This window comes from Burkholderia gladioli (assembly GCF_000959725.1).
Taxonomy (GTDB): domain Bacteria; phylum Pseudomonadota; class Gammaproteobacteria; order Burkholderiales; family Burkholderiaceae; genus Burkholderia; species Burkholderia gladioli.
The window spans coordinates 1,073,164-1,128,542 of the sequence record NZ_CP009323.1 but is presented as its reverse complement, the minus strand read 5'-3'; the positions used below and the strand labels follow the sequence as shown (position 1 = coordinate 1,128,542).

Below are 55,379 nucleotides of genomic sequence, written 5' to 3'. Positions count from 1 at the left end.
CAGTATTTCGCGCTGACCAAGCCGCGCGTCACCCAGCTCGCGGTGTTCTGCGCGGTCATCGGGATGTTCCTCGCCACGCCGGGTATGGTGCCGCTGCGCGTGCTGATCGGCGGCACCGTCGGCATCTGGCTGCTGGCCGGCGCCGCGTTCGCGATCAACTGCCTAGTCGAACAGAAGATCGACGCGAAGATGCGCCGGACCGCCTGGCGCCCCTCGGCGCGCGGCGAGATCACCACGCCGCAGATCCTGGCCTTCTCGACGGTGCTGGGCGGCGCGGGCGCCTGGACGCTCTACACCTTCACCAATGCGCTGACGATGTGGCTGACGATCGCCACCTTCGTCGGTTACGCGGTCATCTACACGCTGCTGCTCAAGCCCGCCACGCCGCAGAACATCGTGATCGGCGGCGCCTCGGGCGCGATGCCGCCGGCGCTCGGCTGGGCGGCGGTGACGGGCAGCGTGCCCGGCGACGCCTGGATCCTGGTGCTGATCATCTTCGTCTGGACCCCGCCGCATTTCTGGGTGCTCGCGCTCTATCGCGTCAAGGACTACGAGAACTCGGGCCTGCCGATGCTGCCCGTCACGCATGGCGCGAAGTTCACGCGCCTGCACATCCTGCTCTATACCGTGATCCTGTTCGCGGTGACGCTGATGCCCTTCATCTCGGGCATGAGCGGGGTGGTCTACCTGGCCAGCGCGGTGGTGCTCGGCGCGATCTTCCTCGCCTACGCGTGGAAGGTCTATGTCGACTATTCCGATGCGCTCGCGCGCCGCGCGTTCCGCTACTCGATCGTCTACCTGTCGCTGCTGTTCGCCGCGCTGCTGGTGGACCACTACGCACGTCCGCTGCTCGGCTTCTGACTGCGCACGTGAGTCTCGCCTCCCGATTCTCGCGGCGCCGCTGGCTGGCCGCCTGCGCGGGCGCCCTGCTGCTCGCGGGCGCGCTGACGGGCTGCGACCAGCAGCCTGCCTTCCAGAATCTCGACATCACCGGCAATACCCAGTTCGGCAAGGATTTCTCGCTGCCCGACAGCGCCGGCAAGCTGCGCACGCTCGCCGATTTCAAGGGCCGTGCGGTGGTGCTGTTCTTCGGCTACACGCATTGCCCCGACGTCTGCCCGACCACGCTGGCCGAGCTCGCGCAGGCCATGCAGCAGCTCGGCCCCGAGGCGAAGCGCGTGCAGGTGCTGCTGGTGACGCTCGATCCCGAGCGCGATACGGCGCCGCTGCTCGCCCAGTACGTGGCCGCCTTCGATCCCTCGTTCATCGCGCTGCGTCCCGCCGACGATGCGCAGCTCAGGCAGGTCGCCAAGGATTTCCGGATCTACTACGCGAAAGCGGCCGGCAAGACGCCGGGCAGCTACACCATGGACCACACGGCCGCGAGCTACGTGTTCGATCCCGACGGCAAGCTGCGCCTGTTCGTGCGTGACGGGCAAGGGCCGGGGCCGTGGGTGCACGACCTCAAGCTGCTGCTCGGCTGAACGGCGAGCGCCTCGCTCAGGGCAGCGCGGGCAGGTTGAGCCCGGCGGCCACGCGGGTGGTCTTGAATTCGGTCACGGTGTAGGTGGCGAGCCCCTCGATCACGAAGGGATCGGCCGCCAGGATAGCGTTGAGCCGTTCGCGCTCGATGCGCGCGGCGAGGATCACGCCGCCATTGCGCGGCACCTTCGGCCCCGAGGCGATGAACACGCCGTTCTCGAACTGCACCTGCAGATAGGCGCGATGGCGGTCGAGGGCGGCGTCGACGCGCTCGAGCGGCGCGATGTAATGGATGTCGATCACGTACATGCGAGGTCCTGTGCGGAAGCGGCGCGTTCATGGGGTGCCGCGCCGAAGCGTTTTTAGCACGGCGGCCCGGCCCTGAACAGCGCGCGGGCCTTCCCCGTTGCGGCGCATACCCATATGAGCGGGATGTATTTCACTTGGCCTGCATCCTGTGACACCATGCGCAGTCTTTGGGGGCGGGCAGCCACGAGCCGCGCCGCTCCTTCGATCCAATCGGTACGGCAACAGCACTACAGCAAGCGAGAACAACAGATGAAGCGTCGCAATCTCTTCAAGGTGGTATCCGCCGTCGCGGCCAGCGCGGCTTTCGGCCTTTCCCTCGGCGCGCAGGCGCAGGACAAGGTGATCAAGGTCGGCACGGTCGCCGGCCCGGACGCGCAGGTCTGGCAGGTGGTCCAGAAGGTCGCCAAGGAGAAGCAAGGCCTGAACGTGAAGGTGATCGAGTTCAACGACTACGTGCAGCCGAACGCCGCGCTCGACTCGGGCGACCTCGACGCGAACAGCTTCCAGCACCAGCCCTACCTCGACAGCCAGGTCAAGCAGCGCGGCTACAAGATCGTCAGCGCCGGCCTGACCTACATCTCGCCGATCGGCGTCTACTCGAAGAAGTACAAGTCGCTGAAGGACCTGCCGGAAGGCGCGAAGCTCGCGGTGCCGAACGATCCGTCGAACGAGAACCGCGCGCTGCTGCTGCTGCAGGCGCAGGGCGTGATCAAGCTGAAGGCCGGCGCCGGCACGGGCGGCAACAACGCGACCGTGCTCGACGTGGCGAGCAACCCGAAGAAGCTGAAGCTGACCGAGCTGGATGCGGCGCAACTGCCGCGCGTGCTCGGCGACGTCGACGCGGCCGTGATCAACACCAACTACGCGATCGCGGCGAACCTGCAGCCGACCAAGGACGCGATCGCGCTGGAATCGTTGACCAGCCCCTACGCGAACCTGATCGCCGTGCGCGCCCAGGACAAGAACCAGCCTTGGGTGAAGAAGCTGGTGGCCGCCTACCAGTCGCCGGAAGTAAAGGACTACATCAACAAGCAGTTCAAGGGTTCGATGGTCCCGTCGTTCTAAGCGTCGGATCGACCTCATCGTTTCTTCTCGAAAGGCCCCGCGGGGCCTTTCGTCGTTTGTGGCGTGATGGGTTCCGGCCCTCCAGGCTTTCCATCTCGAAATCTGTACGAGGCCGGGCGGCTTCCCCTATACTGTATAAACGTACAGTAATCGTCCGCCCAATGTCTGCGTCTCCCATCCCCCTCGAATCGCTGCATCCGTCTCTCTGGCGAGGCTCCCAGCTCGCCCGTGGCGGCTCGCGCACGATCGCGACGGGTTACCCGGCGCTGTCGGCCGAATTGCCGGGGGGCGGCTGGCCAGTGGGCGGGCTGGTCGAGTTGCTGGTACCCCACGCGGGCTGTGGCGAGATGCGGCTGCTCGCGCCGGGGCTGGCCGGCACGGTGGCCGAGTCGCGGCCGCTGGCGCTGGTCGCCCCGCCGCATCCGCCGCACGCGGCGGCGCTGGCCGAACTCGGCGTGCCGCTCGATGCGCTGCTGTGGTTACGCACAGGGAATCGTCGCGATGCGCTGTGGACAGCCGAGCAATCGCTGAAGACGGGATGCTGTGGCGCGCTGCTGTTCTGGCAGGTCGAGGCCGCGCCTGCCGACGTGCTGCGGCGCCTGCACCTGGCCGCCGCGCGTGCCGGCGACACGCTGTTCGTGATGCTTCGTCCGCTCGCGGCCGCGCGGCAGCCTTCGCCGGCCGTGCTGCGGCTCGCCCTGCAGCCGGTGCCGGGCGGCGTGACGATCGACATCGTCAAGCGCCGCGGGCCGGCCGCGGCGGCACCGCTCGAGCTGGCCTTGCCGTCGCCGATCGTGGAGGGTCGTTATGCGCGTCTTGCTCGGCATCCATCTGCCGCGCCTGCCGCTCGACGTGTGCGCACCGCCGTCTGAGGACGGCGTGGGCAGCGCGGTGCTCGAGCAGGGCGTGGTGCTGATGGCGGATGCCACGGCCCGCTCCGGCGGCGTGCGCCCCGGCATGAAGCGCGGCGGCGTGCTGACGCTGGCGCCCGAGACGCGGCTCGTCGAGCGCGATCTCGCGCGCGAGGCCGATGCGCTGCGCGCGGTGGCGATCGCGCTGCTGCGCTTCTCGCCCTCGGTCGCGCTCGACGAGGAGGCGACGCTGATCGTCGATGTCGGCCCGAGCCTGCGCCTGTTCGGTGGGCTGCCTTCCTTGTGTCGCCAGGTGCGGGCGGCACTCGACGCGCTGGGTTACGCGGCGCGCCTGGGTGCCGCGCCGACCGGCCGCGGCGCCTGGTTGCTGGCGCGCGCCCGGCCACGTCCGGGGCGGCGCCGGCGCGTGATGCGCGAGGCCACGCTGCGGTGCTCGCTCGATGCGTTGCCTTGCGAGCTGATGCCGGCCGCGCGCGATTACGCCGGCTGGCTCGACGGGCTCGGCTGCGCGACGCTGGCCGATCTGCGCCGGTTGCCGCGTGCCGGCTTGCAGCGGCGCTGCGGGCCGACACTGCTGGCCTCGCTCGATCGCGCCTATGGCGACTTGCCCGAGCCCTTTGCCTGGCTGCCGATTCCCCCCGAATTCGATGTGCGGCTCGAACTGCCCGAACGCGTCGAGCATGCCGAGGCGGTGCTGTTCGTCGCGCGCCGGCTGGTCGCCCAGCTCGGCGGCTGGCTGGCCGCGCGGCAGTTGTCGGTCGCGGTGCTGCGCTTCGATCTCGATCACGAACGCGGCCGCGCGGCGGTGCCGCCCACCGCCATCGAGCTTGCCTTTGCCGAACCGACGCGCGACGAAACGCATTGCCTGCGCGTGCTCGGCGAACGGCTCGCGTGCCTCGAATTGCCGGGCGCGGTGCTCGCGGTGCGGCTTGTCGCGATACGCGTCGAATCGGTCGCGCCGCCGCCCGTCGACCTGTTTCCCGAGCCGGGGCGCACGCGCGAGGCCCGCGCGCGGCTCGTCGAGTTGCTGAGCGCCCGGCTCGGCGCGGACAACGTGCTGCGCGCCGTGCCTTCGGCCGACTATCGCCCCGAAACCGCGAACCGATGGCTGCCCCTGCATGCGCCGGCCGGGCGCTTGCCGGCGCAGCCGGTCGCGTCGCCGCGTCCGGCCTGGCTGCTGGCCGAGCCGATTCCGCTCGCGATGCGCGATGAACGGCCCTGCTATCGCGGGCAGCTTCGCATCATGTCGAGCTTCGAGCGTATCGAGGGCGGCTGGTTCGACGGCCGGCTCGTCCTGCGCGACTACCACGTCGCGCAGGACGAGGATGGGGCCTGCTACTGGATCTACCAGGACCGGGACGGCGAGGAATCGCGCTGGTTCCTGCACGGCCTGTTCGGGTGAGGCGATGGCGATCCCGAATGCCTTGCCCGCTTATGCGGAGCTGTTCTGCCGATCGAACTTCTCGTTCCTGCACGGCGCCTCGGCGGCCGAGGAACTGGTCGAGCGCGCGCAGGCGCTCGGCTATCGCGGCATCGCGATCACCGACGAGTGCTCGCTGGCAGGCGCGCCGCGCATGCACGTGGCCGCGAAGGCGAATGCCGAAGCCTTGCTCAAGCAATGGGAGGAGGCGGGCAGCGATCCGGCAAGCAAGCCCGAGCCGCTGCGCCTGGTGATCGGCTCGTATTTCGAGGTGACGGCCGATGTGGTGGCGCCCGGCGGCGATCCGGGGCCCGGCGCCTTCGGGCTGGTGCTGCTCGCGCGCAATCGCGAGGGTTACGGCAATCTCTCCGAGCTGATCTCGTGGCGGCGCATGGCGTCGAAGAAGGGCACTTACACGCTGACGCCGCGCATGCTGGCTGCTCCGCCTTCCGAGTTCGCGCATCTGCGCGGCGTGCCCGATTGCTTCGCGATCCTCGTGCCGAGTTATCCCGTGCGTGCCGACGTGCTCGATGCGCAGGTGGCGTGGTTCAAGCACGTCTTCGGCGAGCAGGCGCGGCTCGGACTCGTGCAGTTGGGGCGAGCGCTCGATGGCGTCTATCGCGAGACGATCGAGGCAGCGAGTGTGCAGCGCGCGATGCCGTTGGTCGCGCTCGGTGACGTGACCATGCATGCGCGTTCCTGCAAGCCCTTGCAGGACATCATGACGGCGATTCGCGTCGGGCAGCCGGTCGGTGAATGCGGTTATGCGCTGGCGTCGAATGCCGAGCAGCATCTGCGCAGGCTGGGGCGGATCGGGCGGCTGTTTCCGGCGGAGGCGCTTGCGGAGACTTGTCGGGTGCTTGGTGCCTGTTGCTTCGAGATGGGGGACTTGAAGTACGAGTATCCGCGCGAGATCGTGCCGGAAGGGATGACGCCGACCCAATACCTGGCGCAGGAAACCTGGAGTGGCGCGCGCAGGCGCTACCCGAACGGTGTTCCCGATTCGGTGAAGGAACGTATCGAGTACGAACTGGGCCTGATCGCCGAGATGGCGTATGAACCGTTCTTTCTCACCGTCTACGACGTTGTCAAGTTTGCCCGCAGCCAACAGATCCTCTGCCAGGGCCGCGGCTCCGCCGCGAATTCGGTGGTCTGCTATTGCCTGGGCGTGACCGCGGCGGATCCCGGCCGGACCACCATGTTGTTCGAGCGCTTCATCAGTCGTGAGCGCGGCGAGCCGCCCGATATCGATGTGGACTTCGAGCATGAGCGACGCGAGGAGGTCATTCAGTATATCTATCGGAAATACGGCCATGACCGAGCGGCACTCGCGGCTGCTGTCTCGACCTATCGCCCGCGCGGCGCGCTGCGTGAAACCGGCAAGGCGCTTGGTGTCGACCTGATGCTGGTCGAGCGTGTCGCCAAGGAGCATCGGTGGTTCGACGGCCGCGCCGATTTGCTTGCACGTTTCGCTTCGGTTGGGCTGGACCCCTCAGCGCAGATCATCCAGGCCTGGGCCGAGATGGCTTCGAGGCTGCTCGGTTTTCCGCGTCATCTGTCGCAGCATTCCGGTGGCTTCGTGATCAGCCGCGACAAGCTCACACGACTGGTACCGGTCGAGAATGCCGCGATGGAAGGGCGACGCGTAATCCAGTGGGACAAGGACGACCTCGAGGCGCTCGGGTTGATGAAGGTCGATGTGCTCGCCCTCGGCATGTTGACGGCCTTGCGGCGCGCGTTCGATTTTGTCGGCGAGTGGCGCGGCAAGCGCATGAGCATCGATGACATTCGCGAGGGCGACAAGGCGACCTACGACATGATCTCGAATGCCGATACGGTGGGTGTATTCCAGATCGAGTCGCGTGCGCAGATGTCGATGTTGCCGAGATTGCGGCCGGAGAATTACTACGATCTCGTGATCGAGGTCGCGATCGTGCGGCCTGGGCCGATCCAGGGTGGTGCCGTGCATCCCTACCTGAAGCGGCGGCAAGGACTCGAGCCGGTCAGTTATCTGAAGGATGATCTCAGACCTGCGCTGGAGCGCACCAAGGGCGTCCCGATCTTCCAGGAACAGGTGATGCAGATCGCCATCATCGCGGCCGGCTTCACCCCCGGCGAGGCCGACGAACTGCGGCGCGCGATGGCGGCCTGGAAACGCAAGGGCAACCTGGAGAAGTATCGCGAGAAGATCGTCAAGGGCATGGCGGAGCGTCATTACCCCTCCGAGTTCGCCAGCCAGATCTTCGAGCAGATCAAGGGCTTCGGCGAATACGGTTTCCCGGAAAGCCACGCGGCGAGCTTCGCGATCCTCGTCTACGCCAGCAGCTGGCTCAAATGCCACGAGCCGGCGATTTTCCTCGCCTCGCTGCTGAACAGCCAGCCGATGGGTTTCTATCCGCCCGCGCAACTGGTGCAGGACGCCAAGCGACACGGCGTGACGGTGCGACCGATCGACGTGACGGCGAGCAACTGGGATGCCTCGCTCGAACCGCTGCCCGACGAGCCGCCGCCCGAAGGCCGCCCGGCGGTACGTCTCGGCATGTCGCTGGTTGCCGGACTGGGCCGCGAAGCCGCGCTGCGAATCGAGGCAGCACGCCAGCAGGGCCCTTTCGCGAGCGTCGACGATCTCGCGCGCCGCGCGCGGCTCGAACGGCGCGACCTGGAGGCACTGGCGGCCGCGAACGCCTTCGCCACGCTGGCCGGCAACCGGCGCGACGCCTTGTGGCAGGCGGTGGCCGCCGCGCCCTCGCGCGACCTGCTGGCGATGGCACCGATCGACGAGCCGGTGCGGCCCGAACTCGGCGCGCCGTCCGAGGCCGACGACATCGTCGCCGACTATCGCACCATCGGCCTGACGCTGAACCGCCACCCGGTCGCGCTGCTGCGCGAGCAATTGCGCGCGCGGCGGCTGGCTTCCGCGCAGGAGCTGGCACAGCATCGCAATCGCCGCCTGGCCCGCGCCTGCGGAATCGTGACGGCGCGGCAGATGCCGAGCACCGCGAAGGGCACGCTGTTCGTCACGCTCGAGGACGAGACCGGCAGCGTCAACATCATCGTTCGGCGCGAACTGCTCGAACGGCAGCGTCGTGAAATCCTCGATTCGCGGCTGCTGGCCGTCTACGGCGTCTGGCAATCCGAGAACGAGGTCCAGCACCTGATCGCGCAATACCTGGAGGACCTGACGCCGCTGCTGGGCAGCCTGCGCACCTCGAGCCGCGAGTTTCATTGAACGCGATGCGCTCCAGACAATCAAAAAGATCCGAATTGGCGCATCCGTGATCGTATTTGCGATCATCGATGCGCCCGAGCTTCCTACAATACGTGGTCATGCATGCGGCTTTGCCGCTGCCCCGATCACCCACCTGGACGGACTCTTCCATGCAGCTCAGCAGCCAGAATTTCCAAGACGGCCAGCCGATCCCCGGCGAATTCGCCTTCGCCGTGCCCGACGCGGCCAGCCATGTCGCGTTGTCGGCCAACCGCAATCCGCAGCTCGCCTGGCGCGACGTGCCCGCGGGCACGCAATCCTTCGTGCTGGTCTGCCACGATCCCGACGTGCCGAGCCTCGGCGACGACGTGAACCAGGAAGGGCGCGTGGTGCCGGCCTCGCTGCCGCGTGTCGATTTCTTCCACTGGCTGCTGCTCGACATCCCGGCCGGCACCACCGAGATCGCGGCCGGCGCGCAGTCCGACGGCGTCACGCCGCGCGGCAAGCCGGGCCCGCAGGCGCCGGCCGGCCTGCGCCACGGCATCAACGACTACACCGGCTGGTTCGCCGGCGACGAGCAGATGAAGGGTGACTACTACGGCTACGACGGCCCCTGCCCGCCGTGGAACGACGAGATCGTCCATCACTATGTGTTCACCGTGTATGCGCTGGGCGCGCCCAGGCTCGAGATGGACGGCCCGCTCACGGGCGCGAACGTACGCGCCGCGCTGGCCAAGGCGCCGGTGCTCGGGCAGGCGAGCCTGACGGGCCTCTACAGCCTGAATCCCGCCGTGACGATCGGCTAAGGATGGAGACGCGGGATCCGGGTTCGGCCGCGACGCCGCCGGCGCGTATCGCGGCCGGCGGCGGGGAAAACGGCGCCGCTCGTCCCGTCGAGGCGGACCCGGCCGCCTGGCGCTCGCCTTCGGGCGAGCCGCTGTTCCGGCGCGCGCTCTGCGCACTGGGCCAGCCCTGCCTGAGTCAGCCCCAGGCCACCTCGCGTTTCGTGTTCCATGACGCGACCCTGTTGCTGATCGCCGCGGGCCGGCTCGACATCGACGACGGCCTCGCGCCGCTTTCGGTCGATGCGCCGGATTCGCTGGTGCTGGTCGACCCGGGCAGTTGCGCCGACCTGCTGAAGACGCCCGGCGGTGCCGAGCGGCGTTTTCGCTCGGTCTTCCTGGGCTTGTCGGGCGCCTTGCTCGACGATCTGGAGCGCGCCGCACCGAGTCCGCGCGCGCCGGCACCGAACGCGCCATGGCGCTGCGTGCCGCTCGATACGGATCTCGCCGCCACGCTACGCCATGTGCTCGACAGCATCGCCGCTCCCGCGATCAGCGACGAGCGCCTGCGCCTCCGCCTGCTGGACCTGCTGCTGGCGCTCGCCGAACGCGGCCAGCGCTTCGCCCGCCTCGACGCCGGCAGCACGGCCGCGCGCCTGCGCACGCTGATCGCCGAGGCGCCGGCGCATCACTGGACCGCGCAGACGGCCGGCAAGGCGCTGGCGATGAGCGCCGCCACCTTGCGGCGGCGTCTGGCGGCCGAGCAGGCGGCCTTCGAGGACCTGCTGATCGAGGTGCGCATGCACCACGCGATGATGCTGGTGCAGACCACGGCCTGGGGCATCGCGCATATCGCCGAGGCTTGCGGCTACCGATCTCGCGCCCGTTTCACGGAGCGCTTCCAGGCGCGTTTCGGCTGCCTGCCCTCGACGGTCAGATAAACCCTCCTGTCTCCCCCATCGAGAGATACCAGTTCGCCGAACTGGTCCTATGCAGGTATGGTTCGCTTGCCGAACACGCCGCCTGTCCCTCCTCCCGCGAGCCACTGGTATTTGCCCTACGGGTAAATCCCGAGTCGCCAAAGCCCGATAAACAAAGCCAATTTCACACTAAAACGCTTGCCGGGCACGGCTTTTCAAGATGGCTCGGCGGCTCGTCCATCAAAATTGACTGGTATTAGTTTGGTTATATAATCACCTCGCTTCGGACGGGTGGGCCCGTCGCGGCGAACCGGTCCGCGACGCACATGGCAGCGGCAGGACGATCCGTCGGCCGCCATCGCCCGTCCGGACGACGGGCACGCGCATCGCTAGGCGCCAGGCGGGGAACCCGCCGCCGAGCGTGCTGTCCCGTCCATCAGCCGCCCGCATCGAGGCTCGATGCCAAGTCCATCGAGGCCCGCCGGCCGGCTTCCTCTCGCAACCGCAATACCGGAGTCAAGTGAACGCGATGCTGACCGGAAATCTACTGACACCCGAGGGCTGGCGCCACGGCACGATCGAATTCGGCAATGGCCGGATCACGTCGCTGAGCGGCCGGCCGGTCGATCCCTCGCGCAACGACGACCCCTACATCGTGCCGGGCTTCATCGACCTGCACGTGCATGGCGGCGGCGGCGCCGACGTGATGGAGGGCGGCGACGCGATCGAGACGATCGGTCGGACCCATGCGCGCTACGGCACCACCAGCCTGCTGGCGACCACCATGACCGCGCCGCGCGACGAGCTGATGAACGTGGTCTCGCAACTGGGCGAGCGCGCGCGCCATCGCACGCCGGGCTGCGCCCGCGTGCTCGGGGTGCATCTGGAAGGCCCCTACATCAATCCCGGCAAGCTCGGCGCGCAGCCGGACGCGGCGGTTTCCGCCGCGCTCGACGAGGTGCTGCGCTACCTGTCGATCGCGCCGATCCGGGTGGTCACGCTGGCGCCCGAGATCGCCGGCCATATCGAGATCATCTCGGAGATGGCCGCGCGCGGCGTGCGCGTGCAGCTCGGCCATTCGCTGGCCACCTACGAGGACGGCGTGGCCGCGCTCAAGCACGGCGCCTGCGGCTTCACCCACCTGTTCAACGCGATGTCGCCGCTGCACCACCGCAATCCGGGCCTGGTCGGCGCGGCGCTCGCGCATGCCGAATACGCGGAAATCATCCCCGACCTGCTGCACGTGCATCCCGGCGCGATCCGCGCCGCGCTGCGCTCGATCCCGCGCCTGTACGTGGTGACCGACAGCACCTCGGCCACCGGCATGCCCGACGGCGAATACCGGCTCGGCAGCCAGCACGTCACCAAGTGCCTGGGCGGCGTGCGCCTGGCCGACGGCACGCTGGCCGGCAGCACCCTGACCATGGACCAGGCGTTCCGCAACCTGGTCTCGATCGGCCTGCCGATCGCCGACGTCTCGAATCGCATGTCGCGCTACGCGGCCGACTACCTCGGCATCGAGGACCGCGGCCGCCTGGCGCGCGGCGCCTGGGCCGACGTCGCGGTGTTCGACCGCGACCTGAACCTGACCGCGACCTATGTCGAAGGAGAATCGATTGTCGAATATGCTTGAAGAGGCGCGCCAGGCGTCGCAGGTAGTGGCCGCACAACTGGCCGATCTGTCGCGTGTCGAGGCGCTCGCCGAGCGCCTGCTGGCCACCTCGCCGCAAGTCGCGCTGACGGTCGCGCGCGGCAGCTCGGACCACGCGGCCAGCTATTTCGCCAGCCTCACCATGAGCCGCCTCGGCGTGCCGGTGGCCTCGCTGCCGATGTCGGTCGCGACCCTGCAGCAGGCGCCGCTGCGCGTGCGCGACCAGCTCGCGATCGCCTTCTCGCAGTCGGGCAAGAGCCCCGACCTGGTCAACACCATGGCCGCGCTGCGCGAGGCCGGCGCGCTGACGGTGGCTGCCGTCAACGTGCTGCCCTCGCCGCTGGGCGACGCCTGCGAACACGCGCTGCCGATCAGCGCCGGCCCCGAGCTGTCGGTGGCCGCCACCAAGAGCTATATCGCCATGCTGTCGCTGTCGGCGCAGATCGTTGCGCTCTGGCAGCGCGACGCGGCGCTGATGACGGGCCTGCGCGCCCTGCCCGAAACGCTCGCCAAGGCCGGCACGCTCGACTGGACCCGCGCCATCGACGAGCTGCGCGAGGTCGAGCGCATGATCGTGATCGGCCGCGGGCTGGGCCTGGCGATCGCCCAGGAAGCCGCGCTCAAACTCAAGGAAACCTCGGGCATCCAGGCCGAGGCCTTCTCGAGTGCCGAGGTGCGCCACGGCCCGATGGAGCTGATCGACCGCGACTACCCGCTGCTGGTGTTCGCGCCGCCCGGGCCCGAGCAGGCCGGCCTGCTGCAGCTCGCCGCCGACATGCGCGCGCGCGGCGCGCGGGTGCTGCTGGCCGCGCCGGAAGGCACGCCCGAGGCGACCCTGCCGCTGGAACGCGCGGCCCACACGGCGCTCGATCCGATCGCCGCGATCCTGTCCTTCTACGTGATGGCCGCGCACCTGGCGGTGGCGCGAGGGCGCGATCCGGATGCGCCGCGTCACCTGAACAAAGTCACCGAAACTCACTGATCCCGCGAGATTGACGATGAGACGTGCCGAGGAGTCCCAGTTGAAGAAGCCATCCCCTGACCAGTTCGTGCTGCTCGCGCCGCTGACGGGGCCCGTCGTGCCGCTCGCCGACGTGCCGGACCCGGTGTTCTCCGGCGGCATGTTTGGCGACGGGATCGGTATCGATCCGCTCGAGGGCCGTCTGGTCGCGCCTTGCGAGGGCATCGTCACGCACCTGGCGCGCACCGGCCACGCGGTCACCATCACCACCGCCGAGGGCGCCGAGGTGCTGCTGCATATCGGTATCGACACGGTCGAGCTGAGCGGCCGCGGCTTCACGCCGAGGGTCGATGCGGGCGCGCGGGTGGCCGCTGGCGACGTGCTGGTCGAATTCGATCCGGACCTGGTCGCGCAGGCCGCGCCGAGCCTGGTCTCGGTGATAGCCATCGCGAATTCGGAAGCCTTCGAGATCGTCGAGCGCGCCGGCCGCGGCGTGGTGCGTGCTGGCCAGACGCCGCTGCTGACGCTGCGCGCGACCTCCACGGAAGTGGCCTCCGCCGCGCGCGACGTGGCCGACGCGATGCAAGCGCGTCGCCAGATCACGCTGGCCCACGCGGGCGGGCTGCATGCGCGGCCGGCCGCGCGCGCCCGGGAAGCGGCGCGTGGGCTCGACGCCAAGGTGCATATCCATTTCGGCGAGCGCAAGGCCGCGATCGAGAGCGTGGTCGGCCTGCTCGCGCTGGGCGCGGGCGAAGGCGCCGTGATCGAGCTGGTGGGCGTCGGCCCGCAGGCTGCCGAGGCGGTCGACGCGATCGCCGAGGAACTGCTGCGCGCCGCGCACGGCGAGGTGGAAGAGCGCCCGACGCGGCAGGCCTTCCCGGCGCCGGCGAGCGCGCCGCGCAATCCGGGCCAGCCGCTCGCGCCGAATACGCTGGCCGGCGTGTGCGCCGCGCCCGGCATCGCGGTCGGCCAACTGGTGCGCTGGGACCAGGCCGAGATCGTCCCGCCCGAGCTGGCGACCGGCACGCCGGCGGCCGAGAGCCGCCTGCTCGACCAGGCGCTCGGCGCGGTCGATGCCGAACTCGATCACACCGTGCGCAGCGCCTCGCAGCGCGGCGCGGTGGGCGAGGCCGGGATCTTCGCCGTGCATCGCGTGCTGCTGGAGGACCCGGCGCTGATCGACGCGGCGCGCGACCTGATCAGCCTCGGCAAGAGCGCCGGTTTCGCCTGGCGCGAAACCATCCGCGCGCAGATCGCCGTGCTCGGCAAGCTCGACGATCCGCTGCTGGCCGAGCGCGCCTCGGACCTGCGCGACATCGAGAAGCGCGTGCTGCGCGCGCTGGGCCTGAGCGCCGGCGCCGTGCGCGAGCTGCCCGACGAGGCCGTGCTCGCGGCCGAGGAATTCACGCCGTCGGACCTTTCCTCGCTGGACCGCCAGCGCGTCACCGCGCTGGTGATGGCGCGCGGTGGCGCGACCTCGCATGCCTCGATCATCGCGCGCCAGCTCGGCATTCCGGCGCTGGTGGCGGTGGGCGACGCGCTGTTCGCGATCCCCGACGGCACCCAGGTGGTGGTCGATGCGACCGGCGGCCGGGTCGAACATGCGCCCACCGCGCTCGACGTCGAGCGTGCGCGCCTGGAGCGCCAGCGCCTGGCCGGCGTGCGCGAGGCCAATCGCCGCCTGTCGGGCGAGGCGGCCAGCACCACCGACGCGCGCCATATCGAGGTGGCCGCCAATATCGCCACGCTCGACGACGCGAAGACCGCCGTGGAGAACGGCGCCGACGCGGTCGGCCTGCTGCGCACCGAGCTGATGTTCATCCATCGCCAGGCCGCGCCGACCACCGACGAGCATCGCGACAGCTATCAATCGATCGTCGACGCGCTGCAGGGCCGTACCGCGATCATCCGCACGCTCGACGTGGGCGCGGACAAGGAAGTCGACTACCTGAGCCTGCCGCCCGAGCCGAACCCGGCGCTGGGCCTGCGCGGGATCCGCCTGGCCCAGGTGCGCCCGGACCTGCTCGACGACCAGCTGCAGGGCCTGCTGGCGGTCAAGCCGTTCGGCGCGGTGCGCATCCTGCTGCCGATGGTGACCGATGCCGGCGAACTGGTGCGCATCCGCGAGCGCATCGACGGTTTCGCCCGAGCGCTGGGCCGCACCGAGCCGATCGAAGTCGGCGTGATGATCGAGGTGCCGTCGGCGGCGCTGCTGGCCGACCAGCTCGCCCAGCATGCCGACTTCCTCTCGATCGGCACCAACGACCTGACCCAGTACACGCTCGCCATGGACCGCTGCCAGGCCGATCTGGCGGCGCTCGCCGACGGCCTGCATCCGGCCGTGCTGCGCCTGGTCGATGCGACCGTGCGCGGCGCCGAGAAGCACGGCAAGTGGGTCGGCGTATGCGGCGCGCTGGGCGGCGATCCGGCGGCGGTGCCGGTGCTGGTCGGGCTCGGCGTCACCGAGCTGTCGGTCGACCCGGTCTCGGTGCCGGGCATCAAGGCGCGCGTGCGCAGCCTCGATTACGCGCTGTGCCGCCAGCGCGCCCAGGATCTGTTGTCGCTCGATTCCGCCCAGGCGGTTCGCGCGGCCAGTCGCGAAATCTGGCCGCAGGATTGAGCACGGCGGCAGCCGGATTCGCGTCGTAGTTCCTCCCCGCAACACATGCACATCAACAACGAAAGACGAGACGATTTGGAGATCTGAATGGACGGGAATCCGTTTCTGAAAATACAGAGCCTGGGCCGGGCGCTGATGCTGCCGATCGCGGTGTTGCCGGTCGCCGGCATCCTGCTGCGCCTGGGGCAGTCCGATGTACTCAACATCAAGATGATCGCCGACGCCGGCGGCGCGGTGTTCGACAACCTGCCGCTGCTGTTCGCGATCGGCGTGGCGGTCGGCTTCGCCAGGGACAACAACGGCGTGGCGGCGCTCGCGGGCGCGATCGGCTACCTGATCGAAACCGCGATCATGAAGGACATCGACCCGAAGCTGAACATGGGCGTGTTGTCCGGGATCATCGCCGGCATCGTGGCGGGGATGCTCTACAACCGCTACAAGGACATCAAGCTGCCGGACTACCTGGCCTTCTTCGGCGGCAAGCGCTTCGTGCCGATCGTCACAGGCCTGGTGTGCGTGATCTTGGGGATCGTGTTCGGCTACATCTGGGGGCCGATCCAGGGCGTGATCGACGCGGCCGGCCACTGGCTGACCACGGCCGGCGCGATCGGTGCCTTCGTCTACGGCTTCCTGAACCGGCTGCTGCTGGTCACCGGCCTGCACCACATCATCAACTCGCTGGCCTGGTTCGTGTTCGGCAGCTTCACGCCGCCGGGCGGCGGCGCGGCGGTGACGGGCGACCTGCACCGCTTCTTCGCCGGCGACCCGACCGCGGGCGGCTTCATGGCGGGCTTCTTCCCGATCATGATGTTCGGCCTGCCTGCCGCGTGCCTGGCGATGTTCCACGAGGCACCGAAGGAGCGCCGCGCGGTGGTGGGCGGTCTGCTGTTCTCGATGGCGCTGACCTCGTTCCTGACGGGCGTGACCGAGCCGATCGAATTCAGCTTCATGTTCCTCGCGCCGGTGCTCTACGTGATCCACGCGGTGCTGACGGGGCTGTCGCTGGCGATCTGCCAGTTGCTCGGCGTGAAGCTCGGCTTCACCTTCTCGGCCGGCGCGATCGACTACGTGCTGAACTACGGGCTGTCGACGAAGGGCTGGATCGCGATTCCGCTGGGCCTGGCCTATGCGGTTGCCTACTATGGCCTGTTCCGCTTCTTCATCCGCAAGTTCAACATGGCCACGCCGGGCCGCGAGCCGGCCACGGCCGAGGATGCGGCGACGAGCAGCGCAGCAGGCGGCCTGGCGCCGGCCAGCGCGGCGGCACTTGCCGGCAATGCGGCACCGCGCGCGATCCGCTATATCGCGGCGCTCGGCGGTGCGGCCAACCTGTCGGTGGTCGATGCCTGCACCACGCGCCTGCGCCTGTCGGTGGTCGATCCCGAGAAGGTTTCGGAAGCGAACCTGAAGGCGATCGGCGCGCGCGGCGTGCTCAAGCGCGGCGGCAGCAGCGTGCAGGTGATCATCGGGCCGGAAGCGGACCTGATCGCCGATGAGATCCGCTCGGCGATCGGCAGCGGCGCAGCAGCGGGCGCGGTCAGCGCGCCGGCGGCAGCGGCGGCGGTGCCGGCCGGCGAGGCGGGCCCGCTCGATCCGGATCCGATGCGCTGGCTGGCCGTGTTCGGCGGCGCGACCAACGTGCTGTCGCTCGACGCGGTGGCGACCACGCGGCTGCGCGTGGTGGTGCGCGATCCGTCGGCCGTCGATCGCGATCGCCTGGCGAGCCTCGACGTAGCCTGGGTCTCGACCGACACCTTCCACATCGTCTGCGGCTCGGCGGCATCGCGTTACGCGCAGCAACTGTCGACGCGTCTGCCGTCGACCGGCACGGGCGGCGCGGCGGCCCAGCCGGCCTGATCCGGGCCAGGGAAACCCGGTCGGGCAGCGTACTGCACGACCGGTGGTTTCCAGCGGCGCATCAAGCACAAAAGGCACCCTCGGGTGCCTTTTGTCGTTTCTGCCGTGGAGCGGAAAGCTCAGTGCTGGCCTTTCTGCTTCTGCGCGTCGAGCGCTTCCTGCGACTCGAGCCACATCGCATTGATGACGCCGAAGGACAGCGCCACGCCGATGCCGAGGATCCAGGTGAAGTACCACATAGTCAGTCTCCGGAAGAGAGCGGGTCGGTTGCTGCAAGCCGGGCCGAGCGGGACCCGGCGCATGGGTCAGTAAAGCGAATGGCTGTTGTCCTCGAGTACCTTCGGCGTGATCTTGCCGCGCAGCACGCGATAGACCCAGCTGGTGTAGATCAGGATCAGCGGCAGGAACACGATCACGGCCACCAGCATCACCTCGAGCGTCATGTGGCTGGAGGTGGAATCCCAGACCGTCAGGCTGCTGCGCGGGTCGAGCGAGGACGGCATGATGAAGGGAAACATCGAGAAACCGGCCGTCAGGATCACGCCGATGATCAGCAAGCTGGTGGACAGGAAGGCGCTCTTCTCGAAGCGCGAGCAGGCCAGCAGCGCGGCCAGCACGCCGCCGACGAAGGCGATGGCCGGCGCAATCGTCATCCAGGGGTAGCTGTGGTAATTGCTCAGCCACAGCGCGTGGCCGGCCGCGACCTGCTTGAGCAGCGGATTGGCGACGGTGTCGAACGGCGCGGCCTGGGTGATCTGGTAGCCGCCGATCGAGGTGCAGATCAGGGCGCCGGCCAGCGCGAACAGCACGATCGCGACGATCGCGCTGACGCGCAGCGCGCGGGCCGCGCGGCGGGCGATCACGCCTTCGGTCTTCATGCGGATGAAGGCGGCGCCGTGCGCGACCAGCATGCTCAGCGAGACCAGCCCGCAGAGCAGCGCGAACGGGTTCAGCAGCGCCCAGAAGCTGCCCGTGTAGGTGACGCGCAGGTCGCTGTCGAAGGCGAAGGGCACGCCCTGCAGCAGGTTGCCGAAGGCCACGCCGAACACCAGGGCCGGCACGAAGCCGCCGATGAACAGCCCCCAGTCCCAGCCGGCACGCCAGCGCGGGTCGCTGCGCTTGCTGCGGTAGTCGAAGCCGACCGGCCGGAAGAACAGCGCGAACAGCACCAGCAGCATCGCGAAGTAGAAGCCCGAGAACGAGGCGGCGTAGACCAGCGGCCAGGCCGCGAACATCGCGCCGCCGGCCGTGATCAGCCAGACCTGGTTGCCTTCCCAGGTGGCGCCGACCGTGTTGACGATGATGCGGCGCTCGTCGTCGGTCTTGCCGAGGAAGGGCAGCAGGGCGGTGGCGCCCATGTCGAAGCCGTCGGTGAGGGCGAAGCCGATCAGCAGCGTGCCGACGAGCACCCACCAGATCACCTTCAGAGTTGCGTAGTCCATGACGATTCCTTGTGCGGTTTCGGTGAGCCGGGCGCGATCAGGCCGCCGGGGCCGCCTGCTGTTCGTGGTGGTAGCGGCCGGTATGCAGCGAGGACGGGCCGAGGCGCGCGTACTTGAACATCAGCGTGATCTCGATCACGAACAGCGCCGTGTAGAACAGGATGAAGCCGGCGAGGCTCAGGTAGAGATCGGTGGGCGTGAGGCTGGAGGCCGACAGGTGGGTAGGCAGGATGCCGGCGATGGTCCAGGGCTGGCGGCCCACCTCGGCCACCACCCAGCCGAACTCGGCGGCCAGCCACGGCAGCGGGATCGCCCACACGGCCCAGCGCAGGAACCAGCGGCGCTTGGGCAGCAGCAGTTCGCGGCGCGCGCAGAACCAGAAGGCGAGCACGAAGGTGGCGAGGAACATGAAGCCGAGCAGCACCATCAGGCGGAACGAGAAGAACACCGGCGCCACCGGCGGGATGGTCTTCTTCGCGGCTTGCTCGATTTGCTGCGGCGTGGCGTCGGTGACGTTCGCGGTGAACTGCTTGAGCATCAGCCCGTAGCCGAGATAGGTCTTGTGCGCGTCGAAGCTGGCCTGGGTGGCCGCGCTGGTATCGCCGGCCTTGAGCTTCTCGAGTGCCGCGTAGGCGATCATGCCGCTGCGGATGTGGTCCTCGCTGCGCTTGATCAGCTCGTTGAGGCCGACCACCGGCTCGTCGATCGAGCGGGTGGCGATCAGGCCCAGCGCATAGGGAATGCGGATCGCGTAGTCGGTGCGCTGCTCGGCCTGGTTCGGGATCCCGAAGATCGTGAAGGCGGCCGGCGCCGGCGTGGTTTCCCATTCCGATTCGATCGCGGCCAGCTTGACCTGCTGCACTTCGCCGGTGGTGTAGCCCGATTCGTCGCCGAGCACGATCACGCACAGCGTCGAGGCCAGGCCGAAGCCGGCCGCCACCGCGAACGAGCGCAGCGCGAAGGCGGTGTCGCGGCGGCGCAGCAGGTACCAGGAGGAGATGCCCAGCACGAACATCGAGGCCGTCACGTAGCCGGCCGACACGGTATGCACGAACTTGACCTGCGCGACCGGGTTGAACAGCACGTCGAACAGGCTCGACAGTTCCATGCGCATGGTCTGGTAGTTGAACTCGGCGCCCACCGGGTTGTTCATCCAGCCGTTGGCCACCAGGATCCAGAGCGCCGAGAGATTCGAACCGAGTGCCACCAGGAAGGTGACGATCAGGTGCTTGACGCGCGAGAGCTTGTTCCAGCCGAAGAAGAACAGGCCGACGAAGGTCGATTCGAGGAAGAAGGCCATCAGCCCTTCCACCGCGAGGGGCACGCCGAAGATGTCGCCGACGTAGTGCGAGTAGTAGGACCAGTTGGTGCCGAACTGGAATTCGAGCGTGATGCCGGTGGTCACGCCCATCGCGAAGTTGATGCCGAACAGCTTGCCCCAGAACTGGGTCATGTCCTTGTAGACCTGCTTGCCCGTCATCACGTAGACGGTTTCCATGATCACGAGCAGCCAGGACAGGCCGAGCGTGAGCGGGACGAACAGGAAGTGGTAGAGCGCGGTGATGCCGAACTGCAGACGCGACAGGTCGACGACTTCGCTACTGATCATGGTGGGCTCCCTTGGAGGAATCGGGGGCCGTCGGCCCGAGCAGGCGGGCGGCGACGACGGCGGGCGGCAACTGCATGTGCTCGGCCTGCGGGTGATTGAAGAACGCGTACTTGAGGGCCATCAGCAGCACCAGCTTGACGGCCAGCACGACCGACAGGTCGCGCACCAGGGTGGGCCCCCGGGCCCAGGCGATGACGCGTGCACGCAGCGTGGGCCTGGCGTCCTGCGAGGCGGATTTGCGGGTGAGGATCAGCGGCATGATCTGGTGGACGGCGCCCTGAAGTCGTTGGTTTTGAGACGATCGTGGCGCTGGCCGGCGCCGTGGGGAGAACACCAAAATTCTAAAATTGTGCGGTGCGATATTTGCGAATTCATCTGCGGCGGACGGTCGCGAAATGGCCTGCCGCATTTGATGTGTCGCAAGTCTTGATCGAATCGTGTCCGGCTTTGAGAAACAGTAGGGTCGATTGCCGAATATCCCAATTTATAGGTCGAAATCCGGCCCTTGTCAGGTAGATGGCGTTTCGCGCCGAAGCGATCAGGATTGCTGATCGAAAGCGAGGCGCAAAAGGAAAAGGCCCGCTGTCGTGAGACAGCGGGCCTTGGGGGAACTGCGTGGCAGGGCGGCGATCAGCCGGCCGCTCGCGTCATGCGTAGGCGGCGAGCGCGGCGCGCATCTTCTTCATCGCGCTGGCCTCGATCTGGCGGATCCGCTCGGCCGACACGCCGAATTCGGCGGCCAGGTCGTGCAGCGTCGAGCCGCCCGAGCCGTCGTCGTCGACATTGAGCCAGCGCGCCTCGATGATACGGCGGCTGCGCGCGTCGAGCGACTCCAGCGCTTCCGAGATGCCGTCCGTCTGCAGGCGGTCGCGCTGGCGCGAGGCGATCACGGCGGTCGGCTCGTTGTGCGAGTCGGCCAGGTAGGCGATCGGCGCGAAGGATTCCTCGCCGTCGTCGACCTGCCCCTCGAGCGCGATATCGCCGCCCGACAGACGCGTTTCCATCTCGGCGACATCCTCGCGCTTGACGTTCAACTCCTGGGCGAGGCCGTCGATTTCCTCCGGCGTCATCGCCTGCATGCCTTTCTTGTGGCTGCGCAGGTTGAAGAACAGCTTGCGCTGCGCCTTGGTGGTCGCGACCTTCACCATGCGCCAGTTGCGCAGGATGTATTCGTGGATCTCGGCCTTGATCCAGTGGATCGCATACGAGACCAGGCGCACGTTCTGGTTCGGATCGAAGCGCTTGACGGCCTTCATCAGGCCGATATTGCCTTCCTGGATCAGGTCGCCGTGCGGCAGCCCGTAGCCGAGGTAGTTGCGCGCGATCGACACCACCAGGCGAAGGTGCGACAGCACCAGGCGGCGGGCCGATTCGAGATTGTTCTGGTCGCGGAATTCGGTCGCGTACTGGCGCTCTTCCTCGAGCGTCAGCATCGGGATCCGGTTCACCGACTGGATATAGGCGTCGATATTGCCCAGCTGGCCGGGCAGCATCGATTGGGACGCGAGCGCCAGCGAGCCTGCCGACGAGGCCTTCGCAGGCACCGGGCCAAGCGTATTCGGAAGGGTCAGAGCATTGCTCACTTACGTAAACTCCTTTGGAATCAGGGACAAGCCCCGTTACAAGGCGATTCCACGAGCTATCTTAGCACTCTCGCCAAGTGAGTGCTAAAGACTTAGAGGGGGCAGGGCCATTCGAGTTCCCGCAGCTCTATCGAAGTTCTCATGTCGATAGATACTACTCGTTTCTACCTGGGCGCAGCGGATCGTGATCAATTCAATTTGACGTTTTTCCAATCACTTTCCGGCACAGGATTTCGATTCTTGTCGATTGCGAAGCAAACCATTTCGCGAGACGATGCCGATCAGAAATGTCCTTTACCATAAGATGCTGTTCGATTTGAGCCGGACGCGAGACCCGCGCCGGCGCTCCATTCAACCCCGGAATCTGGAGTGAAGGATGCAGAACAAGAAAAGTCTCAGGGCGGGACGGTGGCTGGCCGGCACGGTGCTGGCCGCCACCCTGGCGGGCGGCTCGAACGCCGCGTTCGCCGACCGCTGGGGGGTACAGCTCGCGGGCGGCATCGCCGACCACGACATGAAGAAGGTCGATCTCGGCGTGGTCTGGGATCCGGGCTGGTCCTGGTGGCAGATGGGCGACTGGCATTTCACCTTCGTGATGGAAGGCCACGCCTCGTACTGGCATTACGGCGGCGATCACGCCGTCAATGCCAACATCGGCGAATTCGGGGTCACGCCGGTGTTCCGCTTCATCAAGCGCAGCGGCGCGATCCGGCCGTTCTTCGAGGCCGGCGTGGGCCTGCGCCTGCTGACCCACCCGACCATCGCGACCAACTACACGATGTCGACGGCGTTCCAGTTCGCCGACATGGTCGGCGTCGGCGCGCAGTTCGGCGGCCACCAGCAGTACCAGGCCGGCTTTCGCTTCCAGCACGAGTCGAACGCCAGTATCAAAGATCCGAATCCTGGTATAAATTTCAGCCAAATCTACGTGCAGTACAACTTCTGAACGGCACGCGCCCGGCGCGCGGAGTCTGGGAGTGCGGCGATGATGGCGAAAGTGATCGAGGCGATCCGTGCACTGGAGCGCGACCGGTTCCGCGCGATGGTCGATGGCGATGGCGAGGCGCTCGACGCCTTGCTCTCGGAACACGTCTACTACGTGCATACCAATGGCAAGCGCGAGTCGAAACAGCAGTTCATCGACGCGATCACCGCCGGCCGGCGCCGTTATCGTCAGATCGAAGTGCAGTCGCAGGACGTGATGCCGGTCGGTGGCGAGGCGTTTGTCGTCACCGGCCGCGTGATCGTCGAGCTCGAGGCGAACAACGGCGGCATCGTCTTCCCGATCGCCTATACCGCGCTACAGGCCCAGGAAAGCGGGCAGTGGCGCTTGCTGGCCTGGCATGCCACGCGCTGCGCGACCGAAGCCTGAAGCCCCGCGGTGGCGGGACGCTGGTGAATGCGGTTGGCATTCGTCGGCATTCGAAGCGGCCTGCTGGGCCGCTTTTTCATTGCGCGGCGCCGAGGATCGCTCGACGTCGCGCCGGTCGCGCAAGGCGTGCCGGCCGGGCCATGGTTGATGAGGCTTGATCGGGTTCAGGCCGCCGCGCGGCGGTCCGAGCAATGCCAGTCCGAGCGGTTGATCGAGCTGGCGAGCGCATCGATGGCGGCCACCACGGCTTCCTCGTGCGCGCCGACGCCGTAACGCATCGGCGCGTCGCCCATCCTGGCGCCGACGAATACGGCCACGCGGCCGTCGACGGTGCGCGCCGACTCGACCGAGACGATCTCGATCGTGGTGCCTGCCGCGTTCGCGAATGCCGCGGCGGCATGCGCGACCACCGCTTCCTCGCCGGCGTCACCGGGAATCGCGGCACCCGCGGCAATCTCGTGGCGCTGCCAGCTCATGGTGCCGCCGTTGCGCGCGGCCGGCCCGGTGGTCTCGAAATACTCGCGACGGAACAGCGAGCAGATCGCGTCGCCCGTCACCTCCTCGCCCGAGCGATCGGCCACCGTCTGCACCGCGTGGCTGAACTCGATCTGCACGCGGCGCGGCGGCGTGAAGCCCATGCCGCGCTCGAGCAGATAGGTCGCCCCGCCCTTGCCCGACTGGCTGTTGACGCGGATCACGGCGTCGTAGCTGCGGCCGAGGTCGGCCGGGTCGATCGGCAGGTAGGGCACTTCCCAGATCGCGTCGGGACGCTGCTGGGCGAGACCCTTGCGGATCGCATCCTGGTGCGAGCCCGAGAAGGCCGTGAACACCAGGTCGCCCGCATAGGGATGGCGCGGATGCACCGGCAACTGGTTGCAGCGCTCGACCACGCGGCGCACCGCGTCGATGTCGGAGAAGTCGAGGCCCGGGTCGATGCCCTGCGTGTAGAGGTTGAGCGCGAGCGTGACGAGATCGACGTTGCCGGTGCGCTCGCCGTTGCCGAACAGGCAGCCTTCGATGCGATCGGCGCCGGCCAGCAGGGCGAGCTCGGCGGCGGCCACGGCGGTGCCGCGGTCGTTGTGCGGATGCACCGACAGGACGATGCTGTCGCGGTAGCCGAGGTTGCGGTCCATCCATTCGATCTGGTCGGCGAACACGTTCGGCGTGGCGGCCTCGACGGTGGCCGGCAGGTTCACGATCATCTTGTGATCGCGGGTCGGGCGCCAGGTCTGGGCGACCGCGTCGCACACCTCGCGGGCAAAGGCCAGCTCGGTCATGCTGAAGGTCTCGGGCGAGTACTGGTAGGTCCAGTGCGTGCCGGGGCGCGCCTGCGCCTGCTCCTTGATCATGCGCGTGCCGTCCACCGCGAGCGCCTTGACCTGCTCTTTCGAGAGCCCGAACACGATCTTGCGGAACGACGGGCTGATCGCGTTGTAGAGATGGACGATCGCGCGCGAGGCGCCGTCGAGCGCTTCGAAGGTGCGGGCGATCAGGTCCTCGCGCGACTGCACCAGCACCTCGATGGTCACGTCGTCGGGAATCCGCTTCTCGTCGATCAGCTTGCGCACGAAGTCGAAGTCGGTCTGCGAGGCCGAGGGAAAACCGACTTCGATTTCCTTGAAACCGATCGCGACCAGCATCTCGAAGAACTCGAGCTTCTGCTCGATGCTCATCGGCTCGATCAAGGACTGGTTGCCGTCGCGCAGATCGGTGCTCATCCAGATCGGCGCCTGCTCGATGCTGCGGGTCGGCCACTTGCGGCCGGTGAGTCGGACGGGTTCGAAGGGGCGGTACTTGTCGGCGGGGTTGCGCTTCATCTTGGCCTCGAGGCGATTCAGTCGCGAGCGAAGACGGGCGGCAACGGATCAGGTGGCGCTGCCTGCGCACGGCCGCGCGAGTTCGCGTGACCGATGCGGCGGATCTTCGCGGTCGCCCGACGGATGGACGGACGACGGCTGACGACTACGGGTTTTAAAAAACGACGAGAAGGAACTGCGAGAACTGCTCAGGGGGGACCGTGCGGGGTGCACGGCGCTACGACAGCTTTACGCTAGTCGTAGCGATAGCGACCGCGCTAGGCGGCCGGAGGTAATTCGGAGGGGGTTCGGAAAGGAACGCATGGCGACAACTTTATGCGATGTCGTTTCGCGTTGTCAATCGGTCGAGTGGCGGCAGCCTGTCGCGATTCGGACAGGTCTTGCCGCGGATCGGACGTGAAGAGATAGGACGATACGATCGAGACCCGAATAGGTGGTCCGGCAGGCGATGCCTGGGGAGGCACCGGCTGCCGGAGCCCGAGTTTCGACGGTAGCCCGGTTCAGCCCTCGATGCGCGCCACGCGCAGGATCGTCTCGACCTGCCGCGCCAGCGCCTCGGGCACGGCCACCTCGCCGGCCAGCGCCGCGCGGGTCCAGGCGGCCGTGGTGGCCGCGTCCCTCGACTCGGGCAGCTCCACCGGCGGCGCGTCGGGCGAGGACCGCTCCGGCGCGACCAGCGTCTCGCAGAGCCCGTCGTGCAGCCAGTCGACCTGCACCTGCCGGCGCGTGTCGGCCACGGCTTCGCCCTCGGTGCCGCGCGCGAGCAGCGCGCCGCCCGCGGCCGCCTCGGGATGTTCGCGGAACAACTGAGCGAGACTGTCGCGGTAGGGTGGATGCGTGTAGTTGACGAGCCGCAGCCCGAGCGGCGCGAACGGCTGCAGCAGCTTGACCAGCGTATGCGTGGAGTTGCGCACGCCGAGCACGCGGCGCAGCGCGAGCAGCCGCGCGAGCTTCGGCGCCAGCGCCTCGAGCGGCATGAAGGCGACCCGGCGCGCGGCCAGGTCGCGCTCGGCATCGGCATGCGAGGCCGCAGCCGGCATCGCCAGTTCGGCGAAGATCTCGGCGCTGGTCACGCGACCCGGATCGACGCTGACGCCATGCACCAGCACCGGCACGCCCTCGCGAGCCAGCAGCAGGGCCAGCAGCGGCACCAGGTTGGGCTGCTTGCGCGCGCCGTTGTAGCTCGGGATCGACACCGGCCGATAGGCGCCGCGCTCGCTCGCGAGCGGCGCGAAAGAGGCTTGTGCCGCCGCCAGCATCGCGGCCAGCTCCTCGGCCGTCTCGCCCTTGAGCCGGTAGGCGATCAGCACCGCGCCCAGCTCGACGTCCGAGACGCGGCCGTCGAGCATGGCCTGGTAGAGCGCGAAGGTGTCCTCGGGCGACAGCGCGCGGGCGCCATGCGGGCCGCGGCCGATCTCCTTGATGAAGCGGGCGCAGGCAAACGGTTCGAGCGGGGCGGAGTGGGGGCGGACGTCGGTCATCGAGGCGTGGGGGCTTGGGGCTCGGGCCTCGCCTTGACGCGCCGTCGCCCGGATCTGCGGGAAGCCCACTGAGTACCGCATTTGCCGGATTCTGGCAAGCACGCGGCCCGGTTGCGCCATGGTCGAAGGCGGGCTCCAGGCCTAGGCGCCGTGACGGAAACCGGCACAATGACGCATCCATTCCCGCGTCGATTCCATGAGGGACCGCAACCGATGAAGCTCTACGGCTATTTCCGCAGCTCCGCCTCGTTTCGCGTGCGCATCGCGCTGCACCTGAAGGGGCTGCCCTTCGACTACCAGGCCGTGCACATGCTGCGTGGCGGCGGCGAGCAGTTGCGCGACGACTACCGCGCGCTGAATCCCGACGCGCTGGTGCCGACCCTCGTCGATGGCGCCGTCACCTTGCAGCAGTCGCTGGCGATCCTCGAGTATCTCGACGAGACCGTGCCCGAGCCGCCGCTGCTGCCGCGTTCGCCGGCCGATCGCGCGCATGTGCGGGCGATCGCGCTGCAGATCGCCTGCGAGATCCATCCGCTCGACAACCTGCGCGTGCTGCGCTACCTGAAGCGCACGCTCGGCGTGGCCGAGGAGCCCAAGAACGCCTGGTACCGGCACTGGATCGAGCAGGGTTTCGCGACGCTGGAGGCCAAGCTCGCCGCGGATCCACGCACCGGCAAGCTTTGCTACGGCGATACGCCCACGCAGGCCGACCTGTGCCTGATCCCGCAGATCTACAACGCGCAGCGTTTCGAGGTCGACCTGGCGCCCTATCCGACGCTGGCGCGCATCCACGCGCATGCGATGACGCTCGATGCATTTCGCGCGGCGGCGCCCGAGGCGCAGCCGGATGCGGAATAACGAAGCGACGTTGGCGACGAAAAGGAAAAAGGACGCCGAGGCGTCCTTTCCTGTTTCCTGACGAGGCCGGGCTCAGCCCAGCAGCGCGTCGGTGAACTCCTCGGCATTGAAGGGCTGCAGGTCCTCCACCTTCTCGCCGACGCCGATGAAGTAGACCGGCACCGGCCGCTGCCGCGCGATCGCGGCGAGGATGCCGCCCTTCGCGGTGCCGTCGAGCTTGGTGACGATCAGGCCGGTGAGGCCCAGCGCGTCGTCGAAGGCCTTTACCTGGGCGAGCGCGTTCTGGCCGGTGTTGGCGTCGATCACCAGCAGCACCTCGTGCGGCGCGTCGGCCTGTGCCTTGCCGATCACGCGCTTGACCTTGCGCAGCTCCTCCATCAGGTGCAGCTGGGTGGGCAGGCGGCCCGCCGTATCGGCCATCACCACGTTGATCTTGCGCGCGCGCGCGGCGCCCACCGCGTCGAAGATCACCGCGGCCGGATCGCCGCTTTCCTGCTGCACCACCGTCACGTTGTTGCGCTCGCCCCAGATCGCGAGCTGCTCGCGCGCGGCGGCGCGGAAGGTGTCGCCGGCGGCCAGCAGCACCGACTGGTCGAAGCTCTGCAGGTGCTTGGCCAGCTTGCCGATGCTGGTGGTCTTGCCGGCGCCGTTGACGCCCGCGATCATCATCACCAGCGGCTGCGCGCGGCCCAGCATCAGCGACTTCTCGAGCGGCGCGAGCAGCGCGATCAGCAGGCCGCGCAGGGCCGCCTTGACCTGCTGCGGATCGGTCAGCCGCTCGGCCTTGACCTTCTCGCGCAGCGCGCCGAGCAGGTACTCGGTGGCGTCGACGCCGGCGTCGGACATCAGCAGCGCGGTCTCGAGCTCCTCGTAGAGATCCTCGTCGATCTTGGTGCTGACGAACACGCTGGTCAGGCTCGAACTGGTCTTCGACAGGCCCGAGCGCAGGCGCGCGATCCAGGATTTCTTGGCGGCCGGCTCCGGCGCGGGCGGCGGCACGATCTCGACGGCCGTGACGGCCTGCGCTTCGTCTTCGTGCGCGGCGGCGGGGAGAGCAGGGGCGACTTGCGCGGGCGCGGCCGGCTCGACCGGAACCGCCGGCGCCGGCGTCGGCGCGGCGACCCGCTCGACGGGCCGGGGCGCTTCGGTCGCGGGCGCCTCGGCGTCGTCCTGCCGGTCCGTCGGCGCGTCCTGGTCGTCGGTCGGCGCGCCGTCGGCCTTCGAGCCGATCAATCGTTTGAAGAAGCTGAACATGGTCTGCTGGCTTGGGGGAAGAGGGGCGGGAACGCGGCGGCTCGGCCGGCGACCCAAAACGCGTGATTTTATCAGGCGCATCATGCCGCGCGTCGTGTCGAGCGCGGCGAGGCCCGTCGCCGGCTGTGGTAACGTGCGCCTGTTCCGGGCCCCGAGCCCGTCCCGATCACCCCGTTCCAGCCGATTTCGTATGCCCCGTTCGCCCTCCGCCCGCCCGTCCGCCAGCGCCGCCCGCGGCAAGCCGCACTCGGTGCGCATCATCGGCGGCGAGTGGAAACGCACGCCGCTGCCGGTACTCGACCTCGACGGCCTGCGTCCCACGCCCGATCGCGTGCGCGAGACGCTGTTCAACTGGCTCGGCCAGGATCTCGACGGCCGCCGCTGCCTCGACCTGTTCGCCGGCACCGGCGCGCTCGGTTTCGAGGCCGCCTCGCGCGGCGCGGCCAGTGTGGTGATGGTGGAGCGCAATGCGCGCGCGGCCGGGCAATTGCGCGCGATTCGCGAGAAGCTGTCGGCGCGCAACGTGGAAGTGGCCGAGGCCGACGCGCTGCGGCTCGCGGCGGGCCTGGCGCCCGCTTCGTTCGAGGTGGTGTTCCTCGATCCGCCCTTCGGCGATGCGGAACTGTTCGCGCGCGCCCTGACGCTCGCGGCGCGGCTGGTCGCGCCGGGCGGCGACCTGTACGTGGAATCGGGCGAGCCGCTCGATCCCGCCGGGCACGAGGCGCTGGCCGGCTGGGTGGTGACGCGCGAGGGCAAGGCCGGCGCGGTCCACTATCATTTGCTGCAACGCGAAAATGATGAATAATGCGCGTTTCCAACGAGGCGCCGCGCGTGATCCGCGACGTGCGCCCATCACGGCGGCGGCGCGCGAACCGTCTTGCTGCTGCCCCAATTGCAAGTTCACAGGAGGAGCGACATGGTAGTCGCCGTGTACCCGGGTACGTTCGATCCGCTGACGCGCGGGCACGAGGATCTCGTGCGACGCGCCTCGAGCATTTTTGATACGCTGGTCGTCGGCGTGGCCGACAGCCGGGCGAAAAAGCCGTTCTTCTCGCTCGAGGAGCGCCTGAAGATCGCGAACGAGGTGCTCGGCCATTATCCGAACGTGAAGGTGATGGGCTTCACGGGCCTCCTGAAGGACTTCGTGCGCGCCAACAACGCGCGCGTGATCGTCAGGGGGCTGCGCGCCGTCTCCGATTTCGAGTACGAGTTCCAGATGGCCGGCATGAACCGCTATCTGTTGCCCGACGTCGAGACCATGTTCATGACGCCGTCCGACCAGTACCAGTTCATCTCGGGCACCATCGTGCGCGAGATCGCCCAGCTGGGCGGCGATGTCAGCAAGTTCGTATTCCCCTCGGTCGAGAAGTGGCTGACCGAGAAGGTGGCCGCGATGGGCCAGCAGCCGGCCGCGTGAGGCGCGAGGCTTCGTCGCCGGCCCAGCAGCATGTGCCGGCGCGAGGCCGGCGGAAGTGAGACCAGCATGGCTTTGATGATTACCGACGAGTGCATCAATTGCGACGTGTGCGAGCCCGAGTGCCCGAACGGCGCGATTTCGATGGGTCCGGACATCTACGTGATCGATCCGAACAAGTGCACCGAATGTGTCGGCCACTTCGACGAACCGCAGTGCCAGCAGGTCTGCCCCGTCGAATGCATTCCGCGCGATCCGCAGCATGCGGAGACGCAGGACCAGTTGATGGCGAAGTACCGCCTGCTGATCGCCTCGGGCGACGAAGGCGGCACCTCGTCCTGAGCCGGCGCCGGCGCGCTTCAGGCTCGCTCGACGATTGGCGAGAGCCGACATGAAACAGGCCGATGGGCGTTTGCCCATCGGCCTGTTTTCGTTTGGCGGTCCATAGCGGGCCGCCGCGGCTCGGCGAGCAGGCCCGCGCGGTCTCCTCAGCCCAGCAGTTCGCGCAGCGCGGCCACCAGCGCCTCGCATTCCGCGTCGGTGCCGATCGTGATCCGCAGGTACTGGTCGATGCGCGGCAGCTTGAAGTGCCGAACGAAGATCTCACGCGCCTTCAGCGCGGCGGCGAGCTGACCCGCGTCGTGGCCGGGATGGCGCGCGAACACGAAGTTCGCGGCCGAGGGCACGATCTCGAAGCCGAGGCTCGTCAGCGCGGCGTCCAGGCGCGCACGGCTCTCGATCACGCGCGCGCAGCCGGCCTCGAAATAGTCGCGATCCTCGTAGGCGGCCTGGGCGGCGACCTGGGCGAGCCGGTCCAGCGGATAGGAGTTGAAGCTGTCCTTGACGCGGTTGAGCGCCTCGATCAGTTGCGCGTCGCCAAAGGCGAACCCCACCCGCATGCCGGCCAGCGAACGTGCCTTCGAGGTGGTGTGCACCACCAGCAGGTTCGGATGGCGGGCGATCAGCGAGATCGCCGATTCCGCGCCGAAATCGACATAGGCCTCGTCGACCACCACCACCGCGTCGGGATTGCCCGCCACGATCCGCTCCACGTCGGCGAGCGGCAGGGCGCGGCCGGTGGGCGCGTTCGGATTCGGGAACAGCACGCCGCCGTTGCCGCCGAGATAGTCCTCCACGCGGATCGAGAAGTCCTCGGCGAGCGGCACCGCCTCGTATTCGACGCCGTACAGGCGCGCGTAGGTCGGGTAGAAGCTGTAGGTGATGTCGGGGAAGCGGATCGGCCGCTCGTGCTGGAGCAGGGCCTGGAAGGTATGGGCGAGCACCTCGTCGGAGCCGTTGCCGACGAATACCTGGTCCGGGCTCAGGCCGTGATGCGCGGCGACGGTCTCGCGCAGGCCGCGCGCGAGCGGGTCGGGATAGCGGCGCAGCGATTCGCCGGCCTCGCCGAGCTCCCGCGCGATCGCCGCGACCACGCGCGGCGAGGGCGGATATGGGTTCTCGTTGGTGTTCAGCTTGACGGGGTTCGCCAGCGCCGGCTGTTCGCCCGGCACATAGGGAACGAGCTGCTGAACGATCTTGCTCCAATAACGGCTCACCACGGGCTCCTGACTGAAAACGTGCAGCTTAACGCAGGCGGCGCGCGCCGGGCGTGTCGCTGCGGGCATGGAAAGGGCGAACGGGCTCGCGCCGCTCAGGCGCCGTTGCGATGCAGCTGCATCACCGCGCGCTCGGTTTCGCCCTTCACGAAGATCGGCATCACGGCGAGCGAGCGCTCGATCGAGGCGTCGATCACCTCCTGTTCCTCGCGGCGCGGCGGCTTCAGCACGAAGTTCGCCACGTCGGGCTTGGCGCCGGCACGCGCGCCCTCGGGGATCAGCTCGCGCGGATGGCCGATGCCGATTCGCAGTCGCCAGTATTGCTGCGAGGACAGATGCGCCGAGATGTCCTTCAGGCCGTTGTGGCCGCCGCTGCCGCCGCCGAGCTTGAGCTTGACCGAGCCGGGCGGCAGGTCGAGTTCGTCGTGCGCGACCAGGATCTCGTCGGGCAGGATCTTGAAGAACTGCGCCACCGCGACCACCGATTGGCCGGAGCGGTTCATGTAGGTCTGCGGCTCGAGCAGGTGCACCTCCTCGCCATACAGCCGTGCCTTGGCGTAATGGCCGTGGAAGCGTCGCTCGTCGCGCAGCGATGCGCCGGCTTCGCGTGCGAGCTGGTCGACCAGCCAGAAGCCGGCGTTGTGGCGCGTCGCCGTGTATTCGGCGCCCGGATTGCCGAGGCCGACGATCAGTTTGATCATGATGTTGAGGCCGCAAGAATGAAAAAACCCGCCGGGCGAGCCGCGGCGGGTTGCTTCGACCGTCCATCCCGCGACGGTTCGAATGTGCTGGACAGCTTAGGCAGCCGGCGTTTCGCCTTCGCCTGCAGCAGCTTCGTCCGACACGGCGCCGGCCGGGATCGTCGCGGTCGCGATCACCGGGTTTTCGGCGTCGACATGCGCGACCAGCGAGACGCCGTTCGGCAGCACGATGTCCTTGGCGTGGACCGATTGACCGGCTTCCAGCTTCGACAGGTCGACTTCCAGGAATTCCGGCAGGGCGGCCGGCAGGCACTCGATGTCGAGTTCCACGACCACGTGCGAGACGACGGCGCTCGACAGCTTCACGGCCGGGCTGACTTCGGCGTTCAGGAAGTGGACCGGCACCTTGGTGTGCAGCTTCTTCGATGCATCGACGCGCTGGAAGTCCACGTGCAGCACGAGCTGGCGGAACGGATGGTATTGCACGTCACGCAGCAGCACGTTTTGCGACTTGCCGGCCACTTCGAGGTCGAGGATCGACGAGTGGAAGGCTTCCTTCTTCAGGGCGTGCCACAGGGCGTTGTGATCGAGTTCGATCATTTGCGGGGCAGCTTCGCCACCGTAGACGATACCCGTGGTCTTGCCAGCGTTGCGCAGGCGGCGGCTCGCACCCGTACCTTGCAGTGTGCGCTCGAAAGCGACGACTTTCATGAGATTCTCCATTGCTGCCCGCGACCAGGCAGTTGAGCGAGGCCTTGCGGCCCCAAGAAACCGGCCCGGGTTTCGTCCTTCCGGGCCGTTTGTGCAAAAAGCGAAGCATTCAGGCTTCGCTTTTTGCGGACTACCGAATTCGTGTGATCGCCGGGATCAGGACTCGGCGAACAGCGACATCACCGAATCGCCGCGGCGAATGCGCGCGAAGGTTTCGGCGAGCAGATCGGCGCTCGACAGCGCGCGGATCTTGGCGCAGCCGAGCGATTCGGCGCTCAGCGGGATGGTGTCGGTCACGACCAGTTCGTCGAGTTCCGAGGCGTCGATCCGTGCTGCCGCGCCGCCCGACAGCACCGGGTGCGTCGCGTAGGCGAACACGCGCTTGGCGCCGCGCTGCTTGAGCACTTGCGCGGCCTTGCAGAGCGTGCCGGCGGTATCGACCATGTCGTCCATGATCACGCAGGTGCGGCCTTCGACTTCACCGATGATGTTCATCACCTCGGCGACGTTCGCCTTCGGGCGACGCTTGTCGATGATCGCGAGATCGCAGTTCAGTTGCTTGGCCAGTGCCCGGGCGCGCACCACGCCGCCGACGTCCGGCGACACCACCAGCAGGTCCGGGTGGTTCTGCTTGCGCAGGTCGCCCAGCAGGATCGGCGTGGCGTAGATGTTGTCGACCGGGATGTCGAAGAAGCCCTGGATCTGGTCGGCATGCAGATCCATCGTGATGATCCGCTCGACGCCGGCGATTTCCAGCATGTTCGCGACGATCTTCGCGGAGATCGCGACGCGCGCCGAACGCGGGCGGCGATCCTGACGCGCATAGCCGAAGTAGGGGATGGCGGCGGTGATCCGGCCGGCGGATGCGCGCTTGAGCGCATCGACCATGATCATCAGTTCCATCAGGTTGTCGTTCGTCGGTGCGCAGGTGGACTGCAGGACGAAACAGTCCTTGCCGCGCACGTTTTCCTGGATCTCGACCTGGATTTCGCCGTCGGAGAAACGGCTGACCATGGCCTTGCCAAGCGGAATACCGAGATTGTCGACGACTTTCTGCGCAAGCGCGGGGTTCGCGTTGCCAGTGAAAACCATCAGGCCGTCATGGCTGCTCATCATGAACCTGCTTCGGGCTGGGGGCGGGAATAACTGAGGAAACTTTGGCAGGGGAGGAAGGACTCGAACCCTCGCATGCCGGAATCAAAATCCGGTGCCTTGACCAACTTGGCGACTCCCCTACACTCAACTTTGAGCTTCACCGGAAGTGTAGGACATCCGATGCAGCAAAACTTATGACGCGAAAGCGAAGAGTGGATGTTCACCCAGGCTTCCGGTAACAGCGCTGTTCCAGTCTGCCGGCAAGGTGGCTTGTGCTGCCTGAGCCTCCTGCTTGCTACCGAACGCTGCGAAGACACTAGCTCCAGAGCCGGTCATCCGCGAAGGGGTCAAATCATACAACGCTTTGACTACCTTTGCAACTTCCGCGTACTTCTTTGTCACAACCGCCTGCATGTCGTTTTGGCCGAAGCTGTCTGGCCAACCCTTGCTGCTTTGCTGTGCAAGAAAGTCCGTAATTGTGATGGGTCTCGAATCTCTTGTCAACGACTTATCTGAAAAAATTTCAGCGGTCGGTACGTGAACTCGAGGCGTCACAACCAGGAACCAGCGAGCCGGCAATTCTACCTGCTCCAGTGCCTCTCCGATACCCTCCGCGAACGCATTTTTTCCGAACACGAAGAAGGGCACGTCGGCGCCCAGTTTCACGGCCAGCGCCTGAAGTTCAGCGCGCGGCAGGTCGAGTTTCCAGAGGCGGTTCAGGGCGAGCAGGGTGGTGGCCGCGTCGGAGCTGCCGCCGCCCAGGCCCGCGCCCATCGGCAGCACCTTGTCGATCTCGATGTCGACGCCGAGCGTGGTGCCCGTGTGAGCCTGCAGCAGGCGCGCGGCGCGCACCACCAGATCCTGTTCCTCGGGCACGCCCGCCACCTCGGTGAGGCGGTGGACCGCACCGTCCTCGCGCAGCGTGTAGTGCAGCCGGTCGCCCCAGTCGAGCAACTGGAACACGGTCTGCAGCGAGTGGTAACCATCCGGGCGGCGGCCCGTGATGTGCAGGAACAGGTTGAGTTTCGCCGGGGCGAGGCAGTCGCGCAGCGAGCGGGATGTATCGGTCATGCTTGGGGACTTCTTGGCAAAAGGCGGAATCAGCGGTCGAGCACGAGCTTGATGTCGAGCGGCGGATCCTCGCGTGTCAGGTTCAGGCGCTTGACGCCGGTGGCGGGCGCGTCGGCGTAGGCGAGGTAGTCGATGGTCCAGCCGTCCTGGCGGATCTGCTTGATCTGCGTGCCGCTCTCGCGCACCACGTCGGCCGGCGTGGACGGCGAAGGCTGCGGCAGCATCCAGTAGCGCAGCCCGTCGAGCGGTAGCGCGAAGCCGAGCGTGTCGCGCATCAGTTGGCCGACGTCGGTGGCGCTGCGTGGCGCGCGGCCCGGCATCTCGAGCGAGGCGTTTAGCGGCGAGGAGCGCACGATGGCCAGTGTCTGACCGAGCGGGCTGCGCAGCTCGAGCGTGATGGCATTGCCGGTTTCCTGCCAGGCGAAATTGCCGTAGACGTTCTGCGGCTTGCCGAGGCGGTCGTCGTAGCGGACCGCGAAGCGGCCCGTGTAGGCGTGCGCGGCTTGGGTGGTGATGACGTCGGCGCCCGGTGTCGCGGTGCCGGCGGCGACAGGCGCCGGCGCGCGCTGCGTCGCGCAGCCGGCGAGCAGGGCGCCCGCGGCGAGCGTGAGCAGGCCGAGGCGGGCAAGGGATGCGAGAGGGGCGAGCGCGGCGCCCCGGCCCATCGATCGGATCGCGACGCTCACAGGCCCTGTACCTCGAAGCGCTTGAGCGTGTTGACCAGCGTGTCGTTGTCGGGCTCGAGCTTCTGCGCGGCGCGCCAGGCGTCGCGTGCCTTGTCCTGCTGGCCGCTCTTCCAGAGCACCTCGCCGAGGTGCGCGCCGATCTCGGCGTTCGGCTGCAGGCTGTAGGCGCGCGTGAGGATCTTCTCGGCCGCCGCGTTGTCGCCCAGCCGGTACTTGACCCAGCCGAGGCTGTCCATGATGAAGGCATCCTTGGGTGCCAGCGCGCTGGCCTTCTCGATCAGCTCGTTCGCCTCGGGCAGGCGCTGGTTGCGGTCCGCCAGCGAATAGCCGAGCGCGTTGTAGGCTTGCGGATCGTTGGGCTGGGCGCGCATCAGCACGCGCAGCTGCTGCTCCATGGTGGTGTACTGGCCGATCTTCTCCGAGGCCATCGCGTAGTCGTAGCGCAGGTCGGGATCGTCGGGGAAGGCGTCGACGGCCTGGGCGAGCCGGTCGGCCGCCTCGCGGTAGCGCTTGGCCGAGAACAGCAGCGAGGCGTCGGTGCGCGCGATCACGGCCGCGTCGCGCGGATCGTTGACCTGCAGGCCCGCCAGCACCTTGCGCGCGTCGTCGACCTTGCCCTGCTTGGCGAGGATCTGTGCGCGCGTGACCTGCGCCGGAATGTAGTGCGGGCTGGCCGGGTCGATCTTGTCGAGCCACTGCGAGGCCTGCGCGTCGTTGTTCTGCTCGACCGAGATCTGCGCGAGGTAGACGTAGGCCTGGCCGACGTCGGCATCGGGCAGCTTCTGCGCCGCGTCGATGTACTGCTTCAGGTACTTGGAGGCGTCGTCGAGCTGCTTCTGCTGGATCTTGATCAGGGCCAGCGCCATCAGCGGCGCCGGTTCCTTCGGATCGTTGCGGTGCATGGTCTCGAACTGCTTCTGCGCGTCGTCGAGACGATTGTCGGCGAGGTAGAGCTGGGCCAGCGCCAGGCGCCCTTCGCGCGCCTTGGGGTTCTGCTGCACGTATTTCTCGAACGAGGCCACGCCGATCGCGCGCTCGTCGGGGCCCATCTGCGAGAGCATCAGGGCGGCCGGCAGGTAGTCGGGCTTCAGTTCCAGCGCCTGCTTCAGCGAGGTGACGGCGGCCGGCTTGTCGTCCACGGCAAGCTGCTGGCGGGCGATCGCCAGGCGTGCCTCGGGGCGGATCAGGTCGTCCTTGAGCAGGTGCTGCAGCACCGTCAGGCCGTCCACGCGGTTTGGGCCGCGCGCGATCAGGGCCTGCAGGGCCAGGATCGCGTCGCCGCGGTTGTCGCCGTTGGTGCGGGCCAGCTCGCGGCCCAGCAGCGGCTCGGCGTCGAGCGGCTTGCCGGCCAGCACCAGCAGGGCCGCATCCACCTGGGCCGCGCGATTCGAATCGGGTGCGTATTCGCGCCACAGGTTCGCGGCGGCCAGCGCGTCGGCCGGGCTTTGCGCGGCCAGCGCGATTTCGGTGGCGCGCTGCGCCATCCGCGGATCCTTGGTATCGCGCGCCAGGGCGAGATAGGTCTGGAAGGCGGGCGCGGGTTGGCCGCGTTGCAGCGCGACCTCGGCCGCCAGTACCTGGTAGACGATCTGCGCGCTCAGCTGCACGCCGGGCAGGTCCTTCTTTTCGTCGGGAAAGGCCGGCGAGAAGGCGCTCTGCGTCAGTGCATCGTCGTCGGCCGCGCCGGCCGGCACGGTGACGGCGGCGCCGGAGGCGGGCGTCTGGGCGTGAACGGGCATGGCGCCGAACGTCCATGCGGCGAGCAGCGCGGCGCCGAGTGCGCGGCGGACCGGGAAGGCGAACGCACGGCGCGCGTGGGCGGCGGGGCGCTTCGAAGACAGCGTCGAGGACAAGGTCATGGAAATCCGTTCGAGGTTTCGGACGATTGTAACGCGCTCGCTACAATACGCGCACCATCGCCCCTAGCCACCCACAGACCACAAAACCATGCCAGAGTTGCCGGAAGTCGAGGTTACACGTCGCGGAATCGAACCCTTCGTCGCCGGGCACCGCGTCAGGCGCGTCGACGTGCGCACCGCGATGCTGCGCTGGCCCGTCCCCGAGAATTTCGCGGCGGCGCTCGAGTCGCGCGAGGTGCTGCGCGTCGAGCGGCGCGGCAAGTACCTGCTGTTCGAGCTCGACGCCGGCTGGTTCATCGTCCATCTCGGCATGACGGGCACCTTGCGCGTGCTGCCGGGCGGCGTCGCGCCCCAGGCCGGCAAGCACGACCATATCGACTGGATCTTCGACGCCTGCGTGCTGCGTTTTCGCGACCCGCGCCGCTTCGGCGCGGTACTCTGGCACCCGCGCGAGCAGGGCGACATCCACGAGCACCACCTGCTCACCAGCCTCGGCGTGGAGCCGTTCTCGCCGGCCTTCACGGCCGCGCTGCTGTACCGGCGCACGCGCGGGCGCACCGTTTCGGTGAAGCAGGCGCTGCTGGCCGGCGACATCGTGGTCGGGGTCGGCAACATCTATGCCTCGGAAAGCCTGTTCCGCGCCGGCATCCGACCGACCACGGCGGCTGGCCGGGTCTCGCTGCCGCGCTACGAGCGGCTGGCCGAGGCGGTGCGCGCCACGCTGGCCGACGCGATCGAGCGCGGCGGCAGCACCTTGCGCGATTTCGTCGGCAGCAACGGCGAAAGCGGCTATTTCCAGCTCGACTGCTTCGTCTATGATCGCGCGGGCGAACCGTGCCGCGTATGCGGCACGCCGATTCGCCAGATCGTGCAGGGCCAGCGGTCGACCTATTTCTGTCCGAATTGCCAGCGTTGAAAACATCTTGAAACCCCCACGTACCCAAGCGGCGCCGGCCGCGCCCGCGACACCGCTCGAAGCGAGCTTCGCCACCCGCCTGATCGCCTGGCAGCGCGAGCATGGCCGCCACGACCTGCCGTGGCAGAACACGCGCGATCCGTACCGGATCTGGTTGTCGGAAATCATGCTGCAGCAGACCCAGGTATCGACGGTGGTGCCTTATTACCAGCGCTTCCTCGAGCATTTCCCCGATGTCGCCGCGCTGGCCGCCGCGCCGGCCGACCAGGTGATGGCGCTGTGGGCCGGGCTCGGCTACTACACGCGTGCGCGCAACCTGCATCGCTGCGCGCAGGTGGTGATGGCCGAGCATGGCGGCCACTTTCCCGAATCGCCCGAGGCGCTCGCCGAGCTGCCCGGCATCGGCCGCTCGACCGCGGCGGCGATCGCCTCGTTCGCGTTCGGCGCGCGCGCGCCGATCCTCGACGGCAACGTCAAGCGCGTGCTGGCACGCGTGTTCGGCGTGGAGGGGTTCCCGGGCGAAAAGCGCGTGGAGAACGGGATGTGGGCGCTGGCCGAGCGGCTGTTCCCGCGCGAAGCCGACGATGCCGGCATCAGCGCCTACACGCAGGGGCTGATGGATCTCGGCGCGACCTTGTGCGGGCGCGGCAAGCCCGATTGCAAGCGCTGCCCGTTCGCGGCCGACTGCGTGGCCAATACCACGGGCCGGCAGCGTGAACTGCCGGCTGCGCGCCCGAAGAAGGCGGTGCCGACGCGGCGCACCTGGATGCTGGTGCTGCGCGACGGCGACACGGTGCTGCTGGAGCGGCGCCCGCCCACCGGCATCTGGGGCGGCCTCTGGAGCCTGCCCGAGGCCGACGGCGACGCGGCGGCCCTGCAGCGCGTGCGCGAATTCGGCGCCGAGGCGGTGATTCCGCTGGCGCCGTTCACGCATGTCTTCACGCATTTCCGGCTGGAGATCGAGCCGCGCATCGCCGACATCGGCGCGGCGCAGGCGGCGGGCGGCATGCTGGTGGCGGCCAGCGCCGATACCGAATGGGTGCCGCTGGCGCGGCTCGACGCCTATGGCCTGCCGGCGCCCGTGCGCAAGCTGCTCGACAGCCTGAGCGGGCCGCTGATCTGAGAAGAGGGAAGATGGGCGCGGCGCGTCGACGGGCGCCGCGTGAGCTTGAAGGGGTAGCCGAGCCTGGCGCGGGCCTGAGCCTCAGAGCCAGTCGTGACGCTTGAGCACCTGATGCACGGCGTCGATGCGCGCGCCCACGTCGGGAAACTCCATCAGCTTCTGCCGCGCTCGAAGGTCCAGCGGCAGCACCTCGGCGAGGCGATTCGCGACCCAGCTCGGCTCGTCGAAATGGAAGGGCTCGAGAAACGGCAACTCGCCCGACTTCACGTTGCGCAGCGCCTCGATGATCCGCTCCAGCACTTCCGCGCAGGCGCCGAACTGTGCGATCGACAGTTCGCCGTCGAGCGGCTGGTCCTCGGGCAGCGGCTCGGCGATGCCGACCAGCAGCCCGTTCGATTCGACGCGATGCGAGAGCAGCTCGAAACGCTGGGTGCCGACCGTGCGCAGCAGCAGCATGCCGAATTCGCCGGTATCGCATTCGATGATCTCGGCCATGCAGCCGATCGTCTCGGGCACCGCCACCTCATCGTCTTGCGCCACCTCGGGCCCGCTCTTGAGCAGGCAGACGCCGAACGGCAGCTTCTCGCGCAGGCAGGCGCGCGCCATGTCGACGTAACGCGCCTCGAACACCTTGAGCGGCAGCAGGCCGCCCGGAAACAGCACCGTGTGCAGCGGGAACAGCGGCAGATCGACGAGCCGCGTCGAAAGCGAGGACATGCGCAGCCTCCTGGAGAGGTGCGGCTCGGGCCTTAGCTGACGAGCCGCGATGACGCCTCGGCATCCACCGGTGCGTCACGATGCCGCACAATCACGTTCGCCTGCTGCGACAGACGCGCGGCGAGCGTCTCCGCAATGAACACCGAGCGATGCTGGCCGCCCGTGCAGCCGATCGCGACCGTCAGATAGCTGCGGTTGTCGTCGCGGAAATGCGGCAGCCATTTGACGAGGAAGCTCTCGATGTCGTCGATCATCTGGTGGACGATCGGCAATGCATCGAGGAAAGCGATGACGGGCTGGTCGAGCCCGGTCAGCGGCCGCAACTCGCGGTCGTAATAGGGATTCGGCAGCGCGCGCACGTCGAACATGAAGTCGGCGTCGAGCGGCACGCCGCGCTTGAAGCCGAAGGATTCGAACATCAGCACCAGGGCGTCGTTCTGCTGCTCGATGAAGCGTTTCACCCAGGTACGCAGCACGTTCGCGCGCAGGTTGCTGGTGTCGATCTCGTGGCCGAAGCCGGCCAGCGGCGCGACCAGCTCGCGTTCGCGCTCGATCGCCTCCTCCAGCGAGGACAGCAGGCCGACATCGGCGTCATGCGAGGGCGAGCCCGACAGCGGGTGGCGGCGGCGCGTTTCCGAGAAGCGCTGGATCAGCGCCTGGGTGCTGGCATTGAGGAACAGCACGCGCACGTCGTGATGCTGCGACAGCTCGCGGATCAGGCCGGGCATCTCGTCGAGCGAGCCGCTCGAGCGCGCGTCGATCGCCACCGCCAGGCGGCGCTGGCCTTCGTCGGCGATATAGCGGACGAGCTCGGGCAGCACACGTGGCGGGAGATTGTCGACGCAGTAATAGCCGGAGTCCTCGAGCGCGTTGAGCGCGACGGACTTGCCGGAGCCGGAGATGCCGGTGATGAGGACGATGCGCATGGGAAGGCTGGAATCCAGACGGTTCATCATAGCACCGGCTTACCGCCCCTGTATGACAGGGCGGGGCGTGGCATGGTGTGACGGCGCGCGCCCGGCGCGCCGGTTCGGCGCTAGACCAGCTTGCCGGGAAACTGGCTGTCCGGGTCCTGCATGGCCAGCCGCTGGCGGTCCATGAAGTCGCGCAGCGTGTCGATGCCGCGCAGTTGCAGGATCGTGTTTCGCACGGCCGCCTCGACCAGCACCGCGAGGTTGCGGCCGGCCGCCACCTGGATGGTCACCTTGCTGATCGGCAGGCCCAGCACGTCGACGGTCTGGCTTTCCAGCGGCAGGCGCTGGAATTCTCCGTCGGGGCGCCGCACCAGCTGGACGATCAGCTTGAGCTTCATCTTCCGGCGCACCGCGGTTTCCCCGAAGATGGTCTTGATGTCGAGCAGGCCCAGGCCGCGCACCTCGAGCAGGTTCTGCAGCAGCGGCGGGCAGCGGCCCTCGACGAAATCGGGGCCAAGTCGCACGAAGTCGACCGCGTCGTCGGCCACCAGGCCGTGGCCGCGGCTGATCAGCTCGAGGCCCAGCTCGCTCTTGCCGAGGCCCGAATCGCCGGTCAGCAGCACGCCCATGCCGAGGATGTCGAGGAACACGCCGTGCAGCGTGGCGCGCGGCGCGAGGATGCGCGACATGTACAGGCGCAGGCTGTCGATCACGGCGGCGGCCGACATCGGCGTGGTGAACAGCGGCGTGGACGAGCGCGTGCAGCGCAGAACCAGCTCGGGTGGGGCGGCGGCTCCGCCGGCAACCACCAGGAACGGCGGTTCGAGGGCGATCAGCTCGGCCATGTGACGCGAGCGATCCTCGTCGGTCTGGCGCTGGTAGTACTCGATCTCGGCCTCGCCGAGCACCTGGATCCGGTTTGGGTGGATCAGGTTCAGGTGGCCGACCAGGTCGGCGCTGGAGGTCGCATTGCCGACCGTCTCGGCGGAAAAGCCGCGTTCCCAGCCTTCATGCCCCGTCAGCCAGCTCAATTTCAGCATGGCCGCGTTGTCGTCGAAGATGCTCTGGGCGTTGATGCTGGACGTATCCATGGACTGCGTCACTCCAAATGGCCGGTGCGGCGAGGCGTCAGCGCTGCGGCGCCGGGACCGGCTGCGGGCGGGCAGGCCGGGCGGTGGACGCCGCCCGTCGTGGGGCAGCTTCCGCCCGAATCAGCTCAAGGTTGCCATTGAGTGAGGAGTCGATGCAACTCGTGGCGATCCGGTTCGGTATGCAGGCGTTCGCGCGCGTCGCGGTCGGACAGCAGTTGCGCGATTTCGGACAGGATCTCGAGGTGCTGCTGGGTGGCCTGTTCGGGCACCAGCAGGAAGATGAGCAGCGAGACGGGCTGGCCGTCCGGGGCTTCGAAGGGGATCGCCTCGGCGAGGCGCACGAAGCCGGCCAGCGGATGCTTGAGGCCCTTGATGCGGCCATGCGGAATGGCGACGCCTTCGCCGAGACCTGTCGAGCCGAGGCGCTCGCGCGCGAACAGGTTGTCGGTGACGATGCTGCGCGCGATGCCGTTCTGATTCTCGAAAATCAGGCCGGCTTGTTCGAACACGCGTTTCTTGCTGGTGACGGAGAGGTCGATGACGACATTCTCCAGTGGCAGGATTTTGGCTAGGCGATTCATGTTGGCAGGCAAGGGGGTGGCCTGGGGTCTCCTCGCGGCGTTGGACGAAGTTTCCATGTCGGGCAGGATGCGAGGCGTCGATCGAGGCAGGCTTGTGTGCACGTCAAGCCGGAGCGCCGACGCCACCCGGTAATAACCCGCACATTATAGAGCACGGACGTTCGCATGGTGCGGCGTGAGCGACCTGGTTCGTACGCCACGCCATGCCGGCGTGGAACGAAAAACCGCCCGTCGGAACGGGCGGTTTGGCGGGCGCGCTAGGCGCCGGGTTCATTGCGGCGGCTGTTCGGCCTGGTCGACGATGGCCGGTTGATGCTTGATCGGATCGTGCGCGTGCGTCTGCAGACGTTCCATGTGCTTGACCACCTGGCGGTCGAGCTTGTCGATCAGCAGATCGATCGCCGCGTACAGATCGCCGTTGATGCTTTCGACGAAAATCTCTTTCTTGCCCTTCAGGTGCAGGTTGATTTCCGCACGCTGCCGCTTGTCCTTTTCCTTATGGTTGTCGACCGAGAGGATCACAGTGCCATCAATCACCTGATCGCTATGCCGTAGCACCCTATCGAGCTTGGTGATCACGTGTTCGCGAATGGCAGGCGTCACTTCGAGATGGTGTCCACTGATCTTCAGGTTCATAGTGCTTCTCCATGCAGGTGACCCCGGCGTATCTACAGGCGGCGTCTGCCGGCGGGAGCGATCTCCGTGGATCGATGCGGAGCGGGCCCCGGGGGCGGACAATGCCTTCGACAGCGCGGTGGCCGGAAAACGCCCGCCGCGAGCAGCGGGCTACAGAGACTTGCGCAGATTCACCGCGGGGATCTTGAGGGCTTCGCGATACTTCGCAACGGTGCGGCGCGCGACCACGAAGCCTTGTTCCGCCAGCAGCTCGGCTATTCGGCTGTCCGAAAGAGGAGATTTCTGGTCTTCGGCTCCTATCAGTTGCTTGATGAGGGCGCGGATTGCCGTGGAAGAGGCAGCGCCCCCGGTATCCGTCGACACGTGTGATCCGAAGAAGTACTTAAATTCAAGAGTGCCGAACGGGGTCAGCATGTACTTGCCGGTTGTCACACGGGAGACAGTCGACTCGTGTAGGCCCAGCGTATCAGCTATTTCCCGCAAAACCAAGGGGCGCATGGCAATTTCACCATGCGCAAAAAAGTTCTTCTGACGCTCCACGATGGCCTGCGCGACACGCAGGATGGTCTCGAATCGCTGCTGGATATTCTTGATCAGCCAGCGCGCTTCCTGGAGCTGCTGCTTGAGCGAACCGGCGCTCGGATCGCCCCGGCTGTTGCGCAGGATATTGGCGTACAGGTGGTTGATGCGCAGCTTCGGCACCACCTCGGGATTGAGCTCCGCGAGCCAGTTCTGGCCGCTCTTCCTGACCATGATGTCGGGCACCACGTAGTCCGCCTCGGTCTTGCCGTAGGCGGCGCCCGGGAAGGGCTCGAGCGAGCGGATCAGTGCATGGGCCTCGCGCAGCTCGTCGTCGTTGGCCTTCAACTGCTTGCGCAGCCGCGTGAAGTCGCGCGCGGCCAGCAATTCGAGATGCTGCGAGACGATGTCGAGCGACAGCGTGCGCGTGGGGGACGGATCGAGTCGCAACAATTGCAGGCGCAAGCATTCCGATGCGGAGCGCGCCCCCACGCCGGCCGGGTCGAAGCTGTGCAGCAGCGCCAGCGCGGCGCCCAGTTCGTCGAGATCGACTTCCAGTTCCTCGGGCAGGTCGGTCAACACCTCGTCGAGCCCCGCGCCGAGATAACCGTCGTCGTCGAGCGATTCGATCAGGAACATCACCAGCGCGCGGTCGCGCGGACCCGCCTGGGTCACCCGCAATTGCGCGGACAGATGCTCGCGCAGCGAGGTCGAGGCCTCGTGCACCTGCAGCGGCGGGAGGTCGTCGTCGTCGGAGGCGCCCGAGGAGCGACCGTAGTCGTCGAGATTCCACTGACCCGAATCGCCGCTGTCGGCGTTGTAGTCGTAGTCGTCGCCATTGCGCGAGTCGTCGCGTTCGGCGCGATCGCCCGAGGCTTCGCTGCCGTTCGAGCCGCCACCGTGCATCGGCTCGGGCGTCGAGGAGGGCGGGCTCTGCGCGATCAGCGAGCCGTCGGCGGCCACCCGCAGCGGGCTCGCGATCCATTCGTCGTTCTCGAGCAGCGGATTCTGGGCGACGGCCATCGCGACTTCCTGCTGCAGTTCGAGCGTCGACAGCTGCAGCAGCCGGATCGACTGCTGGAGCTGGGGCGTGAGCGCGAGGTGCTGCGACAGGCGAAGTTGGAGGCTGGCTTTCATGGCAAAAAGGAATCGTTACCTGAAGTTTGCCACGTAGGCGGCGCGTTGCGGGAGGCGGGATGATACGAAGCGCGCGATGCGCCGGCCCGTGCGTGGTCGCCGGGACGGCGCACGGAGCTTGCGAGCGGGCGCGGATGCCCGGCGGGCCGGCAGGCGGGGCGGCGCCGGGCACGCGGCGCCACGCGCCGGCTTACATGCGGAAATGTTCGCCGAGATAGACGCGGCGGACGCTTTCGTTCTCGATGATGTCCTGCGGGGCACCGGCTGCGAGCACCGAGCCGTCGCTGATGATGTAGGCGTGGTCGCAGATGCCGAGCGTCTCGCGCACGTTATGGTCGGTGATCAGCACACCGATGTTCCGTTGCTTCAGGAACTTGACGATCTTTTGAATCTCCAGCACCGCGATCGGGTCGACGCCCGCGAAGGGCTCGTCGAGCAGGATGAAGCTGGGGTTGCTGGCCAGCGCGCGGGCGATCTCGACGCGGCGGCGCTCGCCGCCCGACAGCGACAGCGCCGGGTTGTCGCGCAGGTGGCCGATCTGCAGCTCGTCGAGCAGGGCCTCGGTGCGCGAGGCGATCTCGTCCTTGCCGAGCAGCTTGCCGTTGTCGCCGTGCTGTAGCTCGAGCACGGCGCGGATGTTCTCCTCGACGGTCAGCTTGCGGAACACCGAGGCTTCCTGCGGCAGGTAGGACAGGCCCAGCGAGGCGCGCTTGTGGATCGGCAGCAGGCTGATCGGGCTGCCGTTGAGCGAGATATCGCCGGCATCGAGCGGCACCAGGCCGACGATCATGTAGAAGGAGGTGGTCTTGCCCGCGCCGTTCGGGCCGAGCAGGCCGACCACCTCGCCGCTCTTCACGTCGAGGGAAACGTCCTTGACGACGGTGCGCGAGCCGTAGCGCTTCTTCAGGTTGCGCACCACCAGCGAACTGGTGGTGCCGGCGGGCTGGCGGTTCGGCAGGGCGTTCACGGGTTCGGCTCCTGGATCGAGTTCGACGGCGCGAGCGTGGCGCTCGCGCCGTTGAGCGGGGCCGGGCCGCCGTTCTTGGGCGACAGCATGGCGCGCACGCGGCCGGTCGGATTGCCCGGCGCGGCCACGTCGTTGCCGCCCTTGGCGGTGTAGAAGTCACGCTGGCCGTCGTAGGTGATCACGCTGCCGTGCACCGTGTCGGACACCGTCGTGAGGCCTTGCAGGCGGCGCACCGTGGCATTGCGCGTGAGCGTGGTGAGATCCTGCTTGCCGTCGTAGTCGATGCGCTCGGCATCGCCGTCGATGTACTCGTCGAGGCCCTCGCGCTTCTGGCGGAACGAGGCGTGCTTCTTGCTGCCCGGCGCCATGGTGGCGGTCGCGTACTGGTAGCCCTGCGGATCCTGGCGCACCTCGACGCGGTCGCCCTTGATCAGGATCGTGCCCTTCGTGATCACGACATTGCCGGTCGCGACCGTGACCTGCTTCAGGTCGTCATAGGTCAGGTTGTCGGCCTCGACGTTGATCGGCTTGTTCTGGTCCGCCTTTTCCGCATGCGCGAGCGACACGGCGCCGGGCAGCGCCAGCGCGACGAAGGCCGCGGCAAGCCCGGCGCGGACAGCGCGCCGCGCGCCGCCGATGGAAAAACTAGGGAACGATTCGTTCATGCAGTCACGCAAGCTGGGTTACTTGGATTGGCCGGAAGGGCCGCCGGACACGTCGGACGCGGCGATCGTGCCGCGGACGTTGCCGTACAGGTCGATGACCCGGGTGACATTGTTGTACTTCATGCCGTTGGTCGCATTGGCGATCGACAAACCGCGCTGAAGTTTAACCGGCTTTTCGGTCTCGATCACATCGTCGTTGACGAGCACGCGGAAATGTTCGGAATCGGCTTCCATCGGCGGATCGCCGGCGCCGGCCGCGCGCAGGATCTTGGCGTCGTCGTAGAGATCGACGATCGACACGTCGCCGTTGACGGTACCGCGCTTGGAGGTGGCCGTGACCACCGGCTTGCCGGGCTGGAACGCGCGCATCGCCGGCTGGGTGAGCTGGCTGGTCTCGTCGTCCTCGTAGTGGATCAGCTTGGCGGCCGTCAGCCGGTACTGGGTCGCGCCCGACTGGTCGAGCTCGGTGACCGAGAAGTTGTCGGCGAAATAGTCGGGCGAATGCGTCTTCGGGCGCGCCACCGCCTCGCCCGGCGGCGGCAGGGTGGCCTGCAGCAGCCAGTAGGTGACGCCGGCCAGCGCGGCCAGCGCGAGGATCGGCAGCAGCGAGCTCAGGTGGAGGCGGGGAAACATGCGTCAGGCTCCGAGCGCGGCGGCCAGCAGGGCCTCGTAGCGGCCCTGGGCGCGCAGGATGGTGTCGACCACCTCGCGCGCGGCGCCATGGCCGCCGCGTGCCTCGGACACCCAGTGGGCGCGCGCGATCACGTCGGGATGCGCGTTGGCCGGCGCGGCCACGAAGCCGCAGCGCGTCATCACGCCGAGGTCGGGCCAGTCGTCGCCCATGTAGCCGCATTCCTCAGACTTGAGGCCGGTGGCTTGCAGCAATTCGGCGAAGGCGCTGAGCTTGTGCTCGACGCCCTGGTAGAGATGGCTGATCTTCAGTTCCCTGGCGCGCACCGCGACGATCTCCGAGCGGCGCCCGGTGATGATCGCGGTGTCGATGCCGGCCTCGCGCAGCAGCTTGAGGCCATGGCCATCCTGGGAGTTGAACGACTTCATGGTGTCGCCGGCGGCGGTGAAGTGCAGGCCGCCGTCGGTCAGCACGCCGTCGACATCGAAAATCATCAGCTTGATGCGGCTCGCGCGTTCGGCGGCCGTGGCGGGAGCAGCGGACATCAGATCACCTTCTTCGAGAACAGGTCGTGCATGTTGAGCGCGCCGATCAGCACGCCGTCGGCATCGGTCACCAGCATCTGGTTGATCCGATAGCGTTCCATCAGTTCCACGGCCTCGACGGCCAGGTGATCGGGGGCGATGCTGCGCGGGTGGCGCGTCATCACGTCGGCGATCGGCAGGCGGCGGAAATCGCCGTCGCGCTCGAGCACGCGGCGCAGGTCGCCGTCGGTGAAGATGCCGGCCACGCGGTCCTGCTCGTCGATCACCACGGTCATGCCCATGCGCTTGGCGGTGATCTGGAACAGCGCGTCGGAGAGGGTGGCGGTGAGGCGCACGGTCGGCACCTCGTCGCCGGTGCGCATCACGTCGCGCACGTGGGTCAGCAGGCGCCGGCCCAGCGAGCCGCCCGGATGCGAGCGCGCGAAGTCGTTGGGACCGAAGCCGCGCGCGTCGAGCACCACCACCGCCAGCGCGTCGCCCAGCGCGAGCGCGGCGGTGGTGCTGGCGGTCGGCGCGAGGTTCAGCGAGCAGGCTTCTTTCTCGACGCCGGCATACAGGTGAACATCGGACAATTGCGCGAGACTCGACTGCGGCCGGCCGGTCATGGCGATCAGCTTGGCGCCGAGCCGCTTGATCAGCGGCAGGATCGCGACCAGCTCCTCGGATTCGCCCGAATTGGAGATCGCGATGAAGACATCGTCGGTCGTTACCATGCCCAGGTCGCCATGGCTGGCCTCGGCCGGATGCACGAAGAAGGCGGGGGTGCCGGTGCTGGCCAGCGTCGCGGCGATCTTGCGCGCGATATGGCCGGACTTGCCGATGCCGGAAACCACCACGCGCCCGCGGCAGTTCAGCAGCAGGCCGACCGCGCCGACGAAGCCGCCATCGAGCTGGTCACGCAGTGCGCGTACGGCGTCCGCCTCGATGTCGAGCACGTCGCGGGCGAGCGCGAGCGCCCGGTCATCATTGATTTTCGCTATCATGCGCGGAGTATAGCAAAGGCGTTTGTTCGCCGCGCCGGGCGCCAGGACCGCGCTCCCGACGGAGTCATGTCCTCGCCCACCGCGCCGCCCCCGGGGCGGCATCACCCGCGTCCGCCCCCCGCGACGCCCTGACGAACGAGGACTCTTTTGCACGTGATTTCCCCGCTCGAAATGACGCTCCTCCTGCTGCTGGCTTCAGTGGTGGGCGTGGTCGTGTTCCGCTCGCTGAACCTGCCGCCGATGCTCGGCTACCTGACCGTCGGCATCGTGGTCGGCCCGCACGCGCTCGGTTTCGCGGGCGACCTCGAACGCGCCGAGCACCTGGCCGAGTTCGGCGTGGTGTTCCTGATGTTCTCGATCGGCCTGGAGTTCTCGCTGGCCAAGCTGCGGGCGATGCAGAGGCTGGTGTTCGGGCTCGGGCTGATGCAGGTGGTGGTCACGCTGGCGGTGGCGGTGCTGCTCGGTTTCGTCTTCGAGCGCTGGGTGCACATCACCTGGCAGGGCAGCGTCGCGCTGGGCGGCGCGCTGGCGATGTCCTCGACCGCGATCGTCTCGAAGATGCTGGCCGAGCGGCTCGAGATCGAGACCGCGCACGGGCGCAATATCTTCGGCGTGCTGCTGTTCCAGGATCTGGCCGTGGTGCCGCTGCTGATCGTGATCTCGGCCTTCGGCGGCGAATCCTCCAAGGACCTGATGGTCACCCTGGGCCTTGCGGCGGTGAAGATCGTGATCGCCCTGGCGCTGCTGCTGTTCGTCGGCCAGAAGTTCATGACGCGCTGGTTCAACGTGGTGGCGCGACGCCGTTCCCAGGAACTGTTCGTGCTCAACCTGCTGCTGGTGACGCTCGGCGCGGCCTTCATCACCGATCGTTTCGGGCTGTCGCTGGCGCTGGGCGCCTTCATCGCCGGCATGCTGATCTCCGAGACGCCATACCGGCACCAGGTGGAGGAGGACATCAAGCCGTTCCGCGACGTGCTGCTCGGCCTGTTCTTCGTCACCACCGGGATGCTGCTGGACCCGCGCGTGATCTGGACCCACCCATTCCTGGTGATTGGCTTCTTCGTCGGCCAGGTCGGCCTGAAGGCGGCCACCATCACCGGCCTGGCGCGCCTGTTCGGCGCCGCGCCGGGCGTGGCGATGCGCACCGGGCTGGGCCTCGCGCAGGCCGGCGAATTCGGCTTCGTGATGCTGAACCTGATCCTCGACCGCCACCTGGTCGACAGCACCCTGCTGCAGGCGATCCTGGCCTCGATGCTGCTGTCGATGCTGGCCGCGCCGTTCCTGATCCAGAACGCCGACCGGATCGTGATGCGCCTGTCCTCGACCGAGTGGATGCAGCAGTCGCTGCAGATGACGCGCATCGCCACCCAGAGTCTCAAGCAGCAGGGCCACGTGATCATCTGCGGCTACGGCCGCGCGGGCCAGAACCTGGCGCGCATGCTCGAACAGGAAGGCATCGCCTATGTCGCGCTCGACCTCGACCCGGACCGCGTGACGGCCGCGGCTGCGGCCGGCGAATCGGTGGTGTTCGGCGACGCGGCGCGGCGCGAATCGCTGCTGGCCGCCGGTATCCACCGCGCCGCGGCGGTCGCCATCACCTACGCGAACACGCCTTCGGCGCTGCGCGTGCTGCACAACGTCCACGAGCTCGAGCCGAGCCTGCCGGCGATCGTGCGCACGGTCGACGACGCCGACCTGGAAAAGCTGCTGGCGGCCGGCGCCACCGAGGTGATCCCGGAAATCGTCGAGGGCAGCCTGATGCTGGCCTCGCACACGCTGGTGCTGATGGGCGTGCCGATGCGGCGCGTGGTGCGGCGCGTGGAGGAGATGCGCGACGCGCGCTACAGCCTGCTGCGCGGCTATTTCCGCGGCGCCGACGACGCGGACGACGACGACCACGAGCAGGTGCGGCTACAATCGATGCCGGTCGACGCGCGCTCGGACGCGGTCGGCCGCTCCCTCGAGGAAGTCGGGCTCTACGCGCTCGGCCTCGAGGTCACGGCGATCCGCCGCCATGGCATCCGTGGCGTCGAGCCGGACCCGGAAACCAAGCTGCGCGCGGCCGACATCGTGGTGCTGCGCGGCTTGCCGGAGGCGCTGTCGATGGCCGAGGAGCGGCTGTCGCGCCATCGCCGCGAGGGTTCCGCCGCCTGATCGTCCCGCCGGCCGCCACCCGCGGCGCAGGCAAAGTCGACGGTTTCGACCCCGCCATTTCTTTCAATTTGCTTGTCATGAACGGCGCGCGGGCCCACGCGCGCCGTTTTTTCGGAGAAGTTCATGAGCCACCAGCCGTCGGGCGTGTCGCCCGATCCCGCCGAGTTCGTCCGCCGCCATGTGCGCACGGTGCCGGACTGGCCGCAGCCGGGCGTGCAGTTCCGCGACATCACCCCGATCCTGCAGAGCGCGAAGGCGCTGCGCGTGCTGGTCGACCTGCTGGTCGAGCGCTATGTGGAGGCCAAGCTCGACTACGTGGCGGGGCTCGACGCGCGCGGCTTCATCATCGCGCCGATCGTGGCCTACGAGCTCGGCATCGGCTTCGTGCCGATCCGCAAGCTCGGCAAGCTGCCCTACAAGACCCAGTCCGAATCCTACGAGCTCGAATACGGCAACGCGACCGTCGAGATCCACGAGGATGCCTGCAAGCCCGGCGACCGCGTGATCATCGTCGACGACCTGATCGCCACCGGCGGCACCATGATGGCCGGCAAGAAGCTGCTCGAACGGCTCGGCGCGACCGTGGTGGAAGGCGCGGCGATCATCGACCTGCCGGAGCTGGGCGGCTCGGCGCTGCTGCGCGGCGCCGGCCTGCCGCTTTATACGGTCACCGAGTTCTCGGGCCACTGAGCCCGCGCCCGGCAGGCCCGCAGGCTTGCCGGGATCGCGTCGCGCCAGGGTGCCGAGCCCGCCCGATGCGTCGTCGATTCGTTTCTTCCCCTCGTTCCAGCGAGCTCTTGTCATGCCGAACTTCCTGCTGTTCCTCGCCGCCTCGATCGCGATCACGGTCGCGCCCGGTCCCGACAATCTCCAGGTGCTCGCGCGCGGCATCTCGCAGGGCCGCGCCGCGGGCCTGGTGGCCGCGCTCGGCTTCTCGGCCGGGGTGCTGTTCCACACCACGCTGGCCGCCTTCGGCGTGGCCGCGCTGTTGCGCTCCTCGCCGGTGGCCTTCCATATCCTGAAGTTCGCGGGAGCGGCGTACCTGATCTGGATCGGCATCAAGGCGCTGCGCAGCCAGGGGCTGGCCACCGCCGACACGCGTGCCCCGCAGCCGCTCGCCACGATCTTCCGCCAGAGCGTGATCGGCAACATGCTGAATCCCAAGGTGACGCTGTTCTTCGTGGTGTTCCTGCCGCAGTTCGTCGACGTGCACGGCAGCCAGGCGGTTTCGCTGCAGATGTTCGAGCTCGGCGTGCTGTTCATGCTGCAGTCGGCCGTGGTGTTCTCGATCTTCGGCCTGGGCGCGGGCGTGCTGGGCGCCTGGCTCAAGCGCCGGCCGCGCGCCGGCGTCTGGCTGGACCGGCTGGCGGGCGCGACCTTCATCGGCCTGGGCCTGCGCATCGCGCTCAAGGACTGAGGCCGGCGATGCGCTTCCCCTGCCTTGCCGCCGCGCGCCGCTTCGATGCCGGCGCCCATCTGCCCTTCGTGATCGCCGGCCAGCAGGTCGGCTGGATTCGGCGCGGCGACGTCGCCGCGCTGGCCCGCTGGCCCGACGTGTTCGAGATCGATGCGCGGCGCGTGATGCTGGCCGAGACGCTCGACACGCCCGATACGCGCAGCATGGCGCTGGCCAGCGTGATCGGCGCGCTGGCCGCCGAGGGACGGATTCCGGGCTGGCGCAACGAGATCTACGCGATCCGCAACGAATTCGACGCGCCGCCGCTGGCCTACATCGAGCGCGCCGCCTCGCGCTTGTTCGGCACCATGACCTACGCGGTGCACCTGAACGGCATCGTAGAATACGCGGCCGCGCAGCCGCTGCGGATGTGGATCGGCCGGCGCAGCGAGAGCAAGGCCACCGACCCGGGCATGCTCGACAACGTGGTGGCGGGCGGGATCGGCTGGGGCCTCGGCATCGAGGACACGCTCGCCAAGGAATGCTGGGAAGAAGCCGGCATCCCGGCCGCGCTGGCCGCACGCGCGATCGCGGGCCGCACCGTGCACGTGCTCTGCGAGATCCCGGAAGGCACCCAGGCCGAGCAGATCTTCGTCTACGACCTGCCGCTGCCGGCCGATTTCGTGCCGCGCAACCAGGACGGCGAAGTGGCCGAGCACCGGCTGGCCGGCGCCGACGAGGTGATCCGCTGGCTCGAGGCCGGCCAGGCCACCATGGACGCGAGCCTGGCGATCCTCGACAGCCTGCTGCGCCATCGCGCCCTGGCGCCCGGCGCGGTACCCGGCATCGACGCGCTGTTCGCGCCGCCGCCGGGCGCGGCGCCCTGAACGCTTCAAGCGGCGCTCGCCGGTCTGCCGCGCGAGCGCCGAACGGATTCAATCGATTGGAATGATGGAGGTGCGGTCATGTCGACCGACCATAGCTTTATCCTGAAACTGTCCTGCCCCGACAAGCACGGCATCGTGCATGCCGTCTCGGGTTTCCTGTTCGAACGCGATACCAACATCGTCGATTCGGCCCAGTTCGGCGACAGCCGCACCGGCGAATTCTTCATGCGCGTGCATTTCGACCAGACCACCAACAGCGACGCCGAGTCGACGCTCGACACGCTGCGCAACGAATTCGCGCCGCTCGCCGAGCGTTTCGCGATGCATTGGGAGATGCACGACGCGCTGAAGAAGCCGCGCGTGGTGATCCTGGTCTCGAAGATCGGCCACTGCCTGAACGACCTGCTGTTCCGCTATCGCACCGGCCAGCTGCCGATCGAGATCGCCGCGATCGTCTCGAACCACAAGGACTTCTACCAGCTGGCGGCCAGCTACGACGTGCCCTTCCACCACTTCCCGCTGGCCGCGGGCGCCTCGGCCGAAGCCAAGGCCGCGCAGGAAGCGCGCGTGCTGGAGGTGATCGGCGAGCATGCGACCGACCTGGTGGTGCTGGCGCGCTACATGCAGATCCTCTCGCCGCAGCTCTGCGAGCAGCTGGCCGGCCGCGCGATCAACATCCATCACTCGTTCCTGCCCAGCTTCAAGGGCGCCAAGCCCTACTACCAGGCCTTCGACCGCGGCGTGAAGCTGATCGGCGCGACCGCGCACTACGTGACGACCGACCTCGACGAAGGTCCGATCATCGAGCAGGAAGTGGAACGCGTGGACCACAGCATGACGCCGGAGCAGCTCACCGCGATCGGCCGCGACGTCGAATGCGTGACGCTCGCGCGTGCCGTGAAATGGCACGTCGAGCATCGCATCCTGTTGAACGGCACGAAGACGGTCGTGTTCCGTTGAGCGTGAGGTGGGCGGCCGCGATGGCCGCCCTCAGATCAGGCGCAGCGTGGCCAGCTCGCGCTTGATGTAGGCATAGAAGATCGGCGCGGCGATCACGCCCGGCACGCCGAAGGCCGCTTCCATCACCAGCATGGCGAGCAGCAATTCCCAGGCCCGCGACTCGATCTGGCCGCCGATGATGCGCGCGTTCAGGAAGTATTCGAGCTTGTGGATCAGGATCAGGAAGGTCAGCGAGGCGATCGCGGTGCCCACCCCCACCGACAGCGATACCGCCACGATCAGCGTGTTCGAGATCAGGTTGCCGATCACCGGCAGCAGCCCGACGATGAAGGTCACCAGCACCAGGGTCTTGGCGAGCGGCATCTTCACGTGCACCACCGGCAGCACCGCGAGCAAGTAGATGGCGGTGAAGGTGGCGTTGATCGCCGAGATCTTGATCTGCGCGAACACGATGCGGCGGAACGCTTCCGCGAAGGCCCCGACGCGCGCCAGCAGCGCCGTGCTGAGTGGGCGGCGCGCCTTGTTGCGATCGACGCCGATCGCGATCATCGCGCCGATGATCATCCCGAACAGGACATGGCCGAAGATCCGCGCGGCGCTCTTGCCGCCCTGCTGGAGCTGGTCCATGTGCTTGGACATCAGGCCGGTGGCCTTCAGCTTCATCTGCGCGGCATCCACCGGCAGCACGTTGGCGACCCAGCCCGGCACGCGCCCGCGCGCCTGGTCGACCAACTGCATGACTTGGCCCATCAGGCCCTGGAGATTCGGCACGGTGTGCTCGACGTGATCGATCACGGCGGCCGTGAGCCCGGCCAGGCCGCCCACGATCACCACCGAGAGCAGCACCACCGCCAGCCAGCGCGCGCGCCCGCTCGACATGTGGCGCTCGATGGCGGGAGCG

The 55,379-nt window shown here is 68.0% G+C and carries 53 protein-coding genes and 1 tRNA gene (2 of these 54 only partly in view); 25 read left to right on the top strand and 29 right to left on the bottom strand.

The annotated features are described in order from the left end of the window. Window positions 1-861, top strand: the 3' portion of a protein-coding gene (cyoE, locus tag BM43_RS21905) for a heme o synthase (protein ID WP_013699448.1). The gene continues 42 nt to the left of window position 1, outside the view; the window shows 861 of its 903 coding nt (coding positions 43-903); the start codon falls outside the window, past its left edge; the stop codon is at window positions 859-861. Window positions 862-869: 8 nt separating this feature from the next. Next, complete coding sequence (locus BM43_RS21900) at window positions 870-1,484, top strand: SCO family protein (RefSeq protein ID WP_036049106.1); 615 nt, start codon at window positions 870-872, stop codon at window positions 1,482-1,484. Window positions 1,485-1,500: 16 nt separating this feature from the next. Here the strand turns inward: BM43_RS21900 and BM43_RS21895 are convergent, their stop codons facing one another. Next, window positions 1,501-1,791: a YciI family protein gene (locus BM43_RS21895; protein WP_036049107.1), complete on the bottom strand. Its 291-nt coding sequence runs from the start codon at window positions 1,789-1,791 to the stop codon at window positions 1,501-1,503. A gap of 249 nt (window positions 1,792-2,040) precedes the next feature. On the opposite strand from BM43_RS21895, the gene BM43_RS21890 reads away from it, so the two are divergent. From BM43_RS21890 to nagE, 10 genes are all read left to right on the top strand, one after another. Further along, window positions 2,041-2,856, top strand: a complete 816-nt coding sequence (locus BM43_RS21890) for a MetQ/NlpA family ABC transporter substrate-binding protein (protein WP_036049108.1) — start codon at window positions 2,041-2,043, stop codon at window positions 2,854-2,856. A gap of 161 nt (window positions 2,857-3,017) precedes the next feature. Continuing rightward, the gene (imuA, locus tag BM43_RS21885) at window positions 3,018-3,728 is read left to right on the top strand and encodes a translesion DNA synthesis-associated protein ImuA (protein WP_013699444.1); all 711 of its coding nucleotides are present in this window, start codon (window positions 3,018-3,020) and stop codon (window positions 3,726-3,728) included. Continuing rightward, entirely contained in the window at window positions 3,664-5,130 is a 1,467-nt protein-coding gene (locus BM43_RS21880; protein WP_036049110.1) for a Y-family DNA polymerase, read from the top strand. The genes imuA and BM43_RS21880 overlap by 65 nt, the downstream gene beginning before the upstream one ends. A gap of 4 nt (window positions 5,131-5,134) precedes the next feature. After that, the gene (locus BM43_RS21875; RefSeq protein WP_036049111.1) at window positions 5,135-8,377 is read left to right on the top strand and encodes an error-prone DNA polymerase; all 3,243 of its coding nucleotides are present in this window, start codon (window positions 5,135-5,137) and stop codon (window positions 8,375-8,377) included. 149 nt (window positions 8,378-8,526) lie between these two features. Further along, a complete protein-coding gene (locus BM43_RS21870) occupies window positions 8,527-9,162 on the top strand; it encodes a YbhB/YbcL family Raf kinase inhibitor-like protein (protein ID WP_036049114.1) in 636 nt (211 codons plus the stop codon). Between the two features lie 2 nt (window positions 9,163-9,164). After that, complete coding sequence (locus BM43_RS21865) at window positions 9,165-10,079, top strand: helix-turn-helix transcriptional regulator (RefSeq protein ID WP_172535116.1); 915 nt, start codon at window positions 9,165-9,167, stop codon at window positions 10,077-10,079. Between the two features lie 508 nt (window positions 10,080-10,587). Next, on the top strand, window positions 10,588-11,691 hold the full coding sequence (gene nagA, locus BM43_RS21860; protein ID WP_013699439.1) for an N-acetylglucosamine-6-phosphate deacetylase: 1,104 nt from the start codon (window positions 10,588-10,590) through the stop codon (window positions 11,689-11,691). Next, window positions 11,684-12,691 carry an SIS domain-containing protein gene (locus tag BM43_RS21855; RefSeq protein WP_013699438.1) on the top strand — a complete coding sequence of 336 codons (1,008 nt, stop codon included), beginning with the start codon at window positions 11,684-11,686 and terminating at the stop codon, window positions 12,689-12,691. The genes nagA and BM43_RS21855 overlap by 8 nt, the downstream gene beginning before the upstream one ends. 16 nt (window positions 12,692-12,707) lie before the next feature. Further along, window positions 12,708-15,290, top strand: a complete 2,583-nt coding sequence (gene ptsP, locus BM43_RS21850; protein WP_036049118.1) for a phosphoenolpyruvate--protein phosphotransferase — start codon at window positions 12,708-12,710, stop codon at window positions 15,288-15,290. Between the two features lie 87 nt (window positions 15,291-15,377). Further along, a complete protein-coding gene (nagE, locus tag BM43_RS21845) occupies window positions 15,378-17,147 on the top strand; it encodes an N-acetylglucosamine-specific PTS transporter subunit IIBC (protein WP_036049119.1) in 1,770 nt (589 codons plus the stop codon). A 119-nt stretch (window positions 17,148-17,266) separates the two neighbouring features. Here nagE and cydX read toward each other — a convergent pair whose 3' ends face one another. From cydX to rpoH, 5 genes are all read right to left on the bottom strand, one after another. After that, window positions 17,267-17,386 (bottom strand): cytochrome bd-I oxidase subunit CydX, encoded by a 120-nt coding sequence (cydX, locus tag BM43_RS21840; protein ID WP_013699435.1) that lies wholly within the window; start codon window positions 17,384-17,386, stop codon window positions 17,267-17,269. Window positions 17,387-17,452: 66 nt separating this feature from the next. Next, window positions 17,453-18,589 (bottom strand): cytochrome d ubiquinol oxidase subunit II, encoded by a 1,137-nt coding sequence (gene cydB, locus BM43_RS21835; protein WP_036049120.1) that lies wholly within the window; start codon window positions 18,587-18,589, stop codon window positions 17,453-17,455. 37 nt (window positions 18,590-18,626) lie between these two features. Next, the gene (locus tag BM43_RS21830; protein ID WP_036049121.1) at window positions 18,627-20,198 is read right to left on the bottom strand and encodes a cytochrome ubiquinol oxidase subunit I; all 1,572 of its coding nucleotides are present in this window, start codon (window positions 20,196-20,198) and stop codon (window positions 18,627-18,629) included. Next, entirely contained in the window at window positions 20,188-20,457 is a 270-nt protein-coding gene (gene cydP, locus BM43_RS21825; RefSeq protein WP_013699432.1) for a cytochrome oxidase putative small subunit CydP, read from the bottom strand. The genes BM43_RS21830 and cydP overlap by 11 nt, the downstream gene beginning before the upstream one ends. Window positions 20,458-20,845: 388 nt before the next feature. Continuing rightward, entirely contained in the window at window positions 20,846-21,781 is a 936-nt protein-coding gene (gene rpoH / locus BM43_RS21820; protein WP_017918778.1) for an RNA polymerase sigma factor RpoH, read from the bottom strand. A gap of 376 nt (window positions 21,782-22,157) precedes the next feature. On the opposite strand from rpoH, the gene BM43_RS21815 reads away from it, so the two are divergent. Then, window positions 22,158-22,727, top strand: coding sequence for an acyloxyacyl hydrolase (locus BM43_RS21815; protein ID WP_013699430.1), 570 nt, complete (start codon window positions 22,158-22,160; stop codon window positions 22,725-22,727). A 39-nt stretch (window positions 22,728-22,766) separates the two neighbouring features. Continuing rightward, window positions 22,767-23,153, top strand: coding sequence for a nuclear transport factor 2 family protein (locus tag BM43_RS21810; protein WP_013699429.1), 387 nt, complete (start codon window positions 22,767-22,769; stop codon window positions 23,151-23,153). Between the two features lie 164 nt (window positions 23,154-23,317). On the opposite strand, the gene leuA is transcribed toward BM43_RS21810, so the two are convergent. After that, on the bottom strand, window positions 23,318-24,970 hold the full coding sequence (gene leuA / locus BM43_RS21805; protein ID WP_025097017.1) for a 2-isopropylmalate synthase: 1,653 nt from the start codon (window positions 24,968-24,970) through the stop codon (window positions 23,318-23,320). A gap of 500 nt (window positions 24,971-25,470) precedes the next feature. Then, on the bottom strand, window positions 25,471-26,451 hold the full coding sequence (gene ybiB, locus BM43_RS21800; protein WP_036049124.1) for a DNA-binding protein YbiB: 981 nt from the start codon (window positions 26,449-26,451) through the stop codon (window positions 25,471-25,473). A gap of 213 nt (window positions 26,452-26,664) precedes the next feature. On the opposite strand from ybiB, the gene maiA reads away from it, so the two are divergent. Continuing rightward, complete coding sequence (gene maiA / locus BM43_RS21795) at window positions 26,665-27,309, top strand: maleylacetoacetate isomerase (protein ID WP_036036220.1); 645 nt, start codon at window positions 26,665-26,667, stop codon at window positions 27,307-27,309. A 72-nt stretch (window positions 27,310-27,381) separates the two neighbouring features. Here maiA and ftsY read toward each other — a convergent pair whose 3' ends face one another. Further along, entirely contained in the window at window positions 27,382-28,563 is a 1,182-nt protein-coding gene (gene ftsY, locus BM43_RS21790; protein WP_036049127.1) for a signal recognition particle-docking protein FtsY, read from the bottom strand. Between the two features lie 190 nt (window positions 28,564-28,753). On the opposite strand from ftsY, the gene rsmD reads away from it, so the two are divergent. From rsmD to BM43_RS21775, 3 genes are all read left to right on the top strand, one after another. Further along, window positions 28,754-29,368 (top strand): 16S rRNA (guanine(966)-N(2))-methyltransferase RsmD, encoded by a 615-nt coding sequence (rsmD, locus tag BM43_RS21785; RefSeq protein WP_025097013.1) that lies wholly within the window; start codon window positions 28,754-28,756, stop codon window positions 29,366-29,368. A gap of 111 nt (window positions 29,369-29,479) precedes the next feature. Further along, window positions 29,480-29,980 (top strand): pantetheine-phosphate adenylyltransferase, encoded by a 501-nt coding sequence (gene coaD / locus BM43_RS21780; protein ID WP_013699423.1) that lies wholly within the window; start codon window positions 29,480-29,482, stop codon window positions 29,978-29,980. A 66-nt stretch (window positions 29,981-30,046) separates the two neighbouring features. Further along, entirely contained in the window at window positions 30,047-30,319 is a 273-nt protein-coding gene (locus BM43_RS21775; RefSeq protein WP_013699422.1) for a YfhL family 4Fe-4S dicluster ferredoxin, read from the top strand. Window positions 30,320-30,465: 146 nt separating this feature from the next. Here the strand turns inward: BM43_RS21775 and hisC are convergent, their stop codons facing one another. The 8 genes from hisC to BM43_RS21735 all read right to left on the bottom strand — a co-directional run bounded on the left by hisC (window position 30,466) and on the right by BM43_RS21735 (window position 37,656). Then, the gene (gene hisC / locus BM43_RS21770; protein ID WP_017918296.1) at window positions 30,466-31,533 is read right to left on the bottom strand and encodes a histidinol-phosphate transaminase; all 1,068 of its coding nucleotides are present in this window, start codon (window positions 31,531-31,533) and stop codon (window positions 30,466-30,468) included. Window positions 31,534-31,628: 95 nt separating this feature from the next. Next, window positions 31,629-32,234 carry an aminoacyl-tRNA hydrolase gene (pth, locus tag BM43_RS21765; protein WP_025097010.1) on the bottom strand — a complete coding sequence of 202 codons (606 nt, stop codon included), beginning with the start codon at window positions 32,232-32,234 and terminating at the stop codon, window positions 31,629-31,631. Window positions 32,235-32,330: 96 nt separating this feature from the next. After that, on the bottom strand, window positions 32,331-32,945 hold the full coding sequence (locus BM43_RS21760; RefSeq protein WP_013699419.1) for a 50S ribosomal protein L25/general stress protein Ctc: 615 nt from the start codon (window positions 32,943-32,945) through the stop codon (window positions 32,331-32,333). Window positions 32,946-33,101: 156 nt separating this feature from the next. Beyond that, complete coding sequence (locus BM43_RS21755) at window positions 33,102-34,058, bottom strand: ribose-phosphate pyrophosphokinase (RefSeq protein ID WP_025097008.1); 957 nt, start codon at window positions 34,056-34,058, stop codon at window positions 33,102-33,104. A gap of 45 nt (window positions 34,059-34,103) precedes the next feature. Beyond that, window positions 34,104-34,180, bottom strand: a tRNA-Gln gene (locus BM43_RS21750). A gap of 52 nt (window positions 34,181-34,232) precedes the next feature. Then, window positions 34,233-35,111: a 4-(cytidine 5'-diphospho)-2-C-methyl-D-erythritol kinase gene (gene ispE, locus BM43_RS21745; protein WP_036049130.1), complete on the bottom strand. Its 879-nt coding sequence runs from the start codon at window positions 35,109-35,111 to the stop codon at window positions 34,233-34,235. 29 nt (window positions 35,112-35,140) lie between these two features. After that, window positions 35,141-35,776 carry a lipoprotein insertase outer membrane protein LolB gene (gene lolB / locus BM43_RS21740; protein ID WP_172535119.1) on the bottom strand — a complete coding sequence of 212 codons (636 nt, stop codon included), beginning with the start codon at window positions 35,774-35,776 and terminating at the stop codon, window positions 35,141-35,143. Window positions 35,777-35,793: 17 nt separating this feature from the next. Then, entirely contained in the window at window positions 35,794-37,656 is a 1,863-nt protein-coding gene (locus tag BM43_RS21735; protein ID WP_036049132.1) for a tetratricopeptide repeat protein, read from the bottom strand. 88 nt (window positions 37,657-37,744) lie between these two features. Here BM43_RS21735 and mutM point away from each other — a divergent pair, with 88 nt between their 5' ends. Together mutM and mutY are read left to right on the top strand one after the other, a co-directional pair. Beyond that, window positions 37,745-38,572, top strand: coding sequence for a bifunctional DNA-formamidopyrimidine glycosylase/DNA-(apurinic or apyrimidinic site) lyase (gene mutM / locus BM43_RS21730; RefSeq protein WP_013699414.1), 828 nt, complete (start codon window positions 37,745-37,747; stop codon window positions 38,570-38,572). A 7-nt stretch (window positions 38,573-38,579) separates the two neighbouring features. Next, the gene (gene mutY / locus BM43_RS21725; protein ID WP_036049135.1) at window positions 38,580-39,695 is read left to right on the top strand and encodes an A/G-specific adenine glycosylase; all 1,116 of its coding nucleotides are present in this window, start codon (window positions 38,580-38,582) and stop codon (window positions 39,693-39,695) included. Between the two features lie 81 nt (window positions 39,696-39,776). On the opposite strand, the gene BM43_RS21720 is transcribed toward mutY, so the two are convergent. The 11 genes from BM43_RS21720 to kdsD form a co-directional block, all read right to left on the bottom strand. Further along, window positions 39,777-40,412: an LON peptidase substrate-binding domain-containing protein gene (locus BM43_RS21720; protein ID WP_036049137.1), complete on the bottom strand. Its 636-nt coding sequence runs from the start codon at window positions 40,410-40,412 to the stop codon at window positions 39,777-39,779. 32 nt (window positions 40,413-40,444) lie between these two features. Continuing rightward, window positions 40,445-41,338: an RNase adapter RapZ gene (gene rapZ, locus BM43_RS21715; protein WP_013699411.1), complete on the bottom strand. Its 894-nt coding sequence runs from the start codon at window positions 41,336-41,338 to the stop codon at window positions 40,445-40,447. Between the two features lie 110 nt (window positions 41,339-41,448). Further along, entirely contained in the window at window positions 41,449-42,417 is a 969-nt protein-coding gene (gene hprK / locus BM43_RS21710; protein WP_013699410.1) for an HPr(Ser) kinase/phosphatase, read from the bottom strand. A 125-nt stretch (window positions 42,418-42,542) separates the two neighbouring features. Next, window positions 42,543-43,055: a PTS sugar transporter subunit IIA gene (locus tag BM43_RS21705; RefSeq protein ID WP_025097001.1), complete on the bottom strand. Its 513-nt coding sequence runs from the start codon at window positions 43,053-43,055 to the stop codon at window positions 42,543-42,545. Window positions 43,056-43,268: 213 nt separating this feature from the next. Beyond that, the gene (hpf, locus tag BM43_RS21700; RefSeq protein ID WP_013699408.1) at window positions 43,269-43,634 is read right to left on the bottom strand and encodes a ribosome hibernation-promoting factor, HPF/YfiA family; all 366 of its coding nucleotides are present in this window, start codon (window positions 43,632-43,634) and stop codon (window positions 43,269-43,271) included. A 150-nt stretch (window positions 43,635-43,784) separates the two neighbouring features. Next, the gene (locus BM43_RS21695; RefSeq protein ID WP_036049140.1) at window positions 43,785-45,290 is read right to left on the bottom strand and encodes an RNA polymerase factor sigma-54; all 1,506 of its coding nucleotides are present in this window, start codon (window positions 45,288-45,290) and stop codon (window positions 43,785-43,787) included. Between the two features lie 190 nt (window positions 45,291-45,480). Then, window positions 45,481-46,257 carry an LPS export ABC transporter ATP-binding protein gene (gene lptB, locus BM43_RS21690; protein ID WP_013699406.1) on the bottom strand — a complete coding sequence of 259 codons (777 nt, stop codon included), beginning with the start codon at window positions 46,255-46,257 and terminating at the stop codon, window positions 45,481-45,483. Next, window positions 46,254-46,922, bottom strand: a complete 669-nt coding sequence (gene lptA, locus BM43_RS21685) for a lipopolysaccharide transport periplasmic protein LptA (protein WP_036049142.1) — start codon at window positions 46,920-46,922, stop codon at window positions 46,254-46,256. The genes lptB and lptA overlap by 4 nt, the downstream gene beginning before the upstream one ends. A gap of 18 nt (window positions 46,923-46,940) precedes the next feature. Continuing rightward, window positions 46,941-47,555: an LPS export ABC transporter periplasmic protein LptC gene (gene lptC / locus BM43_RS21680; RefSeq protein ID WP_017918294.1), complete on the bottom strand. Its 615-nt coding sequence runs from the start codon at window positions 47,553-47,555 to the stop codon at window positions 46,941-46,943. Between the two features lie 3 nt (window positions 47,556-47,558). Further along, entirely contained in the window at window positions 47,559-48,098 is a 540-nt protein-coding gene (locus BM43_RS21675) for a KdsC family phosphatase (RefSeq protein WP_036049144.1), read from the bottom strand. After that, window positions 48,098-49,081 (bottom strand): arabinose 5-phosphate isomerase KdsD, encoded by a 984-nt coding sequence (gene kdsD / locus BM43_RS21670; RefSeq protein ID WP_036049146.1) that lies wholly within the window; start codon window positions 49,079-49,081, stop codon window positions 48,098-48,100. Before kdsD ends, BM43_RS21675 begins: the two co-directional genes overlap by 1 nt. 153 nt (window positions 49,082-49,234) lie before the next feature. Here kdsD and BM43_RS21665 point away from each other — a divergent pair, with 153 nt between their 5' ends. The 5 genes from BM43_RS21665 to purU all read left to right on the top strand — a co-directional run bounded on the left by BM43_RS21665 (window position 49,235) and on the right by purU (window position 54,478). Beyond that, complete coding sequence (locus BM43_RS21665) at window positions 49,235-51,235, top strand: monovalent cation:proton antiporter family protein (protein ID WP_013699401.1); 2,001 nt, start codon at window positions 49,235-49,237, stop codon at window positions 51,233-51,235. Window positions 51,236-51,358: 123 nt separating this feature from the next. Further along, window positions 51,359-51,925 carry an adenine phosphoribosyltransferase gene (locus BM43_RS21660; RefSeq protein WP_013699400.1) on the top strand — a complete coding sequence of 189 codons (567 nt, stop codon included), beginning with the start codon at window positions 51,359-51,361 and terminating at the stop codon, window positions 51,923-51,925. Window positions 51,926-52,037: 112 nt separating this feature from the next. Then, window positions 52,038-52,652: a LysE family translocator gene (locus tag BM43_RS21655; RefSeq protein ID WP_036049147.1), complete on the top strand. Its 615-nt coding sequence runs from the start codon at window positions 52,038-52,040 to the stop codon at window positions 52,650-52,652. An 8-nt stretch (window positions 52,653-52,660) separates the two neighbouring features. After that, entirely contained in the window at window positions 52,661-53,518 is an 858-nt protein-coding gene (locus tag BM43_RS21650; protein ID WP_036049148.1) for an NUDIX hydrolase, read from the top strand. A gap of 78 nt (window positions 53,519-53,596) precedes the next feature. Then, window positions 53,597-54,478, top strand: a complete 882-nt coding sequence (gene purU, locus BM43_RS21645; RefSeq protein WP_013699397.1) for a formyltetrahydrofolate deformylase — start codon at window positions 53,597-53,599, stop codon at window positions 54,476-54,478. A gap of 30 nt (window positions 54,479-54,508) precedes the next feature. Here purU and BM43_RS21640 read toward each other — a convergent pair whose 3' ends face one another. Beyond that, a protein-coding gene (locus BM43_RS21640) for an AI-2E family transporter (RefSeq protein ID WP_017918290.1) crosses the window boundary here: on the bottom strand, window positions 54,509-55,379 show its 3' portion. The gene runs 218 nt beyond the window's last position; only the last 871 of its 1,089 coding nucleotides appear in the window; the start codon falls outside the window, past its right edge — the gene reads right to left on this strand; it ends in the stop codon at window positions 54,509-54,511.

What these genes read in the sequence shown, in the direction of transcription:
- ispE (WP_036049130.1), bottom strand. Translation starts at nt 35,111, where the DNA reads ATGACCGATACATCCCGCTCGCTGCGCGACTGCCTCGCCCCGGCGAAA.
- lolB (WP_172535119.1), bottom strand. Translation starts at nt 35,776, where the DNA reads ATGGGCCGGGGCGCCGCGCTCGCCCCTCTCGCATCCCTTGCCCGCCTC.
- coaD (WP_013699423.1), top strand. Translation starts at nt 29,480, where the DNA reads ATGGTAGTCGCCGTGTACCCGGGTACGTTCGATCCGCTGACGCGCGGG.
- BM43_RS21655 (WP_036049147.1), top strand. Translation starts at nt 52,038, where the DNA reads ATGCCGAACTTCCTGCTGTTCCTCGCCGCCTCGATCGCGATCACGGTC.
- rapZ (WP_013699411.1), bottom strand. Translation starts at nt 41,338, where the DNA reads ATGCGCATCGTCCTCATCACCGGCATCTCCGGCTCCGGCAAGTCCGTC.
- nagA (WP_013699439.1), top strand. Translation starts at nt 10,588, where the DNA reads ATGCTGACCGGAAATCTACTGACACCCGAGGGCTGGCGCCACGGCACG.
- kdsD (WP_036049146.1), bottom strand. Translation starts at nt 49,081, where the DNA reads ATGATAGCGAAAATCAATGATGACCGGGCGCTCGCGCTCGCCCGCGAC.
- BM43_RS21810 (WP_013699429.1), top strand. Translation starts at nt 22,767, where the DNA reads ATGATGGCGAAAGTGATCGAGGCGATCCGTGCACTGGAGCGCGACCGG.
- BM43_RS21660 (WP_013699400.1), top strand. Translation starts at nt 51,359, where the DNA reads ATGAGCCACCAGCCGTCGGGCGTGTCGCCCGATCCCGCCGAGTTCGTC.
- nagE (WP_036049119.1), top strand. Translation starts at nt 15,378, where the DNA reads ATGGACGGGAATCCGTTTCTGAAAATACAGAGCCTGGGCCGGGCGCTG.
- rsmD (WP_025097013.1), top strand. Translation starts at nt 28,754, where the DNA reads ATGCCCCGTTCGCCCTCCGCCCGCCCGTCCGCCAGCGCCGCCCGCGGC.
- BM43_RS21705 (WP_025097001.1), bottom strand. Translation starts at nt 43,055, where the DNA reads ATGGAAACTTCGTCCAACGCCGCGAGGAGACCCCAGGCCACCCCCTTG.
- pth (WP_025097010.1), bottom strand. Translation starts at nt 32,234, where the DNA reads ATGATCAAACTGATCGTCGGCCTCGGCAATCCGGGCGCCGAATACACG.
- cydP (WP_013699432.1), bottom strand. Translation starts at nt 20,457, where the DNA reads ATGCCGCTGATCCTCACCCGCAAATCCGCCTCGCAGGACGCCAGGCCC.
- ftsY (WP_036049127.1), bottom strand. Translation starts at nt 28,563, where the DNA reads ATGTTCAGCTTCTTCAAACGATTGATCGGCTCGAAGGCCGACGGCGCG.
- lptC (WP_017918294.1), bottom strand. Translation starts at nt 47,555, where the DNA reads ATGTTTCCCCGCCTCCACCTGAGCTCGCTGCTGCCGATCCTCGCGCTG.
- BM43_RS21870 (WP_036049114.1), top strand. Translation starts at nt 8,527, where the DNA reads ATGCAGCTCAGCAGCCAGAATTTCCAAGACGGCCAGCCGATCCCCGGC.
- BM43_RS21675 (WP_036049144.1), bottom strand. Translation starts at nt 48,098, where the DNA reads ATGTCCGCTGCTCCCGCCACGGCCGCCGAACGCGCGAGCCGCATCAAG.
- BM43_RS21895 (WP_036049107.1), bottom strand. Translation starts at nt 1,791, where the DNA reads ATGTACGTGATCGACATCCATTACATCGCGCCGCTCGAGCGCGTCGAC.
- BM43_RS21815 (WP_013699430.1), top strand. Translation starts at nt 22,158, where the DNA reads ATGCAGAACAAGAAAAGTCTCAGGGCGGGACGGTGGCTGGCCGGCACG.
- maiA (WP_036036220.1), top strand. Translation starts at nt 26,665, where the DNA reads ATGAAGCTCTACGGCTATTTCCGCAGCTCCGCCTCGTTTCGCGTGCGC.
- BM43_RS21890 (WP_036049108.1), top strand. Translation starts at nt 2,041, where the DNA reads ATGAAGCGTCGCAATCTCTTCAAGGTGGTATCCGCCGTCGCGGCCAGC.
- BM43_RS21650 (WP_036049148.1), top strand. Translation starts at nt 52,661, where the DNA reads ATGCGCTTCCCCTGCCTTGCCGCCGCGCGCCGCTTCGATGCCGGCGCC.
- purU (WP_013699397.1), top strand. Translation starts at nt 53,597, where the DNA reads ATGTCGACCGACCATAGCTTTATCCTGAAACTGTCCTGCCCCGACAAG.
- cydX (WP_013699435.1), bottom strand. Translation starts at nt 17,386, where the DNA reads ATGTGGTACTTCACCTGGATCCTCGGCATCGGCGTGGCGCTGTCCTTC.
- ybiB (WP_036049124.1), bottom strand. Translation starts at nt 26,451, where the DNA reads ATGACCGACGTCCGCCCCCACTCCGCCCCGCTCGAACCGTTTGCCTGC.
- BM43_RS21695 (WP_036049140.1), bottom strand. Translation starts at nt 45,290, where the DNA reads ATGAAAGCCAGCCTCCAACTTCGCCTGTCGCAGCACCTCGCGCTCACG.
- BM43_RS21830 (WP_036049121.1), bottom strand. Translation starts at nt 20,198, where the DNA reads ATGATCAGTAGCGAAGTCGTCGACCTGTCGCGTCTGCAGTTCGGCATC.
- imuA (WP_013699444.1), top strand. Translation starts at nt 3,018, where the DNA reads ATGTCTGCGTCTCCCATCCCCCTCGAATCGCTGCATCCGTCTCTCTGG.
- cydB (WP_036049120.1), bottom strand. Translation starts at nt 18,589, where the DNA reads ATGGACTACGCAACTCTGAAGGTGATCTGGTGGGTGCTCGTCGGCACG.
- BM43_RS21760 (WP_013699419.1), bottom strand. Translation starts at nt 32,945, where the DNA reads ATGAAAGTCGTCGCTTTCGAGCGCACACTGCAAGGTACGGGTGCGAGC.
- BM43_RS21875 (WP_036049111.1), top strand. Translation starts at nt 5,135, where the DNA reads ATGGCGATCCCGAATGCCTTGCCCGCTTATGCGGAGCTGTTCTGCCGA.
- hprK (WP_013699410.1), bottom strand. Translation starts at nt 42,417, where the DNA reads ATGGATACGTCCAGCATCAACGCCCAGAGCATCTTCGACGACAACGCG.
- hpf (WP_013699408.1), bottom strand. Translation starts at nt 43,634, where the DNA reads ATGAACCTGAAGATCAGTGGACACCATCTCGAAGTGACGCCTGCCATT.
- mutM (WP_013699414.1), top strand. Translation starts at nt 37,745, where the DNA reads ATGCCAGAGTTGCCGGAAGTCGAGGTTACACGTCGCGGAATCGAACCC.
- BM43_RS21775 (WP_013699422.1), top strand. Translation starts at nt 30,047, where the DNA reads ATGGCTTTGATGATTACCGACGAGTGCATCAATTGCGACGTGTGCGAG.
- BM43_RS21865 (WP_172535116.1), top strand. Translation starts at nt 9,165, where the DNA reads ATGGAGACGCGGGATCCGGGTTCGGCCGCGACGCCGCCGGCGCGTATC.
- BM43_RS21720 (WP_036049137.1), bottom strand. Translation starts at nt 40,412, where the DNA reads ATGTCCTCGCTTTCGACGCGGCTCGTCGATCTGCCGCTGTTCCCGCTG.
- ptsP (WP_036049118.1), top strand. Translation starts at nt 12,708, where the DNA reads ATGAGACGTGCCGAGGAGTCCCAGTTGAAGAAGCCATCCCCTGACCAG.
- BM43_RS21755 (WP_025097008.1), bottom strand. Translation starts at nt 34,058, where the DNA reads ATGAGCAGCCATGACGGCCTGATGGTTTTCACTGGCAACGCGAACCCC.
- BM43_RS21735 (WP_036049132.1), bottom strand. Translation starts at nt 37,656, where the DNA reads ATGACCTTGTCCTCGACGCTGTCTTCGAAGCGCCCCGCCGCCCACGCG.
- lptA (WP_036049142.1), bottom strand. Translation starts at nt 46,922, where the DNA reads ATGAACGAATCGTTCCCTAGTTTTTCCATCGGCGGCGCGCGGCGCGCT.
- leuA (WP_025097017.1), bottom strand. Translation starts at nt 24,970, where the DNA reads ATGAAGCGCAACCCCGCCGACAAGTACCGCCCCTTCGAACCCGTCCGA.
- BM43_RS21855 (WP_013699438.1), top strand. Translation starts at nt 11,684, where the DNA reads ATGCTTGAAGAGGCGCGCCAGGCGTCGCAGGTAGTGGCCGCACAACTG.
- BM43_RS21880 (WP_036049110.1), top strand. Translation starts at nt 3,664, where the DNA reads ATGCGCGTCTTGCTCGGCATCCATCTGCCGCGCCTGCCGCTCGACGTG.